Genomic DNA, 57,671 nt, shown 5'->3' on the forward strand with positions numbered 1-57,671 from the left:
CGCCGATGCCCGTCGGCCGCCGCCCGCCCGCCGCCGATGCCCGTCGGCCGCCGCCCGCCCGCCGCCGATGCCCGTCGATCTTGGACTTTGTGTGCCCGACCCGTGTCACCACATCCGACATGTCCGACCACTAACCTCAAGATCGATCCTGCTACCCCGTCGATGGTCGCCGATCTTGGAGTTTGTCGGCGTCAAATGCGGCTTTCGTGGTGGTATTTGGGCACGCAAAGTCCAAGACCCACGCCGCGCACCCACGCCGCGCACCCACGCCGCGCACCCACGCCGCGCACCCACGCTGCGCCTGGGGTCGGTCGGCCCGCACGCGCCCCGCCCGCACGCGCCCCGGACGCACGCGCCCCGGACGCGGACGGTCCGCCCGTGGACGGTCGGTCCCGAGCATCCGAGGTCGGCACTGACGGCCCGGCACCGAAGTCGGACGGGAAACCGGGCCGGATCTCCCGCTACAGCGCTGATGCCTCGCGGGCCGGCGCGTTGGTCATCCATGCGTCGGCCAGGTCGGTGAGGGGGACGTCGAGGGCCCGGCTGAGGCTCACCACGGTGCCGAACGCCGGTGCCGGGAGGCGACCCGTCTCGATCTTGCGTAGCGTCTCCGGGGAGATGCCCGCCGCCACCGCCACCTCGACGAGGCTGCGACCGGCCCGCGCCACCCGCAGTGCGGCGCCGAGGCGCTGGCCCGCGGCGATCTGCTCGGCGGTCAGTGGCTGACGAACCATGCCAGCAGGATATCCCGCCGAACCCCCTTCGACGGGCGTGGTATAAAAATACCGCGTAGGGAGAGGGAGGCTGTCGTGATCGAGCTCAAGTCCGCCGCGGAGATCGACCGGATGGCGGTGGCAGGCCGGTTCGTCGGAGAGTTGCTCGGCGAGCTGAGGGACATCGCCGCGGTCGGCGTCAACCTGATGGACCTCGAACATCACGCCCGCCGCCGGATCAAGCAGCGCGGCGCCGAATCCTGCTACTGGGACTACGCGCCCTCGTTCGGCCGCGGCCCGTTCCGCAACGTGCTGTGCCTGTCGGTCAACGACGCGGTGCTGCACGGCCTGCCCCGCGACTACGTGCTGCGCGACGGCGACCTGCTCAGCATCGACATGGCCGTCGGCATCGACGGCTGGGCCGCCGACTCCGCGCTGTCCGTGGTCGTCGGCACCGCGGATCCCGCCGACCTGACACTGATCGAGGCCACCGAGGTCGCGCTGGAAGCAGCCATCGCCGCCGCCCAGCCCGGCGGACGCCTCGGTGACATCTCGGCCGCGATCAGCGAGGTAGCTTCCGCGTACGGATATGGGGTGAACGCCGAGTTCGGCGGTCACGGCATCGGCCGCACCATGCACGAGGCCCCGCACGTGGCCAACAAGGGCCGCGCGGGCCGCGGGCTGAAGCTCGACCCGGGCCTGACGATCGCGATCGAGCCGTGGCTGTGCCGCACCACGGACAAAATCGTCTTCGACGACGACGGCTGGACGATCCGCTCCGCGGACGGTTCCCGTACGGCCCACTCCGAACACACGGTGGCGATCACAGCATCCGGCCCGCAGGTCCTGACCCATGCACAGAACAGCCAAACCGGCATGGACCATGAAGAGCGAGTCATCAAGCGGCAATAACACGCTTTTTCGGCACCGAGTTTGAGAAGTTGCGTGACAGCAAGCGTGGACACCACGGCGAGCCTGGTCGGCCGCTAACGGGACTCAGTGGGCGGCCAGGGGTCGAGTCCCGGATCAGAATATAGACAGAGCAACGGACGGTTCGCACAAACTGCCAGCTCCAAGGAGTCTTCGAAAGTTGCGCCAAGCTCCCAAATCCAACCCATGCCAGTAGCAACAACCCTCCCCTCAGACTCCAGGAAAACGCTTGAATAACTAAGCCACTCACCGATAGGAAAGTAACTTCCACCAAGAACGGACTCTATCTCAAGGGCCAATTCATACTGACCTGCCCCGGCCGCAATGGGATCGAAGTTGTAAGGCTCATCATTGGCAAAGTTTGGACCGGCCCGGCTAATTGGCTCTATAGATATCCCTCCCAGCGCACTCAGAACCTCTTCGGCCAATGAATGTGCCCGATAACCTTCACGCTCCAGCGGCACCACCCATTGCGCAGGATCAACAGCCCGACCGGCGCTCCATCCGGCTGCGCCTAGCGCGCCGAGCAAATCTCGATTGAGCAAATCGAATCGAATCACGAACTCAGTCAATCCCGAGATCTTTCAGAAGACCGCTACACCTTCCACAGGGTCTGCCCACTTCACCGTGCGCGTCCGTGTTTGATGTCGGCATGGAATTATTCCTGGTTTGAAGTGTCCGCATGGTTCCTCCCCTAATAGCGTCGGCGCCTTCCGCGGCCTGCGCCTGAATGAGGCAATGCACCTCGGCGCATCCCCCGTGGTGGGCAGCTCGCTTGAGCGCCTCCGCCAATGCCCCTTCCGCCTGCTGGCCGTGGCGATTATGACCGTAGTACTTCGCACCCGAAGGAGAGGTGTATTCGGAGGCGAATTTCACCCCCGCCTTGTTGCGAACACTCTCGGCATACTCGCTGAGGGGGCAGTTGTGGACCAGGACTGGCTTGGTGCCGGCCAGCACGTAGTAGGTGTGCAGGCCGTCCACACTCAGGTTGTGGACGCGCTGCTTCTGTGCCGTCCACTTCGCCGTCGCGGTGACCGTGACGTACGTGCCCGCGCCGGTCCGCAGCATCGAGCCTGCTGACAGCTTGTCCGCCGTCACCCACTTGCCCAGGTCCGGCGCCCAGAACGGGTGGCCCTGCGTGGCGTCGATGGTGGCCGTCTTGTCGCCCGCTTCGCCGTCCACGTCCACCGTCAGGCGGACCATCTGCTTCACGCCGATGCCGATGATCAGTGCGGTGACGGCTCGCTTCTCGGTGCGGCCGGTGGTCGGGTCGGTGGCGACCACCATGTCGCCGACCCTCACGTCCTCGATCCGCTTCGTGGTGCCGTCGGCCATGAGCACCGCGGTCGCCGGGGCGAAGCTGTTGCCCACGCAAGCGCCCGCGGCTTCGGCGGCTGCCTCCCGGCCGGCCGATGCGCCCGCCCGGCTCGACAACATTCTGCCGGCCAGGCCGCCCAGCTCGGCCTTGCCGAACGACTTGAGCGAGTTGGTGGCCGCCGCGCGGCCCATGCTTGCCGCGCTGCGCAGGCCGCCGCTGAGCATGCCACGGACCGCGCCGGTGACGGCGGAGCCGCCGATGGCGGTGAGCGGGGCCATCACGCCGCCGATCACGCCGCCGATGAGGGCGTCGGCGGTCATCTCCTTCCAGCCCTTGCCGCCCTCGACGAGGTCGGTGACCAAGGAGCCCACCGCACCGCCGACTGCGGCGCAGGCGATCGCGCCGACCCCGGTCGCGCCGATCAGCAGGCCGCAGCCGAGCCCCACCACGGTTCCGGCGATGCCGCCGATGATCGCGGCCTTGTGGTCGACCACCCAGTCGGCGGCGGAGTCCACCCCGTCGACAAGCGCGCCACCCGCCGCGGAGGCGGCTTTGTAGAGGGTGTCGGCGGCCTTGTCCAGGTCCTGCACGACGGCGTTGTAACTCTGCACCAGCTTGGCTGGGATGGCTGCGGAGACGGTGACCTTGATGTTCTTCAGCCCGGCCTTGACCGCGGCGCCGATCCGCTTGATCGACACGTGCTTCACGGCGTAGTTGATGGCGGCCTTGGCCTTCTGGGTCACCTTCACCGCGGCCTGGTGCACCTGCTCGGCCTTCGCCGCCGCGTAGTCCCTGGCCCGTTTCAGCGTGGGCGCGACGTAGCGGTCATACCCGGATTTGGCCGCCTGGTAGCCCTGCTTGCCCTTCGACCAGGCCCAGGAGCCCCACTCTTTGGCCTTGTTGACCACGTTTGTCACACCGCGCTTGATCGCCGAGTAGGCGGCCTTGCCCTGGCTGACCAGCCACCGGGTGCCTTCCTTCACATAGCCCAAGCCGGTGGAGACGACCCGCTTACCCCAGTTGTAGGCGCTTTGGGCCTTGTGCCAGACCTTCGAGAGTTGCCTCTTGCACCAGCCGCAGGAGGGCCAGTTGCCGCTGGGGTCGGTGTTGGCCAGCGGGTCACCGGCGCCGTAGGTGTACTTGTTCGCCAGGATCGAGTCGCCGCCGTTGTACCCCACCGTGTCCCGCGAGGTGAATCCACCGGTGTCCGGCTCGTACCAGCGGGCGCCCATGTCGACCTGGCCGGTGTCCGGGTCGGTCCAGTCGCCCTGGTAACCGACCCGGGACTGGTCGCCCGACTCGGCGATCCGCTGCCCGTACGGGTCGAAGGCGGTCGATCCGTCGAGCGCGTTCAGGTCGCCGTCGGCGTCGAACGCGGCGACCACGTCGTCGTGCTCGTCCGAGACGGTGATCCGGGTGTTGTCGGTCTGGTCCTCGACGGCGAGCAGCTCACCGTCCGGGCCGCGGGCAAACTTCTCGATGCCGTCGCCGACCGGATCCTGTTCGGTGCCGGCGTAGCTGAACAGCGTGCCGTTCCGGTTGATCACCCGGTTCAGGCCGTCGTACACATAGGTCTGTCCCTCGGCCCCGATCAGCCGGTCGAAGGCATCGAAGTCGTACGTGTCGGTGAGCCCGGAACTGGTGCGCCCGGACATCGTGCCGCGCGGCGTGTACGTGTACGTGTAGTCGCCGTCGCTGAGCAGCCGGTTCCGCTGGTCGTACGTGGCGGTCTTGGCGCCCGCCCGGGTGCGGTTGCCGGAGTCGTCCCAGGCGTAGTCGACGGTGCCGTTCGCCGAGGTCCACGAGGTGAGCCGCCCGGCGTCGTCGTATCCGTAGGTGTTGCTGCCCGCCCCGGCGGTGCCGGTGGTGTCCTTGCCGATCAGGCGGTCGTCCAGGTCGTACCGGTAGGCGACGGTGGCGACCGCGGAGCCGCCGCTGTTGCTCAGCCGGTCCGAGGCGAGGCGCCCCAGGTCGTCGTATCCGAAGGTGCGGGTGCGGCCCTGACCGTAGTCGATCGAGTCGACCAGGCCGGCGTTGTTGTAGCCGAGCTTCTGCGTCACGCCGGACGCCGCGTCGGTCATGCTGTCCAGGCGCCCGTTGCGGTACCCGAACGTGGCGGTGCCGACCGCGTCGGTGCGGCGGATCATGGACCCGTCGGCGTCGTACGCGAACGAGGCGGAACCGGACACCCCCGCGGCGGTGAGCAGATCACCCCGGTCGTCGTAGGTGTAGGTGTCGTCGTTGCCGCTCGCGGTGATCGCCGTGGGCCGGTCCGCCAGGTCGTACGTGATGCCGCGGCTGGCCGAGGTCGCCGCACCGGACCCGTTCTCGGCGATCATCCGGTCGGCGGCGTCGTAGACGCGGGTGCGCACCACGCCGCCGGGGGCACTGATCCGGTCGGCGTTGCCGTTCAGGTCGTACCCGACGGTCCAGGTGCGGTCGGCGAGCGCCGGGTGCGCGGCGGTGGACGGCTCCACCACCGACTCGGGCAGGCCCATGCTGTTGAACGTGTAGTAGGTGGAGTTCTGTCGTCCGTCGGTGTAGCGCGTGCGGTTGCCCGCCGCGTCGTAACCGAACGTGGTGGTGATCGAGTGGCTGGCGCTCGTCGGTTCCACCTGCCGGACCAGCCGGTCCAGCACGTCGTACTGGAAGGTGACGGCGACGCCGAGCGCGTTGGTGCGGGAGGTGACGTTGCCGTTGGCGTCGTAGCCGTACGTCTCCTCGCGCACCGTCGTGCCGTCCGGTCGCAGGTCGATCTCCGCCGACACCTGGCCGAACAGGTCGTAGTCGCGCCGGGTGGTGCGGCCCGCGCCGTCACTGTTCCGGACCAGGTTGCCGAACCCGTCGTAGCCGTGGCGCGTGGTCACGCCGTTCGGGTCGATGCTGGTGAGCAGCTCGCCGATCTTGTTGTAGCTCATCGTGGTGACCTGGCCGCCCGGCGAGGTCACCTGGAGCAGGTTGCCGGCGTCGTCGTACCGCATCCGGCTGGTGAAGGTGTCCTGCGACGGCTGGCGCTCGAACTGCGTCGCGGTGACCTGACGGTCCAGGTCGTCGTAGGTGGCCTCGGTGCGGATGCCGGTCGGCCCGACGGTGGACAGCAGTTGTCCGGTACGCGTGTAGGTGAACCGGGTGACCGCGCGTTCGTCGTTGGTGGCGGCCGGCTCGTCCCGGGTGACGACCCGGTTCAGCCGGTCGTAGGTGTACCGGGTGACGTTGCCGCGCGCGTCGGTCGCCTCGGTCACGTTGCCCAGCGCGTCGTACGCCATCGTGGTGACCGGTGTGGCGCCCGTGGTGGGCGCGCCGGGGGCGGTGTACTCCGGCTCGGTCACCTCCACCAGCCGGCCCATCCGGTCGTACCGGTTGCGGGTGATCCGGCCCAGGGCGTCCTTGACCGCTACCACCTCGCCGAAGGCGTTGTAGCCGGTGGCCGTGGCCGGACGGGTGGTGGTCGCCGCGCCGCCGCCGGACTCGGTCGCCACCGCCGGGGCGCTCACCCGGACCGGGTCGCCGTTCTCGTCGTACTGGTAGGTGGTGGTGTGCGCGGCCCTGTCGGCGCCGCTCTCGTTGCCGCGGGCGTCGGTCTGGGTGAGCAGGTCGCCGCGCTGGTTGTAGGTGTACGAGGTGGTCCGTGTCGCGCTGCCGTCGGAGACCTGGTCGCGTTCCAGTTGGCCGACGCTGTTGTACGAGTGCGTGGTGTGCGTCGCCACGCCCGCCGGGGTGAACCAGGGCACGTTGCTCGGGTTGCCGCCCTGCGTGGTGGAGGTGACGTTGCCCAGCGTGTCGAAGCCGTACGTGGTGTACCGGTTCAGGCCGTCGGGGTCGTACGTGGTGCTCTGGGTGCGGCCGATCCGGTCGATGGTGTTCTTGATCGCCTCGACGCCGTTGCTGGTCTCCTGCCGGGTCAGGTTCCCGGCGTCGTCATAGGAGTCCTTCTCCACCACGTAGTCGCGGGTGCTGCCGTCCGGGTTGTGGAAGTTCTTCAGCACGATGGAGGCGAGCATGCCGTCGTCGTAGTAGCTGTAGGCCAGCTTCCGGCCCATCGAGTCGACCTGGAAGGCCATCCGCCCGCCGTAATCGTAGGCGTACGACGTGAGCACCACGTAGCCCAGGTCGTCGTCCTGGGCGGGCGCGCCGTCCGGGTCGCCGTGCCAGTCGTACAGGCGCACTTCGGCGAGTTCGTTGCGCGCGGTGTAGGCGTACCCGTAGTGGTTGCCGTTGCCGTCCACCAGCGACGTCCGGTTGCCGAATCGGTCCCAGCCCTCGGTCTGCTCGTCGCCCTCCGCGTTGACCGTGCGGGTCGGGTGACCGTAGTCGTCGTACTCGATCGTGGTGGCACGCTCGGGTTCGTTCGGGTCGAGCGCGTCGGCGACGGCGGTACGGATGACGTTGCCGTCCACGTCGTACGTGTTCGTGGTGACCGCCTGGTGCCGGGTGCCGTCGACCGCGTTCACGGTGACCGGTCCGGTGGTGGTCAGCAGCCGGCCCATGTCGTCGTACGTATAGGTGGTGACCACGCCGTCCGGATAGGCGTCCGACGTCTCCCGGTCCATGACCTTGCGGCCGAGTGCGTCGTAGGTGGACTCGGTGACCATTGCGGTCTGCGTCTTCACATACGTGGTGTCGCCGTACGCGTTGTATCGGAACTGGGTCATGTGGTCCGCGGTGTCGTACACGCGGTACGGCAGGCCGGGCGGCATGAAGTCGACGTCCGGGTTGACCGCGAACTGGTTGCCGCTGGTGTAGTCGGTGGACGTGATCGCGCCGTCCGGGCCGGTCTCCGAGCTGACGTCACCGGCCACTGTGTACTGCGTGGTCGTCCGATAGGTGTTGTCGGTCTCGCTCGCCGACCGCGGGTCACGCACCTCGACGGGCAGGTCGTTGCGCGGATCCAGCGGATTGTTCGCGGACGGTGTGGTGTACGAGGTGTACGTCGTCTGGCAGTCGCCGGGCGCGCGGCACGTCTTGCGCGAGGTGACGTTGCCCCGGGCGTCGTGCGCCAGCTCGATGGTGCCGCCGTTCTCGTCGACGATCTTGTTCTGCCGGCCGAGCGCGTCGTAGCCGTACGACCGGACGGCCATCCCGGTCAGCTCGTTGGCCTCGAAGATCGGGCCGCTGGCGTCGTCCGGGATGTGGGTGCAGAACTGCGGGTAACCCGGGTCCGGACTGGAGCAGACCTCCGTCGGGCTGGGCGACGGGGACGGCGACGGCGCGGGCGACGGCGGACGGTCCTCGGGGCGCGTGGTCAGCCCGATCGGGGACGCCGATCGCAGCAGACGGTTGGCGAGGGCGTCGTACTCGTACATGGAGGGCCGGTCCGCCGGGTCGAACACCCGGACCGAGCGGCGCAGGTCGGTGTCGCCGCCGTACACGGTCGGCAGACCGATCTTCCAGGTGCCGCCGTTGCCGTCGGTGTATTCGGTCACCCGGTCGGCGGCGGTGTCGTACGCCGTCTCGGAGGCGATCCGGCCGCTCGGCAGGGTCACCGTGGACAACTGATCCGCCGGTGTGGTGCCGAGCAACCAGTGCGAGCGGACGATCTGGTCGCTCAGCGCGTGGTCGTAGACCGCCAACTCGTCCAGGCTGCCGGAAAGGGTGCGCTTGGCCGTGCTGCCCCACCGCGGCCAGGCCGTGGGGTTCGTCGCCCAGGCCGCGCCGAGCTGGTTCGCGGTGAGCAGGTTGTGATCGACCACGCCGGCACTGGCCGGCATGGTCGCCTTGTGGCCGCCGTCCAGGTAGAGGCTCTGCACGTCGGCGGTGACCGACAGCACCGCGTGGTGCCACTTGCCGTCCCGGACGTCCACCGCGATGTCCATCGGCACCGGGGTGTCGGACGTGGTCTTGAACTGGCCGCGCAGGTGCCCGTCGCTGCCGGTGTAGAGCAGCGGGACGCCGGTGCCCGGCGACTCCGACAGCTTCTTGTCCTGATATCCGATCAGCGGGCCGCCGGTCTGCGTGGGATCGACCTTGAACCAGAGTTCCACCGTGGTGTCCCGGCTCGCCTTCACGGTGCCGCCGGGCAGTTCGACCATCGAAGTCGTGCCGTTGAACTGCCCCGCGGTGTCGTCGGTGCCGGCGAGGGCGCCGTCCGCACCGAACGTCACGTTCGCCGCGGTGCCCGCGTCCTTGCCGAGGTTGTTGCCGACCTCGCTGGCGGCACCGGTGGACCCGGAGTCCTCACCCAGCCGCCAGTAGGATTCCGGCCCGGCGTCCAGCACTCCGCTGCGGTAGTGCGAGCCCGGCGCGTAGCCGTACGTGGTGCAGTTGACCGCGCCCGGCGAGCAGGCTCGGGTCAGCAGGTCTCCGTCGTACTGGTAGGTCCAGGTGAGCGCGCGCCCGCCCACCGGTTCCGTGCTGACGCTGGTGACGTGGGTGTTGTCCGCGTTCCAGCCGAAGGTCAGCGAGCGGCCGATGGTGCGGTTGCCGAAGCTGCTGTGCGCCGTGGACAGGGTGCCGGCGCTGGTATAGCTGAATTCGAGGTATCGCGAGTATTTGTCGGTGATCCGGGCGATCCTGCCGTCGCCCCCGCGGAACCGGTACGTGGTCCCCGCCGAGTCTTCGAGCTGGTAGGTCCCCGCGCCCGCGTCGATGGTCAGGCGTGCGGTGCGCCCGATCGGGGCGGCGAAGGTGTTGTCCGGGTTGCGGCCGAACCGCACCTGCTGCCCGTCCGGGTAGGTGACCAGCGCGTTGCCGGAACCGTCCGCGTCCAGCACCAGCCGCATGTCGAACTGGGACATCCAGCCGGCGCCGAACGCCAGGTCGCGGCGCGGGTCGAGGCTGTTGTAGGAACGCACGACGCTGAGCGGCGGCCCGGCCGTGGCCACGTTCGCGTCGACCGCGGCGGTGCTGAAGTTGCCCAGATCCGGGTCGAAGTCGCGGTCCTGGCTGCCGTACGGCGCGTTGGCCACCCGCGAGGTGATCTCCGGCTGCGGCACCGTGGTGATCAGCGTGGAGTACGGGGTGATCGTCTCGTCGGCGTTGTCCTTGACGTAGGCCCGCCACTGGTAGACGGTGCTCCACCGCAGCTTTCCGGCCGGAATGGTGAACGCCTGGCCGCTCTGGTAAGGCGTCAGGGTGCAGTCGGTGGGCTCGCCCGAGGAGGAGATCGAGCAGTATTGGAAACGGAATTGCAGCGCGCTGCCCGGCGGCGCGTCCAGGTCGATCGCCCGCGCCCAGAGCTGCGGCGTCAGGATCGGTGACGCGTACCCGTTGGGCGGGTAGACCTCCTCCACGACCGGCTCGATGTTCTCCACGCTCAGCGCGATCCGCGCCGGTGGCACCATCTCGTCGGTGAACACCACCCGGCCGTCCGAGGTGGCCATGCTGAAGTCGAGCAGGTAGTCGCCGATCGGCAGGGCCCGGATGGTCGCGTCCAGGGTCACCTTGGCGTTGCGGGCCACCGTCCCGGGCAGGCTCGCGGCCACGAACTGGCCGACGCTGGCGTTGGTCTTCGCGTTGTAGGCGCGGTAGATCAGTTTGTAGCCGCTCGCGCTCCAGTCCATGGCGCTGGTGTTGGTGACCGACACCTTCACCTTGCCGTCCTGGTTCTGCAGCACGGCGGGATCGGGCGTCGGGTGCGGCACCGAGTACTTCGCGTTGTACGGGGTGTGCGTCACGTACAGCTTGGGCGGGTTGGCGGTGCCGGTGCCGGCGATGACCTTCCAGGCGCTCTCGTCGCCGACCGGCGCGCGCAGCGAGATCCCGTTGTTGGCGACCTTGCCGTTGACCCAGCCCTGGACCAGGTCGCGGCCCTTGCTGCCGAGGTTGATGACGGTGCCGGTGACCGGGCAGGCGGAGCTGGCATGGCCGAGCGCCACGTAACCCTGGGCGACCGAAGCGCTGGCCAGGGCGGATCCGACGCCGGGTCCGGGGTAGGACCGGTCGGTGTCGCCCGCCGACCAGGAACCGGTCACCGGGTGGACGCTGACCGTGCGCGGCTTGCAGGAGGGCGCGGAGAAGTTGGCGAAGCTGAGCTGCGCGCTGAAGATCGTATGGTTGCGCAGGTCGGAGACCAGGCCGGGAAACTTCAGGTAGGACGCCGAGTTCTTGCCGTTGCGGCGACCCACGAGCAGTTCGTCGCCGCCGCCGTGCGAGGAGCTGCCCTGCACGACGAGGCCCTGCGAGGCCGCGCCGTCGGCAAGCACCGGCGGGTCGAGCCGCACCGGGAACTGCCGCTGCGGGTCGGCCAGCCAGTCCTCGTCGGCCTCGACCCGCAGCGCCGCGCCGGTCTCGCCGTCGACCAGGCGATAGCGCACCGCGTGCGACACCGCTCCGGAGGCGTCCACCAGGTAACCGGCGGGGATGCTGGCCCGGCGGTTGCCGGCCGGATCGGTCAGCACCACGGCCGCGCCGTCGACGGCAGCGCTCAGGCCGGTCAGGCGCAGCGGAAAGGTGAACCCGTGCGGCGCCGCGGCGGAGCCCAGCACCAGGGTCTCCTTGACACCGCCGGGCTGCGCCTGAAGTTCCACGTCGACGTCCGGCCACACCCCGCGGTAGGTGGCGGTGTCGCCGTCGACCCGGCCGGTGACACCGCGCGCACCGGCCGCGCCGTAGGCCAGCACCCCGCCACCGGGCAGCGTCACCCGCACCAGCTCGGCGGCGTCGGCGCGCGGGGCCAGGCGCAAGCCGACCGTGTCACCGGTGCGCTGCCATCCGGTCGCGGCGTCGCCGGTCAGGTGCGCATCGATCGGCGCCCAGCCGCCGTCGGCGGTCCGGTAGTTCAGCGCGGCGGTGGAGTATTCGGTGGTTTGCGTGCCGTCGGCGTTGTCGTAGACACGCCGATGGGCGTCCCGGTCGCCGACGCGCTCCCGGCTGGTGCGGGCGTTGAAGCCGGGATCGGTGGCGGCGTTCGCCGCGGCCCTGGCGGCGGCGGTTCGCTCGGTGTCCACCACGGACGCCCGGTTGGCCGGCCGCGCCGGATGCTTGAGCAGCGGGTAGCGGGACCGCTGCGAGGGCGGGACGAAGTCGTTGCCCGGCTCGCCGGCCACCGGGTTGAGCCCGTCCGCGCCGCCCCACCGCTGGTGTGGCGCCTCGGCCGCGACGTGCTGCGCGCCGTGGGCGACCACCGGCCGGGGGTTCTCCAGGACGGCCGTCGTGCCCTCCTGGCCGGTGCAGGCAGCCAGCAGCGCCGCGGTGCCGACCGCCACGGCGAGCGAGGACCGACGAGCGGCCCGCCGACGCCATGAATTGATCACGGTCGATTGACGCGCCCGGGATCGGGCACGCAAATATCCACCGAAGCACATATGGATCCCCCGTTGTGCACCCAGCAATAGAAAAACTCAATATCGTCGATGCGGAACTCAGACTTCCATCACCGGCCTCGGCGGCGCAAGAGTGATCGAACGCACCGTCGCGTCGGGCATCCACGCCCACCCAGCGGGCGATCCCATGCAGGGGTTATATACAGCTTGTCACCAATCGATCACGATCTTGGTATTCCGGAAAAGATGATCACGGTGTACGCATGACTAATGTCACCGTCCCATCCGGTTTCCTCCCCATCGTCGCCACCGCGCCACGCGGCGGCCGATTCGGAAGATCCGACGACGGTCGGGCACCGGGATTTCGACGCCGCCGAGATCAGCGGCCGGCACCGTCGGCCGGAGACCCTCGCCGACAGCACCCGGTTGCGCCCGTCGCCGGAACAGGCTCCGATGGTCAAGGACGAGACCGGCTACCCCACCGGCGAGTGGCCGTCGGTGACCCGCCACGAGACCCGCAAGGTCGAGGCGATCTGGAGCGCCGCAGGGCTCAGCCGGCCGGCCGACGCCGCGGAGGGTCTGTTCGCCAGGTGGCGCAAGCGCGGCCGGTCCCGGCGCAACGCGCGACGCACGCCCGAGCGCGGCGGTCGCGGCTCGGACCGGGACGCGGAGCGACGCGGCGCCCGGCACGACCGCCCCGGCGCGGATCGGGACGCGCACCGGCGCCCGGTCCGACGCGAGGCTCCGGCATCCGGGCCGCGAGCCCGGCACGCCGCCGGACGATCCCACGGCGTCGAGATCCGCCCGGCCTCCCGGCCCGCCGGGACGCGCCGCCGCGCCCGCCCGGGCGCCACCGGCACACATCGGGCACCCGGCACCGTTCCGCTGGAGTCCTGGCTGCTGGTCGGCAAGCCGCGCCAGCAGGCCGTGCTGGTCGCCGCCGTGGTGCTCGGCCTGTTGCTGGTCGGCGTCCCGATGCAGCGGCGCGCCCTCGACATCGATCCGGTCAACGCGGCGAACCAGGCCGCCGTCGAGGCCCGGCAGAAGGCCGGATCCGCACACCGCACCACGACCGAAGCCCCGGCCACCACCGCACCGCGGCGCAACACCACCGCACCCACGCCCGCCGTGAGCGCCTCCTCCGCCGCACCGGCCCCCACCGCCAGCGCCCCGGCCACCGCGACGACGCCGACGGCGAGCCCCAGCCCGGCGGCACCGGTGCCGGACGGCGACGGCCCGGCGCACTCGCTGCTCACCACGGGCTCCGACGCGGTGGCGCTGACCTTCGACGACGGTCCCGACCCGGTGCAGACGCCGAAAATCCTGGCGATGCTGGCGGACAGGCACATCACCGCGACGTTCTGCCTGGTCGGCCAGCAGGTGCGCAAGCATCCCGAGATCGTCCGGCAGATCGCCGCCGCGGGTCACACGCTGTGCAACCACACCTGGTCGCACAGCCTCACCATCGGCAAGGAAGAACCGGCGACGATTCAGCGGGATCTGCAGCGGACCAACGCGGCAATCCGGCAGGCGGTCCCGGATGCGAAGATCCCGTTCTTCCGGGCGCCCGGCGGCAACTTCACCGACCGGCTGGTGCAGGTGGCCTACGCGGACAAGATGGCGTCCCTCTATTGGAAGGTGGACCCGCGGGACTGGGAGCATGACAAGGACGAGGACGACGACTCCCACATCACGCGCATCGTCACCCAGCTCAAGAAGGACGTGAAGCCCGGCGCGATCGTGCTCTCCCACGACTTCAACCAGCCCGACACCATCGCCGCCTACCAGCAGTTGCTGCCCTGGCTGACGGAGAACTTCACGCTCGGAGTGCCGCAGGTGCCGCCGCTCACGGCTGACACACCGGACACCAGTACAAGTTCCGCCCCGCCAGCGGACCCCGCATGATCGTGGCGCCGCAGACGTGGCAGGGCTGCCCCGGCCGGCGATAGACGTAGACCTCGCCGCCGTGCCGGTCCACCCGCGGCGCGCGGTTCATCGCCTCCGGCGTATGCGTGGTGTGCACGGTGTCGATGCGGCCCCGGACCACGCCCTCCTTCATCAGGGCTTGCAGGTCGGTCCACAGTTCCTGCCAGCACGCCCCACCCACGGCGCGGCCGGGCAGCGTGGGCGACAGGCCGGCACGGAACAGCACCTCGTTGGCATAGATCAGTCCGCAGCCGGCGACGATGCTCTGGTCCATCAGCAGGCCGAAGACGGGCCGGTTGCTCGCCGCCACCCGGGCGTACGCGCGGCCGGGGTCGGCGTCGTCGCGCAACGGGTCCTCGCCCAGACGCGCCCGCAGGCCGGAAACCGCGCCCGGCTCCAGCACCTCGCACGCGGTCGGCCCGCGCAGGTCCAGCCAACGACCGGCGCGCTCGCCGATCATGCGCATCCGCAGTTGCCCCGCAGGGGCGGGCGCGGGGCGGGATCCTTGCGTGAACCGGCCGTACAGTCCCAGGTGGACGTGCACGGTGAGCTCATCCGCGTAGTGGTGGAACAGATGCTTGCCGTAGGCCTCGGTGTCGGTGAGGGCATGGCCGTCGACCCGGGCGGCACCGGCCGCGAAGCGGCCCTGCGGGCTGCTGACCGCGATCCGCTGACCGGCGAAGAGCTCGCGGTGATGGGCCGCGAGGCGGTGGATCGTGTGTCCTTCTGGCACGGCAGGCAACGCTACCCGGCAGCGCCGCCGTCGGCCGGGTCAGCCTCGGTGGCGCCGGATGACGTCGGCGGCGGCTCGCACGAACACCTCGCGGCCCGTCCCGCGCAGCGCCACCACGAGCGCGTCCAGGTGCGCACGACGGCGGGCGTCCGGCTCGCTCTGCGCGGCCTCTTCCAGCTCCGCCGCGATGCTGCGGGCGAGTACCTCGGCGAGCGCCGGGCGGTGTTTCGCGATCCAGTCTTCGACGTCCTCGCGGATCCAGATGCGACCGATGCTCAGTTCCTCGTACGGCGCGGGGAAGTCCGGGCGCGCGGTGAGCTGGTGCACGCGCTGGCGGCTGACACCCAGGCGTTGCTGGATCTCCCCCGCGCTCATGAGATGCTTGGTCACGCGACCAGTTTACCCACGACTACTGCCCGCCGGGGGTACCCGGTTCGCCCTCAGGGGAATCGCTGGGTGTTCGCCCCTTCGCCGGGGCAAGCTAAGGCCATGAGTGCTGACGACATGACGATGCGGGGAGCCGGCGCATCCTTCGATGACCAGGTGTTCGAGCGGCTGCTCCGGGAGCGGATCATCTTCCTCGGCAGCGAGGTCAACGACGAGGTAACCAACCGGATCTGCGCGCAGCTTCTGCTGCTCGCGTCGGACGACAGCGACAAGGACATCGCTCTTTACATCAACTCGCCGGGCGGGTCCATCAGCGCGGGCATGGCCGTCTACGACACCATGCAGTACGTCAAGAACGACGTGGTGACGATCGCCATGGGCATGGCCGCCTCGATGGGGCAGTTCCTGCTCTGCGCCGGCACGCCGGGCAAGCGCTTCGCGCTGCCGCACGCCCGGATCATGATGCACCAGTTGTCCGGTGGCATCGGCGGCACCGCCGCGGACATCGCCATCCAGGCCGAGAGCATGCTGCACATCAAGCAGACGATGAACGAGCGGATCGCCTTCCACAGCGGGCACACCCCGGAGGAGATTGAGCGGGACGCCGACCGTGACCGGTGGTTCACCGCCGCGGAGGCCCAGTCCTACGGGCTGATCGACCACGTGATCCGCAGCGCGGCGGAGGTCTCCACGGCACCCTCGCCGGCCTGACCGCACCCACGGCGGCACCCACGGCGGTGCGGAGACGGGCACCTCGTTCGTGCCCGTTTCCGCGCCGCCGGTGTCGCCGTGAGGACAACCGGGTATAGCACACGGCATCCCCCGCTGACACTGGAGGTGATGTCGTGAGAATGCCGACGTTCTCTCGTCAAACCACTGGCGATACCACCGAAGAACGGCCCGCGAACAACGGTTCCACCGTCACCAAGCCCCACGACGGTTCCACCGTCACCAAGCCCAACGAGTCCACCACCACCCGGTGGGACGGCCCCCGCTCCGACGACCGGACCGAAGCCAACCGGGCTGCCCGAGTGAATCCCGCCGAGGTGAAGTCCGAGAAGGCCGAGTCCCAGCCCGCCAAGTCCGAGACGGCGAAGACGAGCGACAAGCGCTCCGGGACCGCCGGGGCACACTCCGCACCACCACCGCCGCCCCCGCCGGCTCGCGAGCACCGCGACGAGCCGACGACGCAGGAACTTCGGCCCGGCGACGACCGGCAGGCCGACGAGCCCGGCCGCCCGGGTGAGACACCGCCCGCCGTCGGACCGAAGCCGCGCGCCAGCCTGATGGCCACCCTGTCGCTCATCCTCGGCGTGGCCGCCGCGCTGCTGGTGCTGTCCGGCCCGCTGATGGGATACGGCATCGGCGTCGCCGGCCTCGGGCTGGTCCTGGCCCTGTTCGGCATCCGCGCCACCAGTCGGCGGCACGTCGCCGGCAAGACCGACGCCCTGATCGGCATGGTGCTGTCGCTGGCCGCCATCGTGGTCGGCATCCTCGCGCTGACCGGCTCGCTCAACTGGCTCGGCACCGACATGCAGCCGGTGCAGAACGCCCGGGAGTGGCTTGACGCACAGTTTGTGGACCGCTTCTGAGGGCATCATGTCATCGCCGTCGGCGGTGCGCCCTCGGTGAGTGATTTTCGGAACCGGGCACGCGCACGCCTGCCCGCCCCGACACCCCTCCGGCGGTGCGCCGGGAAGAGCACTCTGACCTCCGGGACGGCCGACGCGCCGTCCCGGAGGCGTCTACGCAACGAATCGCCGGACCCGACCGTGAGCACGCAATGATCATGCGACTGTCGCATGGAAGATCCGGGGTCGCCGACCGTCGCTCCCGCATACCGTGGGCCCCAGGAACCCACCGCGGAAAGGGAAGCGTCTGCGATGACAACCGTTGATGTCCGTACGCCGGAAGCGCTCGCCGAGGCCGAACGCTGGACCGCGCACAACTATCATCCGTTGCCGGTGGTGATCGCCGAGGCCGACGGCGCGTGGGTGACGGACGTGGACGGCCGCCGCTACCTCGACTTCCTGGCCGGCTATTCGGCGCTGAACTTCGGGCACCGCCACCCGGCGTTGATCGCCGCCGCGCACGCGCAGCTCGACCGCCTCACGCTGACCAGCCGGGCCTTCGTGCACGACCAGTTCGCGGAGTTCTGCCACGCCCTCGCCACGCTGTGCGGCAAGGACCTGGTGCTGCCGATGAACACCGGCGCCGAGGCGGTGGAGACGGCGATCAAGGTGTCCCGCGCCTGGGGATATCGCGTGAAGGGTGTGGCGCCCGGCCGAGCCAAGATCGTGGTGGCGGAGAACAACTTCCACGGCCGCACCACGACGATCGTCAGCTTCTCCACCGACCCGGACGCGCGCGACGACTTCGGGCCGTACACCCCGGGCTTCGCCGTCGTCCCGTACGGGGATCTGGACGCGCTGACCGCGGCGGTGGATGACGACACCGTCGCGGTGCTGCTGGAGCCGATCCAGGGCGAGGCCGGTGTGCTGGTCCCGCCGGACGGCTACCTCGCCGGCGTGCGGGACCTGTGCGACAGGCGCAGCGTGCTGCTGGTCGCCGACGAGATCCAGTCCGGGCTGGGGCGCACCGGACGCACCTTCGCGATCGAGCACGAGGGCGTCGAGCCGGACATGTACGTGCTGGGCAAGGCGCTGGGCGGCGGCATCGTCCCGGTGTCCGCGGTGGCCGCCGGCCGCGACGTGCTCGGCGTGCTCCGGCCGGGCGAGCACGGCTCGACCTTCGGCGGCAACCCGCTGGCCTGTGCCGTGGGCGTGGAGGTGATCCGGCTGCTGCAGTCGGGCGAGTTCCAGGAACGCTCCCGGCGCCTCGGCGAGCGGCTGCACGCCGGGCTGCGGGCGCTCACCGGCCACGGCGTCCTTCAGGTCCGCGGGCGCGGGCTGTGGGCCGGAGTGGACATCGACCCGGCGCTGATGACCGGGCGGCAGGCGTGCGAGCGCCTGGCCGAGCACGGCGTGCTGGCCAAGGACACACACGGATCGACCATCCGGCTGGCGCCGCCTCTGGTGGTCTCCCCGGACGAGGTGGACCAGGCGGTGGCCGCCCTGGCCGCGGTGCTGGCCGACGCCCGGCGCTGAACCGTCGTGCCGCACGCCGCGCCGGTGCCGGTGCGGCGTGCGGGCCGCCGCGGCGTCAGCGCTCGAACTTGCGGATCGCCATGGTCGGCGCCTCGGCCATCACCGACGCCGGCTGGCTGACCCCGCCGGTGGCCCACATCCGGGCCCGCCCCACGTGCACGTTCGCATAGAGCTCGACCACGTCGTCCTCGGCCAGGGCGCGGGTCTCATCCCGGTTCAGGGTGATCCGCTCCTCGTCGTCGCCGGAGCCCCCGGGGCGCACGCCGGTGCCGTTGGTGGACACGTCCTGAACGGAGAGCTCACCGTTCTCCAGCACGAACCGGGCGTGCCCCCGGCTGATCCACTTGCGGGCGTCGTCGGTCAGCCACTGGCCCAGCATGATGCCCTCGCCGCCCTCCGGCGCCCGGCCCACCACCACCGGCTTGTCGGCGGTGACCACGAAACGCTGCCGGACCACGCCGTCGATGCGAACCGACAGCACCTCGACCGGCGGACGGGCTCCGGCGTCGGAGAGCCGGGTGCCGTGCCGGGGGCAGGTGGGCGCGCCCGCGCGCAACGTGGGCGGCGGCTGGGCGACCGGGCTGGTGACGGTGCGCATGTCGGCGAACGGGCTGTCGGAATCCCCGCCGACGCCGTAGCTGCTGCAGGTGGACTCGGGACACCGCCACACCCGCGCGAGCAACCGCGCACCGGTCGCTGAGGGCTCGGCCACCGCAGGCACCTCGCCCCGCCCGACCCGGGCCACCAGCACCGGCCCCCCGGCGCCGGGCACCGCGGCCAGCAGCCGACCGGGTTCGTCCACCCACGGGCGGCGGTCACGGAACTGCTCGGACCGTGACCGGGTGAGCACCGGCAGGCCGAGCAGCTCGGCCACCTCCAGCACCCGGTCGTCCATCTGGGGCACCACCTCGACGATGCCGTCGTCCGCCCACCTGCGGATCACCATGCGCTCGTTGGAGGTGAAGTCGCCGTCGGACAGCAGGCCGCGCGGGGCGACCGCATAGACCGGGACGTTCTCCTCCGCGACGTGTCGGCCGAGCGCGTCGATCACCAGGCCGAGCCGGAGCATGCTGGCCGGGCGGCCACCGTCCAGGTCGGCGTACCGCGCGACCTCGGACAGATCGACCACCGCGCGGGCCAGTGCCGGGTCGGTGGTGAGACGAGCCTCGATGGCGTCGAGGACTTTGCTGACCTCGAATCTCACTAGATCTCCCTGAACGTGCGCGGGCGGCTACCTCGGGCCATCATCATGCCGTGCCGGGGTTCGGCCGCGAAATCCGCCCGTCCGGTGAGCGCCCGTGCGCACGATGTGTCCGTTTGCCGGAGCGCGCGATCGGGCAATTTCCCCGGCGACCGGGGTCATGTCGACGCCGGCGTCGACAGGGAGGACGGACATGCGGACACGACGGCTCACCGGATGGGGATTGGGCGCCATGGCCGCTGCCGCACTCGCGCTCGCCGGATGTTCGGCCGAGGGCGGCACCACGCCCGAGGCGAGCGCGTCGGCGGGCGCGCCGAGCCCGGCGACCAGTTCCGCGGCTGCCGACCCGGCCGCCGCGGCGCAGCTCGGGCAGGCGGCGGCCGCTCTCGGCGAGAACAGCTTCAAGATCACCATGACCTCCGGGCCGGGCTTCAAGCTCGACGGCATGATGGACGCGCCGAACGGCAAGGGCACCGCGACGTTGCACGCCACCAGCGACAACGCCGACGTCACGGTCAAGTCCCTGCTCGTCGGCCAGGACCTCTACGTCCAGGTCCCGGGCCTCACCAAGGCCGGCACGTGGACCCACGTGGACGTCGCGCGGCTGCCCGAGGGGGCGGAGATCGGCCTGCGCCCCGGCCAGATCGACCCGGCCGACACCGCTCGGCTGCTCTCCTCCACCACCGACGTGCGGCAGACCGCACCGGGCAGCTACGCCGGATCGCTGGACCTCACCAAGGCGGCCGGCCTCAGCGGCGTCGATCGCGTCACCATCGACAAGTACGGCGACCGCGCGCAGCGCGTGCCGTTCACGGCCGGCGTGGACGACCAGGGGCGGCTGTCCGCCCTGACCATCCAGCTTCCCGCGGTCGACGGCGGACAGGCGCAGCCGCTGGAGGTGCTCTACACGGATTACGGCACCACGGTGACCGCCGAACGCCCGGCCGCCTCGGAGATCACCGAAGCCCCGGACGGCTTCTACGACAGCCTGGGTGGCTGACCGAGCCTCACACCGATGTCGCCCGGCGCCGCGGCCTCCCCACTCGGAGGGGCCGCGGCGCCGGGCGATTCTCCTCGATCCACGCGTCGATGCGCGCCCACCAGTCGTAGAGCCATTCCACCCGGGCCTCCTCGGCCTGCGGCACCTCCTCGGGAGGGACGCTCCAGAATCGCATCACCAGTTGCTTGTCCATCGGAAGCTGACGCCACACGTCGGCGACCGTCAGCATGCGATCCAGACCGGTGTGCGCCACGAAGATCACCCCGGCGTCCGGTGCCGCGTCCAGCGCGGCGAGCAGTCCACCGGGTTTCGGGGGGAGCACGTTGTTCAGGCGCTCGGCCCGCGCGGCCAGGTCACCCAGGCCGCGCGACCACAGCCGCGCGATGGCCCGGTTGCGGCGCCGCGGGCTGAAGTTGGCTCCCTCCGGAAAGATCACGAAGGCGTCGTCGTCGTCCAGCCCGACGGCGAGCTGCCCGACCTCCTCCTCCAGCGTTGGGTTCCGGCCCGAGCCGGGCGACAGGAAGCGGTTGGGCAACCGGTTGAGCAGCACGTCGACCGCCGGATCCCACTGCAGCGTCGCCTTCAGCACGATGCGCGGCTCCCGGTCGAACCAGTTGACCAGGCCGTGGATGAGGATGAACGAGTCGCCCGGACCGGCATGCCTGCTGACCACGATCTCCGGCCGTCCCGGGGACGCGGTGTCCGGGTCGGTGCCGACCACGTCCACGGACAGCCGCAGCAGGCGGCGCGCCAGCCAGAACAGCACCCGCAGGAAGCCGCCGGTCAGCGCGTAGTGCGCGCGTTGGAACGCCGGGGTGCGGATCCGCGCGCCGAAGCCGGACGCCACCCACAGCCCGGCGAGCGCGACAAGGGCGGCAGCGTCCCAGGCGAGGTACGCGATGGCCAGGATGGTCAGCCGCGGCACGCGCAGATGTCCGGGGATGAACGGCGACGCGATCAGCGCGAGCAGGAGCCAGACCGGCGCGGTGATCAGCAGAGCGACGGCGAGCGCGACGACGAGCGGGCCGAACACCAACCGGCGGACCCAGACCGGCGGCATCAGCCGCGCTCGCCGGTGCGCGCCGGGGTGACATTGGCCGCCAGGTAGCGGCGGGACGCGGTGTAGGCGCGGCTGATCCGGCGCCCCACCGCGCCCATGTCCCGGTACGCCCACGGGGTGTCGTCGCGACGCTCGCTCCCGCCGGTGGGCAGCACGTGCACCCGCACCCCGCCGGGCAGCGACGCCATGTCCCGGGCGAACCGGTGCCGGCGCGCCACCTCGAAGGCGACCTGGGCGACCTCCCAGGGGCGTCGGGGCACGGTCAGCGGCCGTTCGATCCGGCCGACCTGAAGCACGAAGATCAACTGGGCGCCCAGCCGCACCGCCTCGCCGATGGGGATGGAGTTGACGATCCCGCCGTCGATGTAGTGCCGGCCGCCGATCTCCTGCGGTGGCAGCAGGCCAGGCACCGCCGAGGAGGCGAGCACCGCATCGACCAGCGGCCCGCTGTCGAACCAGTGCTCGGCCGCCCGCTCGATGTTGGCCGCGCAGCAGTGAAACGGGATCTTCAGGTCGGCGAAGGTCGCCTCGGTGCCGAGCTCGCTCTCCAGCAGCCGGCGCAGCGGGCGCGGCGAGTGCAGGTGGGTGCGGGCGGCGAAGCGGCGCATCTGCCGGCCGAGCGAATCGCCGTACACCGCCGCCGCCTCGGGCGAGGTCCACAGCCGGACCAGACGGTTGGTCACCGCCTCGCTGGGATCGGCCGCGACCAGCGCGCCGTTCACCGCCCCGATCGACGTGCCGACCACCACGTCGGGGCGGTAACCGGCGCGGAACAACGCACGCAACATGCCGACCTCGACGGCGCCGAGCACGCCGCCACCGCCGAGCACGAACGCCACCGGAGGGTCGACCATCAGATCATGGTGTCACGCCGGCCACCGTCGGTGCCGCGCGGTGGCCGGCGCTGCCGAACGGCTCAGCCCAGGGCGTCCAGGAACGGCCCGTGCGAGGTGCGGAACTCCCAGTTGTAGTAACGGTCCCAGTTGATCGACCAGGTCATCAGGCCGCGGAAGCCGGGGTTGAGTCCGCTGCGGACCCGGTAACCGCCGCAGTTGACGCCCTTGACCAGGCAGTTCACCGCCTGCTGAATGCCGGCCGGCGCGACGTATCCGTTGCCGGCGCTGACCGACGAGGGCGCGCCGAAGGCGACCTGATCCGCGCGCAACGCGGGAAACATGTTGGCGGTGTTGCCGGCCACGGGGAAACCGGTCAGCAGCATGTCGGTCATGGCGATGTGGAAGTCCGCCCCGCCCATGCTGTGGTACTGGTCGTCCAGGCCCACGATGGAACCCGAGTTGTAGTCCTGCACGTGCAGCACCGTCAGATCGTTGCGCATCGCGTAGATGACCGGCAGGTACGACCCGGCGCGCGGGTCCTGGCCGCCCCACGGACCGGATCCGTAGTACTGGTAGCCCAACTGCACGAAGAACGTCTCCGGAGCCATGGTGAGGACGAAGCCCGCGCCGTACCGTGCCTTCAGGGTCTTGAGCGCGGCGATCAGGTTGACGATGACCGGCGTGGTCGGGTTCTTGACGTCTGTGTCCCCGGTGTTCAGCGACAGCGAGTGGCCCTCGAAGTCGACGTCCACGCCGTCCAGGCCGTACTTGTCGATGATCCCGCTCACCGACCGGACGAAGGTGTCCCGGGCCGCGGTGGTGGTGAGCTGCACCTGACCGTTGGCGCCGCCGATGGACAGCAGCACCTTCTTGCCGGCCTGCCGCTTGGCGCGGATGGCGGCGATGAAGGCCGCCTCGCTCTCCACCCCCGGGCACTCGGTGGCCGGGCAGAGGGTGAACCGGATATCCCCGGAGGTCGGCGAGGTGGGCTCGCCGAAGGCCAGGTCGATGATGTCCCAGTCGTCGGGCACGTCGGCCATGCGCAGGTAACCCGAGCCGTTGGCGAAGCTGGCGTGCAGATAGCCGATCAGCGCGTGCTTGGGCAGCCCGGTCGCCGGCGGCTGCGTGGTGGGCGGCGTCGTGGGTGGCGTGGTCGGCGGCGTCGTGGGCGGGGTGGTGGTCGGCGGGGTGGTCGGGGTGCCACCGCCGCCACCGCCGCAGGCGCCCTGGTCGATCCAGACGTCCCACTGGCCGCTGTGCGTGGCCGGGTTCTCGTTCTGCGTCCACCACTTGGCCTGGTAGTTGTGGCTCTGATAGGAAGCCCTGTCGTCCTTGACATAGACGGCGGAGGAGGTCCAGGCCGGGGCGCACGCCTCGGCGGCGCTGGCGGAGGACGCCACGTAGACGGCGGAGCCGCCGGCCGCGAGCGCGGCGCTCAAAGCGAGAATCATCGATCGGCGCATGGCCAATTATTAAGAGTGTTAACTTTGGCTGTCTAGAGGTGCGTCGAAGATTCTGATGCGCCGCCCGCTCCGGTCGAACAACAACAGGTCCTCCGGCGCCACCGCCACGCCCAGCTCGTCGCCCACGCGCACCCGCGCCGGGGCGGGCATCCGCACCGTCACCTCCCCGGCCGGCGCCCGGTCACCGGGCTGGTACGACGGATAGAAGCCGTATTCGGTGTGCGTCACCGGCGCCGGCGGGCGCGACGGCAGCTCCAGCCCGGAGGTCGCCAGCGGCGTCGGCACCAGCCCCGCGTCGACCCGAGCCAGCACCTCGTGGCCCAGGTTGTCCACTCGGCGCACCACGCCGCGCAGGGCGTCGCCGGGGCGCAGCGCCCGGACGCCCACGGTGACCCGCTCACCATGCCGCCCGGCCAGCGCCGCCGTACGCGGCAGGGCCACGACGTGACTTCCGAGGTCCAGATCCACCCGTTCCGGCGTGACGGAGACCGCCGCCTCGAACAGGCTGGGCGGCGGGCTGCCCAGGAACGCCGCCACGAACACGGTGTCCGGATCGGCGTACACCCGCGCGGGCGTACCCACCTGTTGCAGCACCCCCCGGCGCAGCACCGCCAGCCGGTCCGCCATGCTCATCGCCTCGGCCTGGTCGTGCGTGACGTAGACACAGGTGATGCCCACCCGGCGGACCGCGGCCCGGATCTCGCCGCGCAACTCGGCCCGGATCGCCGCATCCACGTTCGACATCGGCTCGTCCAGCAGCAGCAACGCCGGCCGGGCCACCAGGGCTCGGGCCAGGGCCACCCGCTGCTGCTCGCCGCCGGACAGGTGCGCGGGCAACCGGCCCAGCAGGTCGACGACGTGCAACTCGCGGGCCACCTCGGCGACCCGGGACTGCAGCCGCGCCGGGCTCTCGCCGCTGACCCGCAGCGGGAATCCGATGTTCTGCGCGACGGTCAGATGCGGGTAGAGGGCGTGGTTCTGGAAGACCATGCCCACCTCGCGCTGGGCCGGCGGCAACCGGCTCACCGGCACGCCGTCGAACACCACCTCACCCGACGTCGGCGTCTCAAGACCGGCCAGCAGGCGCAGCACCGTGGACTTCCCGCAGCCGGTCGGGCCGAGCAGCACCATGAACTCGCCCGCCGCGACCTCCAGGTCCAGCCCGTCGACGGCCACCACGCCGTCGTCGAAGACCTTGCGCAGAGCCCGCAGCGAGACGGCGACCATGTGTTCATGGTGACCGCCGGAGCGGGCCGTGCCAAGGTCGCAGCGGCGCGCCACGTCCCCGGTCAGCCGAGCAGCTCCCACTCGGCGAGCTGCGTCATGGTGGCACCGTGGTTGGCGGTGATCTGCAGGCGGTACCGCGAGTACGCGCCCGGGCTGCCGGGGATCACGAACGCCCGGGTCTGCCGCCGGAAGGCGAAGTCGACGTTGCTGCGGGTGTCCAGGGTGGTCCACGAGCTGCCGTCGTTCGAGCCCTGCAACGTCCAGCTCTTCGGGTCGCGTTCGGCGTAGTCGTTGGCCGACGTGAGGGTGTACTGCCGGACGGTGGCCTGGCCGGTGAGCCGGTCGGTCAGGGTCGCGGTGCCGGCCACGGTCAGCCACTTGGTGAGCGAGGTGTCATCGGTGAGCGAGACCTTGCCCTCGTTCGGCGGATTCTCGCCGCTGACCGTCAGGGTTCCGCCGGTGGCCCGGTCGGTGAGCTGCCGCGGCCCGTCCGTGCCGGTGGTCATCGACGGGGGCAGGTCGGCCGCCGCGGTGCCCCACGACGACGGCCGCGGTCCCATGGTGAACTCCAGCGTGCCGCCGGCCAGCAGATCGGCATGGGTCAGGTAGTTCTTCGTGTACGGCGTGCCGTTGAGCGTGGCGCTCTGGATGTACCGGTTGGTGTCGCTGACGCCGGGCGCCGAGACGGTGAACGTGTGCCCGTTCTCCAACGCGATGGTGGCCTTCGGATGCAGCGGCGCGCCGATGGTGTAGTCGGTGCTGCCCATCCGCGCCGGATAGAACCCCAGCGCGCTGAACACATACCAGGCCGACATCTGCCCGTTGTCCTCGTCGCCGAGATAGCCGTTGCCGGTGCCGGCGCCCGAGTCGTACTGCGTGGTGAGCACCGTACGCACCCGGTCCTGCGCCTTGGCCGGAACGCCGGCGTAGTCGTACATGTAGATCATGTGGTGGATCGGCTCGTTGGCGTGGGCGTACTGGCCCAGGTTCGCGTCGTACGCCTCACGCATCTCGTGGATCACGCCGCCGTAGCAGCCCGGCAGGTAGTCCCGGGGCGCGGCGAACACCGCGTCGATCTTCGCGGCCAGTTGCGCCCGTCCGCCGTACAGGCCGGCCATGCCCTGCGGGTCCTGCGGCGCCGGCGTGGCGTAGTGCCACGGCGCGCCTTCGGTGAACTCGCAGCCCCACAGGTTGGGCTTGAAGTCCGCGTCGCTGGTGCGCCAGGACCCGTTGCTCTGCTTGCCGCGGAAGAAGCCGACCGACGGCGAGAACAGGTTGGCGTAGTCCAGCGCCTGGTTGCGGAAGTACGCCGCGTCCTCGTTCTTGCCCAGCGCCGCCGCCATCGCGGCGATGCCGAAGTCGTCGTTGGCATCCTCCAGCGTCCAGGACGCCGACTCCGACGCGGTGTCCGTGGGCACGTACCCCTTGAAGATCGACACCTGGTTGCCGATCCGGCCGTTGGGCGCCCAGTCGGAGTAGACCGTGGCGTTCTTCACCATCGACGCGTACGCCGCGGTGTAGTCGAAGTTGCGCACCCCCTTGACGTACGCGTCGGCGAAGGCCAGATCCTGATTGCTGCCCACCATGGCGCCGATGTTCCACGGCCCGGACCATCGCGGAGTCCAACCCCCTTCCTTGTACGCGTTGACGAAACCGTCCAGCATCTGGCCGGCGAGGGTGGGCGTGAGCACGGTGTAGAGCGGCCACGCCGCGCGCGAGGTGTCCCAGAAGCCGTTGTTGACGTACATCTGGCCCTCGTGCACCGCCTGGTCGTACGGGCTCTGGTATTTGCGGACGCCGCCGACCATCTCGGAGCGGTTGTTCGGATACATGTACGTCCGGTAGAGGTTCGAATAGAACGTGACAAGCCGCTCGTTCGTGGCGCCCTCGATGCCGATGCGCCCCAGCGCCGCGTTCCAGGTGGCCGCGGCCTCGTCGCGTACCGTGTCGAAGCTCTTGCCGCCGACCTCCTGCGCCAGGTTGGCCGCCGCCTGGTCCACGCTGATGAACGAGGTGCCCATCTTCAGCGTCACCTGCTGGCCGGACGTGGTGGCGAAACGAATCCAGCTCGTGGCGCCCTGCCCGCTGATGGTGCCGGAATCCGCGATGGCGGTGTCCACGGTGGCCCAGAAATACAGCTTCTGGCCCTTGTGGTCGGTGTATCCGCTGATCGTTCGGGCGCCGCGGTCCACCGCGATCGAACCACCGGCGCTGTCGATGGTGTCGAACAGGATCACCGCGTCCGAGGCGGCCGGGAACTGGAAACGCAGCACGCCGTCGTGGTCGGTCGGCGTCATCTCGGCCGTGATGCCGTACGTGTTCAGCCGGGTCTTGTAGTAGTGCGGCCGGGCCACCTCGTCGGCGTGACTGAAGGTGGATTTGCGCGCGTCCGGTGTGGACTTCACCCCGCCGGTCATCGGCATCACCTGAAGCTGGGCGTAGTCGGCGATCCACGGGCTCGGCTCGTGACTGATAGCGAATCCCTGGACGGTCGACGATCCGTACTGGTAGAGCCAGCCGTCGCTGTTGCCCTGGGTGACCGGGGTCCAGAAGTTGAAGCCGTGCGGCACGGTCGCCGCCGGGAAGGTGTTGCCGTGTGAATACCCCGAGTCGGAGTTGGAACCGCGGCGGGTGTCGACCAGATCGGCGAGCGTCGCGCCGTCGGCCGCGATGCTGAGGTCGTCGAGATAGCCGCGGAAGGTGCCGGTGTTGCGCGGCTGGTCGTAGCCGATGAGGATCCGGTCCACGGTCTTGCCGGCCGCCACCGCGCCGATCCGCGACGTCACGTTGTTCCAGATGTCGAAGGTCAGCACGTAGCCGCCGCCCTGGTCGGCCGGGTGCATCCGGACGCCGTGCTGGTCCACCGCCGCGGAGTCGCGCAGATGCGAGCCGTCGGTGAAGACCAGGTCGACCGCGACGTCGAGGTTGCCGCCGGACTGCGGATAGAGCCAGTACGACAGCGTCGTGGTGGCGGTGACCGCGACGTCCACATCGAAGATCCGGTTGTACGAGTACGACGTGGTGGCGCTCTGATCGGTGCCGGAGTACATGAGCGCCGCGGCGCCGGTGTGCGCGAGTTCCCGGCGGGTGCCGGATTCCATGCCGGTGAGCCCGCAGCAGTAGCCGCCCACGCCGGAGCTGCTCTCCACCGAGTCCTGCCAGGTCGGCTGCGGATCACCGGTCTCGAAGCCGGTCGCGAACCCGGTGGCCGCCGCCACGGCAGGCGCGGCGGGCACCGCCACGGCCAGACCGGCGACCAGCACGAACACACCAACAACAGCGCGCATGGCACTCCCAAGTCGCGACGGACCGGACAGGAAACGACGGTTAAGAACGTTTCCTAGCAGTGTCGAAGCTGTTTCGTCAATCGATGTCGATGTCTTGACTTCGTCCGGAGAGGGCGCGTTCAATGGCGCTACCGACAACGTTGTCATCGGCTCGCTGGGGTCGGCGTCCGGTGTGCCCAGGGGAGGGGCGGGGGCGATCCTCCGTCAGGTCCTGCGGACCGTCCGGTCGAGCCAGCCGTCACCGTCGTCGTCATACATGGTCTTGTCGAAGACGCCATCGTGGTCGGTGTCGTAGTCCGCGGACTCGACACGCTTGTCCCGGTCCACGTCGTGCCCGACGAAGTCGGCCCGCCCGTCACCGTCCAGATCGACCAGAATGTCCACCCCGCCGTCCGCGCGACGGCGATAGGTCGCCTCGTCCCAGTGCCCGTCGCCGTCCGCGTCCACCCGATCGTGGTAGTCCTCCGGCAGCGCGTGGCGCTCCGCCTCCCCGGCGAACCGGGACGGCTCGCCCAGCCCCTGACGCGGCGCGTCGCCCAGCCCGGACCTCTCCCCCGTGCGGGGCGCGTCGCCCAGCCCGGACACCGCGGGCACCTCCGCCCGCTCCGGAGCCGGACCCAGACCCTCGACCGACGCCGCGCCCGGCCGACCCAGACCCTCGACCGACGCCGCGCCCGCCCTGCCGGGTGCGTCACCGAGCCCGCTGATCGCCGCCGAACCCCCGGCGCCGCCGGAGGAGCCATCGGCATCGCCGATGCCCTGCACCGCCCCGGAGGGGGCACCCGGCGTCTCGAACGGCGACCACGCACCGAGCCCGTCGCCCAGGCCCTGCACCACGCCGCCGGCGACCACACCGGCCGTGCCGGACTTGCTGAGCCGCGGCTCGACCGCGGACCGGGCGGCGCCGGTGTCCTCGGCCACCTGCAGGTGCAGCAGGTCACGCTCGCCCGCGTCGAGCCGATATCCGCGCAGGGCGGCACCGGGATCGGCGCGCAACGCATCGGCGAACGACGGATCGTTGACCAGCCGCTCCAGCACGGCGTCGAAATCGCTCATGCCGCCGACAGTAGGCCGGTCAGGCCACCGTCGCCGACGGCGGGCCGGTCAATCCAGCTCCGGCATGGCCACCGGCTGCGGCCGCGGCCGGCAGGTGCCGCACTGCACCGCGTCCTCCACCACCAGCGCCTCGGCACGCCGCCGCGACTCCGACCGGCTCACCTGCAACAGGTACGGGCCGAAACGCGCGTGGTCCTCGCAGACGCCCCGGCCGCAGAACCGGCACGACGCGCGCGCCGCCTTGGCGCAGAACCAACAGAGCACGGAAGCGGATCCTTTCGGTCAGTTGATGAAAATCGGCGGGGTGGTGGTCGGCGACGGGTCCGGGTCGGGCTCGGGGTCGTCGGTGGTCGGCGGCGGTGACGACGGGGTCGTCGGCGGCGATGACGACGGCGGCCGCGACGGGGTGGTGGGCGGGGTGGTCCGCGGCGGCGTCGTGGCCCGCGGCGGCGTCGTGGTGGCGCGCGGCGGCGTCGTGGTCCGCGGGCGCGTGGTGGTCGGCGCCGGCGCCGCGGGGCCGCCGGGGGTGGTCGGCAGCGGCGCGGTCGTGGTCGGTGTGCTCGGCGGCGCCGACGAGACCGGCGCCGACGGAGTGATCTCCGGCAGCGACGGCTCGACGCTCGGCGACTCGCTCGGTCCGGCCGCGGGCGGTGTCACCACCACACCGTCGCCGCACGTCAGGCCGACGTCGTCGGCCGGGGCCGGGCTGCCGTTCACCCGCACCTGGCCGCTGGACACGGTGAGCCCGCTCGGATCCACGGCGTACCAGGCGGCGCCGGCGTTGACCACGTCGCCCACCGGGCGGCTGACCGTCAGGTCCAACGGCAGATAGGCGCCGCTGGTGCTGGTCGTGTCGGCCAGCACGCGGCCGTCGTCGATGGCCAGCTCACCCTGCGGGGTGCGGTGCCGCCCGTCGCCGGTGCGCAGCTCCCGCACCTGCGTGCGGGACGACGGGCAGAGCACCGCCGCGGCCCCGCCGCTGAAGGTGAGCCGTGCCTGCGCACCGCTCGCCACCTCGATCCGGGTGCCCGCATCGACGTACCGGCGGGCTCCGTCGGCGAGCGTGACCTGCCGTCCGTCCACCAGCGCGGTGGCCGAGCCGTGCTCGACGGTGAGCAGCGCCCGGTCGCCGGCCATCTCGGCCCACGCCGGCCCGGGTCGGAAGTTCATCCCGGTCAGCAGCAGCGCGAGCAGGAGCAGCAGCATCACCAGCCACCACATGCGCCGCTGGAAACGCCGGTCGATGTCCGGGTCCTCGGTGCCCTCGGGCGGGCCGGTGGGCACCGCCAACGGCGGGTACGCGCCACCACTGTGCACGCCGTCCGTCTGGCGCCCCCGGCCCTCCGAGGCCGGCACCACGCCCGGCCGGCCGGGCTTCGCCCCGACCAGAGGCGGCATGGCGGAGGCGTCCGGCACGAGCCACAACCGCACCGGGGTCCGTGCCTGCGCCACCACCCCCGGGCTGCCGTCCCCGACCGGGCCGATCAGGGTGCCGCGACGCAGTTCGACGCCGTCCGGCATGGCGATCGCGCCCGACTCGATCACCACCGCGTGCGTCGGTCCGGCCAGGATGACCGGGGCGCCCGGTTGCAGATCCACCGGGTGCGCGGAGGCGATCAGCGCGAGCCGCTCGTCCACCGCCAGCCCGGCCAGCGCCGGGGTGTCCGCGAACAACGACTCGGCCTCGGCCCGGTCGTGCGGCGGCGGGCCGGGCAGCGGCCCCACCACGGAGGCAACGGTGGCGGTGGGCACGGACAACAGCGTGGTGCCGGCGGTGTGCCAGTTCAGCGCGGTGGCCCGCCCGGTGAGCGCGTTGGCGAGCCCGACCACTCCCCCGGTGCCGACATGGTGGCGGATGGTGCCGCCGGGGTCGCCCGGCATCCGGGCCTGCAACGCCCCGTCGACCACCACGTAGACGGCGTTCTGCGCACCCCCGGCCGCGACGATCTGCCGGCCGGTCGGCGGGTGCACCCAGCGCGCCCGCGCGGCGAGGGCGGCCAGTTTCGATTCGCTCAGCCCGCCCAGTTCCGAGGCGCGCAGGGCGGCCAGCCGGCGGGGGGCGTCCGCCTCCCGCTCGCGCTCGGCCGCGCGGCGCCGGGATCCCCGCCACGCCCGGGCCAGCCGGCCCGCGGCGAGATAGACCAGCGGGGCGCACAGGCCGAGGAGCACCGCCGCCAGCAGCAGGCGCCCACCCACGCCGGTGTGCCACAGGCCGGTGACCAGCCCGGACACGCGGTCGGCCCAGATCCGGTAAGCCAGGTTCAGGGCGATGACCATCCACAGGACGGCCAGCACGCCGTACAGGGCGACGACCTTGCCCTCGGTGTCCAGCACGCCCCACCGCGGCGGGCGTCCGCGCAGCCGGCCGGTCACCCAGGCCACGCCGCGGGCCCGCAGGTTCGGGATCTCCAGCCAGTCCATCAGCAGGTAATAGCCGTCCAGCGCCAGGAACGGGTTCAGGTTGAACAGCACGTTCAGGTACCAGACGAAGGCCAGCTTGAAGGCGAGCGGGCCGAACGCCGGGAACGCCAGGCCGGCCAGTTGCACCGCAGCGGCCAGCACCAGGCCGGTGGCCGGGCCGGCGGCGGTGACCAGCAGCCGCGCGCGGCGTCCGGCCATCCACACGTCGGTGGTGTCCACGAACACCGAGGGGATGCCGAAGTAGACAAGCAGGCCGGCCGCCGGGACCTCGCGCCCGGCGTGCTTGGTGGCCAGGGCATGGCCGAGCTCATGGCAGGCCAAGGCCACCACGTTGAGCACCAGCAGGGTGATCGCGCCGAACAGGTACGACCCGCCGGTGAGGAAGACCGGTTGGCTCCCGCGCGCCCAGGTGGCCACGAAAAGCCCGATCCCGGACACCGCGAGCAGGGCCATCATGACCCCGGCGGCCTTGCCGAAGAAGGCTCGGCCGCCGAACCGGTACAGCGCGGTGACCAGCCCGTCGACGTCCGCCACCAGCATGCGACGGCCGCGCAGGGCGGCGAGCAGGCCGCGCCCGACCCGCGCCGGCAGCGGCTTGCGCACGATCTCGCTCAGCGGCCGGAACGCGTCGACCGGCAACTCTTCCAGCATCCGGTTGCCGGCCAGGTCGGCGACGACGCGACGCACCTGGTCCGGGGCGAGCCGGCCGGCGATGCGGGCGAACTCGGCGACCAGGCGGGCCACCGTGAACGAGCCGTCCATCAACAGGGCCAACTGCCACTCGTCCGGCGTGAGCCGCAGGTAGCAGGCGCGCGTGCCGTCGTCCGGCGAGCGCACCATGACGTACGGCGTGCCGCGCACCGACGTCAGCGCGACGGCCTCGACGCCGGCCCGAAGGACGGGCATCGCGCGCGCCGGGTTGAGCCGGTCGACGACGGCACCCCACAGGCCGGGGTCCGCCGGTCCGACGGGCGCACCCGGTGCGCGCCCGGCCAGCGCCTCCCAGACGTTCATCCGGGTTTCGACGTGCGTCACTGAGCTGCCCTTCACTACGCGCTTGCGGCGCGCCGATGCCGTTCGCAGGGTAGGCGGAACGCCCGCCGAAACGCGAGCCCCGGTGCAGCAAACGCCGCAGACATCACCCCAGACACGGGCAAAAAGGCGCGGTGGGTGGTCCCGGTCAACCCCCTTGACCCGGACCACCCACCGCTGTGGGAGGTGTGCCGCCCGATCTGAGCAGACGGCGCGAATGCAGCCGTCAGGACGCCTCGGCGAGCGTCGCGGTCGCGGTCTTCTGCGTCCCGTCCCGGGTGAACACCAGGGTCATCTGGTCGCCCACGTTGGCGCCCTGGACGATGGCCACCAGGTCGTCGGAACCGTTGATCGGCTTGCCGTCCGCCTTGGTGATCACGTCACCCTGCTGGAGCCCGGCCTTCGCCGCCGCGCTGCCAGGCGTGACCGAGCTGATCAACGCGCCGCCGCCCTCGGCCTCGGTGACGCTGACGCCCAGCGCCGGGTGGCTCACCTTGCGGCCCGCGATCAGGTCGTCGGCGACCTGCTTGGCCTTGTTGCTCGGGATCGCGAAGCCGAGGCCGATGTTGCCGTTGCTCTGCCCGGACGTGGCGATCGCGGAGTTGATGCCGATCACCTGGCCGCTGACGTTCACCAGGGCGCCGCCGGAGTTGCCGGGGTTGATCGGCGCGTCGGTCTGCAACAGGCCGGACATGGTGGTGGTCGTCTGCTGCTGTTGCTCCTGCTGGCCGCCGAACGGGTTCGGCTGCTGCGGCTCCTGGTCGCCGGACTGGATCGTCCGGTCCTTGGCGCTGATGATGCCGGCCGTCACCGAGCCCTCCAGGCCCAGCGGGCTGCCCAGCGCGAGCACGGTGTCGCCCACCTGCATCTTCGAGCTGTCGCCGAACTTGGCCGCCTTCAACCCGGAGACACCGGCGGCCTTCACCACGGCCAGGTCGGTCCGCGGGTCGGTGCCGATGATGGTGGCGGTGGCCTTCTTACCGTTGGCGAAGACCACGTTGACGGTACGGCCCTGGGCGGTGGCCACCACGTGATTGTTGGTCAGGATGTAGCCGTCCGCGCTGAGGATCACGCCGGAGCCCTCGCCGGACTCGGTGGTGATGGAGACGACGCTGTCCTGCACGGCGGCGGCGATCTGGGCCAGCGACGACCGGTCCACCACACGGGTGACCGAGGAACCGCCGGTCTGCACGGTGGCCGTCCCGGAGCCGTTGTCGTCCAGCGCGAGCGCGGTGGCCGCACCGACCCCGCCCGCGGCCAGGGCGATCACCACGGCGGCGGCGCCGGCCGCCAGGATCGTGCGGGTACGCCGGGTCCGCTCCGGGTCGCGCTGCTGGCTCTCCACCGGCTGCGCCCAGGCGGCGGTGTGCTGCTCCGGCCCACCGGCGTACGCATACTGCGGGTGCTGGCCGTACGCCGGGTAGCCCCCCGCGTACGCCTGCTGGTGCCCGGTCTGCTGCTGCGAGGTCCCCGGGTAGCCGTGCTGGTGCGCCTGACCGTACGACGGCTGGTGCTGGGCCGTCGGCTGGTGCTGGGTCGCGTCGCGCTGCCACGCCGAGCCGGTCCACTGCTGGGTGCCGTAGTTGAAGTAGCCCGGTGTTCCCCCGGCGTACGGGCCGCCGGACTGGGGCACCCCGGACTGGGGCATTCCCGACTGCGGCGGCGCGGACTGCGGCATCCCTGACTGCGGCGGCGCGGACTGCGGCGCGGCGGGTTGCTGGGGCGCTGCGGGTTGCTGGGGCGCGGCGGCCTGGGGCGGGGTGGGCGGCTGAGGCGCGCCGTTCGCGGGCGCCGACGACGGGGGAGCGACCGGCTGCTGTGCCGTCGTCGGCTCACCGAACGACTCCCCCCGCTCCGAGCCACCGCCGTGGTAGGGAGCGTCCGCGGGCGGGTTGTCGTACGCGCCCTCCGCGGGCCGGTGCGGCGACTCCGGTGACGGAACGTCCTGCCGCTGCGGGTTGGTCTCGTGGTCGGTCATGAGCACTACTCTGCCCACTCCCACTCCGATCGACCTGTGGTGGCCCTGGATGTTGTCTGAGAATGCCGATGATCAGGCGTCCGCCGGGTCCGACGCGACCACGGTCGGCAGGCTCACCCGGAATGTGGCGCCCTGCCCCGGCTCGCTGACCACCTCGACGTTGCCATGGTGCGCCCGCACGATGGCGGCCACGATGGCCAGCCCCAGCCCGGTGCCGGTGTCCTGCCGGTCGGTGCGCCGGGTGCGGGCGCCGTCGACGCGATAGAACCGCTCGAAGACCCGGTCACGCTGCTCCGGCGACAACCCGGGGCCGGTGTCCACCACCTCGACCACGGCCCGTTCCCCGGACGCGGCCGACAGCCGCACCGTCACCGAAGCCTCCGGCGGGGTGTGCACCAGCGCGTTCGTCACCAGGTTGCCCAGGACCTGCCGCAGCCGGGCGTCGTCGCCGTACGCCACCAGCCGCTCCGGCGTGTCCCGCACGTCCAGGTCGATGGTGCGCCCCGGCGCGGTGGCCGAGGCCGCCTCCACCGCGTCCATGGCGAGCACCGGCAACTCGACCGGCGCCAGATTCAGCGGACGCTCCCGGTCCAGCCGGGCCAGCAGCAGCAGGTCCTCGACGAGCAGGCCCATCCGGGACGCCTCGTCCTCGATCCGGCGCACCAGCCGCGCCACGTCGTCCGCCTCCGCCACCGCGCCCTGCCGGTAGAGCTCGGCGTACCCGCGGATGCTGGTCAGCGGCGTACGCAACTCGTGCGAGGCGTCCGCGACGAACTGCCGCATCTTCTCCTCGGAGCGCACCGCCCGCGTCTCGGACGACCGCGCCGCCTCCGCCGCGTCCCGCGCGGCCGACTCGGCGGCTCGGGCCGCCGCCTCGGAGTGGGCCCGCGCGGTGAACGCCGCCTCGATCTGCGCCAGCATCGCGTTCAGCGCGCGAGACAACCGGCCCAGTTCGGTGTGTGGGTACTCGCTGCCCGGCTCCGGGTCCGGCACCCGCCGGGTCAGGTCGCCGGCCGCGATCGCCCCGGCCGTCTGCTCGATCTCCACCAACGGCCGCAGACTGGTCCGGACGATGGCCGCGCCCGCGGCCGCGATGCCCACCAGCACCGCGCCGCCGACCAGCGCATCGATCCAGATCAGCCGGGTCACCGCGGACTCCACCTCGGCCATGTTCCGGCCCACATAGAGGATCGCGCCCTGGTCGGTGACCGCGATCATCATGCGCCAGTGCACCTGCTTGTTCGGCGAAATCGCCGTGTACGGCTGAGCACCGATCCGCTCGTTGATGTCGCTGAGCTTGGTGAAGTACGGCGGCAGGTCGGCCGTGCGCAAGCTGGGGATGTTGGTGTGTGACGTGCCCACCCCGCTGACCGAACGCACCGAGTACATGTACTCGCTGGGCAGGTTGCCCTCCGGATGAATCTCGCCGTAGTACTCCAGGTCGTGCGCCATCTCCCCGATCACCGCGGCGAGCTCGTCGTCCATCCGGCCGACCAGGTACGTCCGGAGGGCGAACGTGGACGACACGCTCATCAGCGTCAGCGCGGCGAACACCAGGACGAGCACCGCCGCGACGAGTTTGATCCGCAGCGGCGTGCTGCGCAGCTTGCTCGTGGCCCGTTCCACGTGAGGTGACGGAGGCGGCGACGAGGGTTGCGGTGCCGTGGCGACCACGGCGGAGTCAGGCGGCCGGCTTGCGCAGCACGTAACCGACGCCGCGCAGCGTGTGGATCAGGCGAGGCTGCACGTTGTCCACCTTGCGCCGCAGGTACGAGATGTAGGACTCGACGATGTTGTCGTCGCCGCGGAAGTCGTACTTCCACACGTGGTCCAGGATCTGCGCCTTGGAGAGCACCCGGTTGGCGTTGAGCATGAGGTAGCGCAGCAGCTTGAACTCGGTCGGCGAGAGCTGCACCCGCTGACCGGCCCGGTAGACCTCGTGCGTCTCCTCGTCGAGTTCGAGATCGGCGAAGGTGAGTCGCGGCGGCGTCTCGTCGCCCTGCGTGGTGCGCCGCAACACGGCCCGGATGCGGGCGGTCAGCTCCTCCAGGCTGAACGGCTTGGTGACGTAGTCGTCGCCACCCAGCGTCAGGCCGCGGATCTTGTCGTCGGTGCCGTCGCGGGCGGTCAGAAAGACCACCGGCGTCCGCGCGCCGCCCTCCCGCATCAGCCGGATCACCTCGAACCCGTCCAGGTCGGGCAGCATGACGTCGAGCACCACAAGGTCGGGCGAGGCGTTCTTCGCCGCCGTGACGGCCGCACTGCCGCTGGTGGCGGTGCTGACGTCGAAGCCGGCGAATCGCAGACTGGCGGACAGCAACTCCAAGATGTTGGCGTCGTCCTCCACCACGAGGAGCTTCGCCTCGCTCGGCTTGGGCTGAGTCTGGATGGCGGCCATGCCTGCCATCATGTCGCGGGCCGCTGCGTTGTGCCTGCCCGATAGCTGAAAGTTCGCTGTGAGATACCTCGGGCCTCCCCGTACGCCCGGTCAGGCGGCCAGGCCCAGGTCGGCGACGCGACCCGGGGCGGACCGCAGCCCCACCGAGGACTGCGCGGCCCGGGCCAGCGCGCCCCGCACGGCTCCGTCCGCCGGATGCAGCGCCGGTGCGGTGATCACGGTCATGGCGAGACTACGGGTACGCGCGACTCGCAGCACCGACGACCACAGCGTCTCCGCGCCGACGAACGCCACGGCGGTGGAGTCGTACCGGATGGCCACCGGAACCACCGGCGCGCGAGCATCCACCGCGGCCTGGAAGACCGCAGGCCGGAACCGTCCGCGGTCCGCGCCGCAGAAGGTGGTGCCCTCCGGAAAGACCGCCACCGAGCGACCGTCCCGCAACGCCGCGGACACCTCGGCCACCGTGGTCGGCAGGGTCTTGGGGCGGCTGCGGTCCAGGAAGATGGCGCCCGCGCCGGCCGCCATCGCGCCGATCACCGGCCAGCCGCGCACGTCGTGCTTGGCCACCAGGCGCATCCGGCCGATCGCCAGCAGCGCGACGACGTCCAGCCAGGACACGTGGTTGGCGACCAGCAGACTGCCGGCGCGCGGCGCCGGACCGCGCACCTGCAACCGCACTCCCAGGGACGCCAGCACGCCCCGGGCCGCGAGGCGCACCGCGGCGCCACGCAGCACCGGCACGGTCAGGGCGGCCACCGCCAGCACGCCGATCAGCAGCGGCAACCGCCACAGCGCGTACCGGACCCGGGGTCCGTCCTCGGCATAGCAGTGCGGCCCGCAGCCGGACGTCGGTTGCCAGATCACCGGGTCGCTCCGAGGAAGTGCCGGCGGTACCGCGGGTCCATCCGGTCCATCGAGAACAGCACGTAGAAGTCGGCCACCCCGAACTCCGGATCGTGCGCCGGCTCGCCGCAGACCCAGCTACCCAGGCGCAGATACCCGCGCAGCAGCGGCGGGACCGCCACGCGCGGGTCGCCCAGCGGGGTCTGAGGGGACAGCCACGGACGGCGCGGGCGCACCCGCAGGGCCGGCGGCGACAGGTGCCGCTGCACCACCCGCGCCCAGACGCCGGCGGCCTGCGCGCCGCCGTCCGACAGCGGCACCGAGGCGCAGCCGCCCAGCCAGCGCAGATTGTTCAGGTGCAGGTAACGGGCGATGCCCGCCCACATCAGGTTCACCACCGCCCCGGCCCGATGATCCGGGTGCACGCACGAGCGGCCGACCTCGACGAGCTGGTCGCGCAGCGGGCCCAGGCGGCTGAGGTCGAATTCACCGTCGGCGTAGCGGCGCCCGGCCGCCTCGGCCGCCTTCGGCGGCAGCATGCGATAGGTGCCGACGACCGCGCCCGTGGCGTCGTCGCGCACCACCAGGTGATCGCAGTATTCGTCGAAGTCGTCGACGTCGCGTCCGTCCGCGGTGGCGGGCAGGTCGGCGCCGAGTTCGTCGGCGAACACATCGTGGCGCAGCTTCTGCGCGGCCGCGACGAGAGCGGGATCGTCGGCGAGTAGGAGTGAGTAACCGCTGGTGGAGGTGGCAGCGGGGGCAGTCAGGAGAACGACCATGTTCTCTGTGTAAGGGGGCCACGTCGCCTCGGCGTGTCGCGATTACTGGCGGCGGATGTCGAGAACATGAACTACTTGCGCCCGGCGCGGCGCCGCGGACGCGTTCGGTTACCGGGCAGCGGGCCTTTTCCCTGTCCGATACGGTGAGCCCCGCCACCGTCGGAGGGAGTTGCACGTGATCGCCGGACATCCGGGCACCGGGTCCGAGGAGATCGTCGTCGCCGGCTTGACCAAGCAATACGGCAAGCTGCGCGCGGTCGACGACCTCTCGTTCACCGTGCGCCCGGGACGCGTGACGGGCTTCCTCGGTCCCAACGGTGCGGGCAAGACCACCACCCTGCGCATGCTGCTCGGCCTGGTCACGCCGACCGCCGGGCGGGCCGGTTTCGGCAGCCGCCGCTACGTGGAGCTCGACCAGCCGCTGCGGCACGTGGGCGCGGTGCTGGAGGCCTCCAGCGCACACCGCGGCCGGACCGGCGCGAACCACCTGCGGGTGATCTGCCGGGCCGCCGGCGTTCCGGTCTCCCGGGCCGCCGAGGTGCTCGACCTGGTCGGGCTCACCCCCGCCGCGAACCGCAAGTTCAAGGGTTACTCGCTGGGCATGCGGCAACGTCTCGGCATCGCCGCGGCGATGGTCGGCGACCCGCGGGTGCTGATCCTGGACGAGCCGGCCAACGGGCTCGACCCGGAGGGCATCCGGTGGATGCGCGACCTGCTCAAGATGCTCGCCGCCGAGGGACGCACCATCCTGGTCTCCAGCCACCTGCTCAGCGAGATGCAGTTGATGGCCGACGACGTGGTGATCGTGGCGGCCGGCCGGCTGATCCGCCAGGGCCCCGTCGACGACGTGCTCGGCGCCATGGCCGGCGGCGCGCAGGTGCGGGTGCGCACGCCGCAACCGGCCGAGCTGACCACCGCGCTGACCGCCGCCGGCGCCGGCGTCACCGAGCTGCCGGACGGTGCGCTCTCGGTGACCGGCGCGGATCCGGCCAAGGTCGGGCACACCGCATTCGCCGCCGGTGTCGAATTGCACGAGCTGCTCGGTGAGCGGGCCGACCTGGAACAGGTGTTCCTCCAGTTGACGGCCGGGAAGGCGGAGATCCGATGAACCTCGTGCGCGCGGAGATCCTGAAGATCAGGACCACGTCGACCTGGTGGGTCTTCGGCATCATCATGCTGCCGCTGTGGGCACTCGCGGTCCTCTACAACTGGGGCACCGCCAACATCTCCGGGGGCGTCGACCCGGCCGAGTCCGGCCTGTCCGCCGACCAGGCCGAGCAGCTCCGCGTGGCGAACGAGGCGGTGAACGTCGCCACCACCCTCTACACCAGCGGGCAGTTCCTGGGAGTGCTGCTGGTCATGTTGCTCGGCGCGATCATCGTGACCAATGAGTTCTTCCACCTCACCGCCACCACGACGTTCCTGGTGAGCCCGGTGCGCGAGCGGGTGATCACCGCGAAGCTGATCGCCGCGATCCTGCTCGGCCTGGTCTTCTGGGCGGTCACCACCATCCTCAACCTGATCGTGGTGCCGTTCGTGCTGCACGCCCTGGATTACAGCGCGCAACTGGGCGATCCGGCCGTCTGGCGCGCGATCGGACTGAACGCCCTGGCGTTCGCGCTGTGGGCGATCGTGGGCGTCGGCGCGGGCGTGCTGATCCGCAGTCAGCTTGGCGCCACGCTCACCCTGTCCATCGCGTACGTGATCGGCACCTTCGGGGCCAGCCTGGTCTTCTACCTCTTGACGCAGTACGTCGCGGACTGGTTCAGCAAGCTCCAGGTCTTGGTGCCGACCACGGCATCGACCCTGATGATCTCCGGAACCGAGCTGCCCGGCAATCCACCACGCTGGGTCGGCGCCGTGGTACTGATCGGGTACGCCGTGGTCACCGGATTCCTGGGCACGCTCATCGTGCGCCGCCGCGACATCAGCTGAGCCCGCGCGCCACCAACCAGCACGCTTGCGTCGACTCGGGGCCGTGCGGGCGCCGAGACGGGAACCCGACAGCGTGCACGCACCCGCCGTGACGTGCCCGTCACGCTGGCCGAACGTCGCGCCTCTTGCCCGTTTCGGTATGCCGATTCGGCCACCCGGACGCCCTGACACGACCGGAGCCGGAGCGGCCGACAGAGTAGCCTGGGGGGACAATCCGTCCCGCTACGTGTGACGAAACGCGTCGAGTGCCGACAAATTTGGTGAAAGAGGCGAACACGGAAGTGTCGACCCAGCAGACAGCGCAGGAAAACCCACTCGCGGACTTCGGTCCCAACGAGTGGATCGTCGACGAGATGTATCAGCGCTACCTGGCCGATCCAGCCAGCGTGGACCCCGCTTGGCACGATTTCTTCGCCGACTACAAGCCGGCGATGGCCACGGGATCGATCGTCTCCCCTGACGAGGCGACTGCCGCCACCGCCACCGCCACGGCGGCCAAGGCCGGCACCGACGCCCCTGCCGCCGCTTCGGTCGCCAAGGTCAAGCCGACCGTGCCCGAGAAGGCCGCCAAGCCCAAGGCCGCCAAGCCGGCTCCGGAGAAGGCCCCCGCCGCCAAGACGACCACCGAGACGCCCGCCGGGCAGGGCGCCAAGGTGACCCCGCTGCGAGGCGTGGCCGCACGGATCGTGCAGAACATGGGCGCCTCGCTGGAGGTGCCGACCGCCACCTCGGTGCGCGCGGTCCCGGCGAAGCTCATGGTGGACAACCGCATCGTGATCAACAACCACCTGTCCCGTGGCCGCGGCGGCAAGGTGAGCTTCACCCACCTGATCGGGTGGGCGCTGGTGCGTGCGGTGATGGCCAACCCGGCGATGAACAACTCGTTCGCCGAGGTGGACGGGAAGCCGTCGCTGGTGCAGCCCGAGCACATCAACCTGGGCATCGCGATCGACCTGGCCAAGAAGGACGGTTCGCGCACGTTGGTGGTGCCGTCCATCAAGAACTGCGAAGAGATGGACTTCCGCAAGTTCTGGCAGGCCTACGAGGACGTGGTGCGCCGGGCCCGGCGCAACGAGCTGACCATGGACGACTACGCCGGCACCACGATTTCGCTGACGAACCCCGGCGGCATCGGCACGGTGCACTCCATCCCGCGCCTGATGACCGGCCAGAGCGCGATCATCGGCGTGGGCGCGATGGAGTACCCGGCGCCTTACTCGGGCATGTCCGACGAGACGCTGTCCGAGCTGGCCGTCAGCAAGGTCTCCACGCTCACCAGCACCTACGACCACCGGGTCATTCAGGGCGCGCAGTCCGGCGAGTTCCTCAAGGCCATGCACGACCTGCTGCTGGGCGAGCAGGACTTCTACGACGACATCTTCACCTCGCTGCGGATCCCGTACGAGCCGATCCGCTGGGTCCGCGACGTGGCGCGGACGTCCGAGGGCCAGATCGACAAGGCCGCTCGGGTGATCGAGCTGATCCACGCGTACCGGGTGCGCGGCCACCTGATGGCCGACACCGACCCGCTTGAGTTCGCCATCCGCCGGCACCCCGACCTGGACGTGCTGCAGCATGGCCTGACGCTGTGGGATCTGGACCGCACGTTCCCGGTGGGCGGGTTCGCCAGCAAGCAGAAGATGAAGCTGCGGGATGTGCTCGGGGTGCTGCGGGACACCTACTGCCGCCGGGTCGGCATCGAGTACATGCACATCCAGGATCCGGAGGAGCGCCGCTGGATCCAGGACCGGATCGAGATCAAGTACACGAAGCCGGACTCGCAGGAGCAGAAGCACGTCCTCAACCGCCTCAACGCGGCCGAGGCGTTCGAGACGTTCCTGCAGACCAAGTTCGTCGGTCAGAAGCGGTTCTCGCTGGAGGGCGGCGAGTCGCTGATCCCGCTGCTGGACACGGTCCTGCACGCGTCGGCGGTCAGCGGGCTGGACGAGATGGTCATCGGCATGGCACACCGTGGCCGGCTCAACGTGCTGGCCAACATCGTCGGCAAGCCGTACGAGAAGATCTTCAACGAGTTCGAGGGTCAGATGGACCCGAAGTCGGCGCACGGCTCCGGTGACGTCAAGTACCACCTGGGCCAGACCGGCAAATACACCACTCCGGACGGGGAGAACGCGACAACGGTCAGCGTGGTGGCCAACCCGTCACACCTGGAGGCCGTGGACCCGGTGCTGGAAGGCATCGTGCGCGCCAAGCAGGACCGCCTCGACCTCGGGCTGCACGGTTACACGGTGCTGCCGCTGCTGGTGCACGGCGACGCGGCGTTCGCCGGCCAGGGAGTGGTGGCGGAGACGCTCAACCTCTCGCAACTGCGCGGCTACCGCACCGGCGGCACGGTGCACGTGGTGGTGAATAACCAGGTCGGCTTCACCACCGCACCCGAGTACAGCCGGTCCTCGCTCTACTCCACCGACGTCGCCCGGATGATCCAGGCGCCGATCTTCCACGTGAACGGCGACGACCCGGAGGCCGTCGTCCGCGTCGCCAAGCTGGCCTTCGAGTACCGCCAGGCGTTCAACAAGGACGTCGTGATCGACCTGGTCTGCTACCGCCGCCGCGGGCACAACGAGGGCGACGACCCGTCGATGACCAACCCCCGGATGTACGAGATCATCGACACCAAGCGGTCGGTGCGCAAGCTGTACACCGAGGAGCTGATCGGCCGCGGCGACATCACCGTCGACGACGCCCAGGAGCAGCTTCGCGACTACCAGCAGCAACTGGAGAAGGTGTTCAAGGCCACCCGCGATGCGGCCGGTACGCCGCCACGGGCGCGCACCCTGGCCGAGGAACCGGAGCCGCGGGTGGACACCGCGATCGACGCGGGCGTCGTCAAGGCGGTCGGCCAGGCGCACGTCGAGCTGCCCGAGGGCTTCACCCCGCACAAGCGCGTCCAGCAGTTGCTGGACAGGCGGGCCAAAATGGCCACCGAGGGCGGCATCGACTGGGGCTTCGCCGAACTGGTGGCGTTCGGTTCGCTGCTCGCCGAGGGTGTCACCGTCCGGCTCGCCGGCCAGGACTCGCGGCGCGGCACGTTCGTGTCCCGGCACGCCGCGATCGTGGACGCCAAGACCGGCACGGACTACCTGCCGATGTCCAGCCTGGCCAGCGGAAACGCCCGGTTCTTCGCGCATGACTCGCTGCTGTCCGAGTACGCCGCGATGGGCTTCGAGTACGGCTACTCGGTGGAGAACCCGGAAGCGCTGGTGCTGTGGGAGGCGCAATTCGGCGACTTCGTCAACGGTTCCCAGTCGATTGTGGACGAGTTCGTCTCCTCCGGCGAGGTCAAGTGGGGGCAGCGCTCGTCGTTGGTGCTGCTGCTGCCGCACGGGCAGGAGGGTCAGGGCCCGGACCACTCGTCCGGCCGCATGGAACGCTTCCTGCAGCTATGCGCGCAGGACAACATGCGGGTCGCCAACCCGACCACCCCGGCGAACTACTTCCACCTGCTGCGCCGTCAAGCGCTGTCGAGCAAGCGCAAGCCACTCGTGGTGTTCTCCCCCAAGTCGCTGCTGCGGCACCGGCTCGCCGTCTCCCAGGTGGGTGATTTCACCGAGGGCACCTTCCAGCCGGTGATCGGCGACGCCGGCGTCTCCGGCACGCCGCTGCAGCCGGAGGCGGTCAAGCGGGTGCTGCTCTGCTCCGGCAAGGTCTATTACGACCTGTACGCGGCCCGCGCCGACCGGGGCATGACCGACACCGCGATCGTCCGGATGGAGCAGATCTATCCGCTGCCGGTCGACGAGTTGAAGGCGGTGCTGGCGCAGTACCCGAACGCCGAGGACTTCGCCTGGGTGCAGGAGGAGCCGGCCAACCAGGGTGCGTGGAGTTTCGTGGCGTTGAACCTCCTGGAGCATCTGGAGGGCGTCCGCCTGCGCCGCATCTCCCGTCCCGCGGCCGCCGCCCCGGCGGTCGGCTCGGCGAAGATGCACGAAGCCGAGCAGCGGGCACTGGTCGAGGCGGCCCTGCCCCAGCACTGACCGCCGGCCCGATCCTCAGCCAGGGGCGCTCCGCACTCGCGGGGCGCCCCTGCCTACTATCCGGGCATGTACTTCACCGATCGTGGCATCGAGGAACTGGTCGAGCGGCGCGGCGCGGAATCCGTGACGCTGGAGTGGCTCGGCGAGCAGTTGCGGGCGTTCGTCGACCTGAACCCCGACTTCGAGACGCCGATCGAGCGGTTCGCGGTGTTCCTCGCCCGCGGGGAGGACGATGAAGACTAGCGCGGGCCGGCCCACGCGGCGCGTCGAGCGGGACCTCGCAACGGAGGTCGACCGGGACGCGTGGTGGGCGCGCATCCCCGCGGTGGCCGCCGTGCTGGAGCACGGTCTCAATCTCCCGGCCGGGGTGACGTTCCTGGTCGGCGAGAACGGTTCCGGCAAGTCCACCCTGATCGAGGCGTTGGCCGCGGCGCACGGAGTCAACCCGGAGGGCGGCTCCCGCGGCGCCCGGCACAGCACGCGGGCCACCGAGTCGCCGCTCGGCGATCACCTGCGCGTGGTCCGGTCACCCGGCCGGGCCGCCAACGCGTACTTCCTGCGCGCCGAGACCACGCACGGCCTCTTCACGTACCTGGAAAGCCTTCCCGGCTCGCCGGACGGCGACCTGCACGACCGCAGCCACGGTGAGGGCTTCCTGGAACTGCTCGCGCGCAAATTCCGCGGGTACGGCTTCTACCTCATGGACGAGCCCGAGGCGCCGCTGTCGTTCACGTCGACGCTGGGTCTGCTGGGTCGGCTGGACGTGTTGCGCTCTCAAGGGGCGCAGGTGGTGGTGGCCACGCACTCGCCGTTGCTGACCGCGTTGCCCGGGGCCACCGTCCTGGAGCTCGGTGACCACGGCATCCGCCGCGTGCGGTGGTCGGAGCTGTCGGTGGTGGCGCACTGGCGGCGCTTCCTGGACCACCCGGAGACCTACCTGGACGCGACGTTGTCCTGACGCGGTGCACGACTGCGCCCGACGCACACCCCGGCGACCGGTAGGTTGGGGGCGTGGCGCGAAGTGTGTACGTCGCGGGGCTCGGCCCCGGCGTCGGCAAGGGAACCGTGGCCTTGGGCCTGACCGAGCTGCTGTCCCGGCACATCGCCCGCCTCGGGGTGTTCCGGCCGCTGGTGGCCGGCGCCGAGACCGATCCGCTGCTCACCCTGCTGACCGAGCGCTATACGCGGTCCACGCCGGCCGAGTCCTACGGCGTGACCTACGCCGAGGCCAGTCGTCTCGTGGCGGACGGGCGTCGCGAGGAGCTGATCTCCCGCATCGTGGAACGCTACCGGGACCTGGAGCGAACCTGCTCCTCGGTGGTGGTCGTGGGCAGCGACTTCGCCGACGGCCAGCATGAGGAGGGGCACGACGAGTTTCCCCGCGAGCTGGCGTTCAACGCCCGGCTGGCCACCGAGTTCGGCAGCGTGGTGGTCGCGGTGGTCAGCGGCGAGCATCGCACCGCGGAGGCGTTGTCCGCGGCCGCGCGCAGCGCGTACCACTCGATGACCGATCTCGGGGCCACCGTGCTGGCGGTGATCGCCAACCGGGTGCCCGACGGCGTACCGGCGCCGACCGGCCTGCCGGTCCCCTGCTGGGCGGTGCCGGAGGTGCCGGCCGTCGCCGCGCCCACCGTGGCCGAGGTCGCCGCCGCGCTGGATGCCACCGTGGTCATCGGCGGTCCCGCCGCCCTGGATCGGGACGTGCTCGGGTTCGTGGTGGGCGGCGGACACGTGCCCACCGTGCTGGAGCATCTGGTGGATGGTGCGCTGGTCATCACGCCCGGCGACCGGGCCGACGTGCTGGTGGCGGCGAACGCCGCACATGCGGCCGGCACCGTGACGCTGGCCGGGCTGGCGCTCACCATCGGCGAGTTCCCCGACCCGCGTGCGGTGCGGGTGATCGAGGGGCTGAACACCGGCCTGGCCATGCTCGTGGTGCCCACCGACAGCTACCACACGATCGCCGCGGCCGACCGGATTGAGGCCGCGCTGAGCACCGCCACACCGCGCAAGATCGAGGCGGCGCTCGGCGCCTTCGAAAAGAACGTGGACACCGCCGAACTTTCCCGCGTGCTCGATGTGGCGCGGTCCAGCCGGGTCACCCCGCTGATGTTCGAGAACGACCTGATCGACCGGGCCCGCGCCGACCGGCGGCGGCTGGTCCTTCCGGAAGGCGCCGACGAGCGGATTCTGCGCGCCGCCGAGACCCTGCTGCGCCGGGGCGTGGCGGACCTGACCCTGCTCGGCGACCCGGACGAGATCACCCGCCGGGCCCGTGAGGTGGGCGCCGAGATCGGCTCGGCCGTGCTCGTCGATCCGGGCGCAAGCGTGTGGCGGGACCGTTTCGCGCAGCGGTACGCCGATTTGCGCAAGCACAAGGGCATCACCCTGGATGTGGCGTACGACGTGGTGCGTGACGTGAACTACTTCGGCACCCTGATGGTGGCCGAGGGGCTAGCCGACGGGATGGTGTCCGGCGCGAACCACACCACCGCGGCCACCATCCGGCCCGCCTTCGAGATCATCCGCACGGTTCCGGGGGTGTCGGTGGCCTCCAGCGTGTTCTTCATGCTGCTCGCCGACCGGGTGCTGGTCTACGGCGACTGCGCCGTGAATCCCGATCCGGACGCGCCGCAGCTCGCCGACATCGCCCTGTCCTCCGCACAGACGGCCGCCGCGTTCGGTTTGGAACCCCGCGTGGCGATGCTGTCCTATTCGACCGGCAGCTCCGGTTCCGGGGCCGATGTGGAGAAGGTCGCCGCGGCCACCGAGCTGGTACGCGCCCGGCGGCCGGACCTTCCGGTCGAAGGACCGATCCAGTACGACGCCGCCATCGATCCGGCGGTGGCCGCCACCAAGCTGCCGGACAGTACCGTCGCCGGCAAGGCCACCGTCTTCGTCTTCCCCGACTTGAACACCGGCAACAACACCTATAAGGCCGTGCAGCGCTCCGCCGGGGCGGTCGCGGTCGGGCCGGTGATGCAGGGACTGAACCGCCCGGTGAACGATCTGTCCCGAGGAGCGACCGTGAAAGACATCGTCAACACCGTGGCGATCACCGCGATTCAGGCGGCCTCGTGACTCGCGTCCTGGTGCTCAACAGCGGTTCGTCGTCGGTGAAGTACCGCTTGTTCGACGGCCGGCGCACGCTGGCCCGGGGGTTGGTCGAGCGCATCGGCGAGGACGGCGGAGACGCCGCCGATCACGCCGCCGCGCTGCGCCGGATCATGGAGTCGGTCGACCTGGACGGCTTGGCCGTGGTCGGGCACCGGGTGGTGCACGGCGGAACCGAGTTCGACTCGGCCACGCTGATCGATGACGACGTCGCCGCGGTGATCGAGCGGTTGATTCCGCTCGCCCCGTTGCACAACCCCGCCGCGCTCAGCGGCATCACGGTGGCACGCAAGCTTCTGCCCGAGGTCGCGCAGGTCGCCGTCTTCGACACCGCGTTCCACCGGACCATCGAGCCCGCGGGCATCACGTACGCGATGGATGCCGCGCTCGCCGAGCGGTGGGGGGTGCGGCGCTACGGCATGCACGGGACCTCTCACGCGTACGTGTCGCGGCGGACTGCGGCGCTGCTCGGGCTGGCACCGGAGGCGGCCAACATCATCACGCTGCATCTGGGCAACGGCGCGAGCGCCTGCGCGGTGCGGGGTGGCCGCAGCGTGGCCACGTCGATGGGCATGGCGCCGCAGCAGGGCCTGGTGATGGGCACGCGCAGCGGGGACATCGACCCGACGGTGATCTTTCACCTGCATCGGGCGGCCGGCATGCCGGTGGACGAGATCGAACATTCGCTGACCCGGGCGGCCGGCTTGCTGGGGCTCACCGGCGACAACGACATGCGTGCGGTGCAGCGCCGCAGGCAGCAGGGCGATCCCGCGGCCGGCTTGGCGTTCGACGTCTACTGCCGGCGGATCAAGGAGTATGTCGGCGCCTACCTGGCGGTGCTGGGCCGGGCGGATGCGATCGCCTTCACGGCCGGCGTCGGCGAGAACTCACCCGAGGTCCGCGCCGCCGCGCTGTCCGGGCTGGACGGGCTGGGCATCGCGGTCGACCGGCACCGCAACGAGCAGATCGCCCCGAACGAGCGGGGCGAGCAGGTCGTCTCGCCGGACGGCAGCCCGACGGCCATCTGCGTGGTGCCCACCGATGAGGAACTGGAGATCGCGCAGCAGTCGGTCGCGGCGCTGGGCGCGGGTCAGAGCGCCAGGTAGAGCACCACCGCGAGCACGACGACGAAGGCGATGGCGACGCCTCCCAGCACGAACGGCGTCCGGGACGATGCGGACTGTTCCTGCGGCGTGTGGTCGCTGAAGGCGCGGAAGGCTTCGGTGTTGCCGCTGGGGTCGACGCGGTTGTCTGACATGCGCGCCACCCTAGCGAAGGCGCGCACGCCCGGCGACCACCCCGTTTTCGGCCGCCAGCTCAGACGATCGCGCGAGACGATTTTCACCCGTTGGTGGGAGCGTCGCGCTCGCCGCCGGCCGAGTCAGGGCGCCGGGTGGGGCGGCCGGGTGGGTGCGGGTCGGGCGGCCGGGTTGGGGGCGGGCCGGGCCCGGCGGCCGGACTCGCCGCATGCCCGGCCGCCGCATGGGCACAATGACATGGTGTTTTGTCGGACCTGCGCCACGGTGACCGCGGCGATCCTGATGACCGGGCTGGCCGCCTGTTCCGCCGGCGACGAATCGGATGCCGCGCCGTTGACGGCAGTCAGCAGCATCCCGGCCGCCACGCCGGAGGACTCGCCGACGTCCGCGGCACCCGCGCGCCGGCCCGGAACCCGGGCCGCCACACCCGCCGCCAAGGGCGCCCCGCAGCGAACCTTCACGGTCGCCGTCCGGCACCTCGACCTGTCCCGCAGCGGCCGGGAGCTGCCCACCACCGTGTGGTACCCGAAGGACGGCGAAGGCCCGTTCCCGCTCGTGGTCTTCAGCCACGGGCTCACCGCACAGCCGAGTGACTACGCGGATCTGATCAAGCGGTGGGCACGCGCCGGGTTCGTGGTCGCCGCGGCCGCCTATCCGCACACGTCGCACGGCGTCGAGGACTACGACCCGCTGGACGTGACGAACCAACCCGCCGACGCGTCGTCCGTGCTGACGTCGGTGCTCGCCCTGAACCACCGCGCCGGGGACCCGCTGGAGAACCGCCTCGACACCGAGCGGATCGGCGCGGCGGGCCACTCTGCGGGCGGCATCACCACGGTGGGGCTGTTCAGCAGCAACCGGGACGACCGGCTCACCGCGGGCATCGTAATGGCGGGCGAGCAGGTGCTGCCCGCGCCGTACTCCGGCCCGGCCGCGGCGATGCTCTTCGTGCACGGCAAGCTCGACAAGACGGTCAGCTATCGCGACGGCTTCGCCGCGTACGACGCGGTGCCGTGGCCCAAGGCGATGATGTCCATCACCAAGGGCGGCCACGCGACCACGAAGTCGGACTTCGGCGTGGTGGCCGCGACCACCACCGACTTCTGGCGGTGGAGCCTGTACGACGATCCGGCCGCCAAGTCCCGGCTGAACGCCGATGCGACAAAGGGCGGGCTGGCCACGCTCACCAACAGGCTGTGAGCCCGGCTCGGGTCCGATCCGCCGGGCTCAGTGCAGGTGGTCGATCGCCACCTTGCCGAAGACCTCGCCGGAATGCAGCCGGGCGAACGCGTCGGCCACCGCGCTGAAGCCGTACGTCGAGTCGATCACCGGCCGGAGGTCCCGCTCCGCCATGAGCGTGAGCAACTCGGCGAGTTCCTCGGCGGTGCCCATCGACGAGCCGAGGATGTCCAGTTGCATGCCGAAGACCCGGCGCAGGTCGACGGTGGCCAGGTGGCCGCCGGTCGCGCCGCAGACCACGATCCGGGCACCCGGCCGGGCCGACTTCATGGAGTGTTCGAAGGTCGGGGCGCCGACGGACTCGACGACCATGTTCACCCGCTCCGGAAGGCGCGCTCCCGGTGCCACCGCGGTGGCGCCGAGCTCGGCGACGCGGTCCCGCTTCCACTGCTCACGACTGGTCGCGTAGACCCGCTTGCCGAGCGCCACGGCGAGCACCACCGCCGCGGTGGACACGCCACCGCCGGCGCCCTGCACCAGCACCGCGTCCGCGTCCGCGACGCGACCGCGGGTGACGAGCATGTGGTAGGCGGTCAGCCAGGCGGTCGGCACGCAGGCCGCGTCCAGGAACGACATGCCCGCGGGCTTGGCAACGAGGTTGCCGGCGGGCACGGCCACCCGCTCGGCGAGCGTGCCGGGATGCCGTTCGGACAGCAGCGAGTAGCCGCGCGGGTCCTTCGGGTCGGGAACCACCGAGTGGAGCACGACCTCGTTGCCCTCCGGGTCGACTCCGGCCGCGTCGCATCCCAGGATCATCGGGAGCCGGTCGGCGGGCAGGCCGACGCCGCGCAGGGACCAGATCTCGTGATGGTTCAGCGAGCTGGCCCGCACGTCGACGGTGACCCACCCGTCCGGCGGATCGGGGTCGAGCCGGTCGTCCACGGTGAGCGCGGACAAGGGTGCGTCGGGCTTGCTGGACGAGGCGTAGGCGGCGCGCATGCCTCGACCATAGTGGCGAACGCCGCCCGTGGCGCGGTCAGCCGATCGGAGCCGGCGACTCGGCGTGGCCGAGGGCGAGGCGGCGGGCCACGCCGTCACGCTCGGCGGCGCGTGCGACCGCCGCGGCCACCGCCGGCGCCACCCGCGGGTCCAGGGCCGACGGGACGATCGCCTCGGCGCTCAGCTCGTTGGTGACCACCTCCGCGATCGCCTCGGCCGCGGCCACCTTCATCCGCTGCGTCACGGTGGTCGCGCGCACGTCGAGTGCGCCGCGCAGGATGCCGGGGAACGCCAGCACGTTGTTGATCTGATTGGGGAAGTCGCTGCGGCCGGTGGCGACCACGGCGGCGTACCGGGCGGCGACCTGCGGCGGCACCTCCGGGGTGGGGTTGGCCAGCGCGAAGATGATGCCGCCCGGGGCCATCCCGGCCAGCGCCTCCTCGTCGATGATTCCGCCGGAGACGCCGATCAGCACGTCCGCGCCGATCAGCGCTTCGCGCACGCCGCCAGCCCGGCCGGAGAGGTTGGTGGCCGCGGCGAGTTCGGCCTTCGCCGGTGTCAGGTCGCCTCGCTCGGCGTGCAGGATGCCGCGCGAGTCGCAGACGATCAGGCTGGCGCCGGGGAGGCCGGCAGCGATGAGCATCTTGGTGATCGCCACGCCGGCCGCCCCGGCACCGGTGATCACCACGCGCAGGTCCGCGAAGCGCCGGCCCAGCAGCGCCGTCGCGTTGCGCAGCGCGGCCAGCACCACCACCGCGGTGCCGTGCTGATCGTCGTGGAAGACCGGGATGTCCAGGGCCTCGTCCAGCCGCCGTTCGATCTCGAAACAGCGGGGCGCGCTGATGTCTTCGAGGTTGATGCCGCCGAACGAGGGCGCCATCGCCCGGACCGCGGCGATGATCTCCTCCGGATCCTGCGTGCTCAGGCAGATCGGGACCGCGTCCACCCCGCCGAACTGCTTGAACAGGACCGCCTTGCCCTCCATCACCGGCATCGCCGCGGCGGGCCCGATGTTGCCCAGGCCGAGCACCGCCGAGCCGTCGGTGACCACCGCGACCGTGTTGCCGGTCCAGGTGTAGTCGTGGGCCAGGTCCGGGTCGGCGGCGATCGCCTCGCAGACCCGCGCCACTCCCGGCGTGTACGCGCGAGACAGATCGTCCCGGCCGGCCAGGGGGACGGTCGCGGTGATCGCCATCTTCCCGCGGCGGTGCATGTCGAAGACCGGGTCGGCGGCCAGGGCAGGGTCGAGCTCGAAGCTGAACAGGGACATGTGGTGACTCCAGAAGGCATCGGAACGTGGCGCAAGGAAAACGTCGAGCCAGCCGGCGCGGGCGCGAGTCGGCGCCGGCCGGCGTGCGATGCCGGGGGTCACCCGGTGCGGGGACCGCAAGACTTCGGTGTGCCGCGGTTACCGCAGGTTAACGTGGCCGTCCGGGACGAGGCCAGTACCGCCACCGGACACGCCCGATGACATCTGCCACTCCGTACGCGCGGGAATCATCGGTCACGTAGTCGTTGTCGCCGCGCAGCCACCATCCGCCGTCCTGCTCGCGCACCGCCCGCTTGACCACCAGCAGGTCCGGCCGTGAGCGGAACCGGCCGACCACGATGTCGCCGACCCGCACCCGGCCGCCGCGGTGCACCACCAGGGCGTCCCCGGAGCGCAGGGTCGGCGCCATCGATGGGCCGCGCACCGACACCGCGAACATCGGCAGGCGCAAGCGCATGGGATCGGGCCTCCGTCACGTTACGGGCAGTGCGTCGGGGGTACTGTCAACCACGGATCATCGCAAACGTATGGAGGGGTCCTGATGCGACTTCCGCGCTTTCTCACGCCGCGCACCCAGGTCAGCGCCCACTGCGACCTGCCGTGCGGTGTCTACGACCCGGCCCAGGCACGCATCGAGGCCGAGTCGATCAAGGGCATCGCCGAGAAGTACCAGGCGAACACGGACCCGGAGTTCCGCACCCGGGCGATCATGATCAAGGAGCAGCGCGCCGAGCTGGTCAAGCACCACCTGTGGGTGCTGTGGACCGACTACTTCAAGCCGCCGCACTTCGAGAAGTACCCGAACCTGCACCAACTGTTCAACGAGGCCACCAAGCTGGCCGGCGCGTCCGGCGCCAAGGGTTCGGTGGACCCGGCGGTCGCCGACCAACTGCTCGGCAAGATCGAGGAGATCTCGAAGATCTTCTGGGAGACCAAGCAGGCGTGACTTTCTCTGCCGTGGTACGGCCGGCTCGTCCCTCGGACGTGCCGGCCGTCGTCTCGATGGTGCACGAACTGGCCGACTTCGAGCGCGCCGCCGACCAGTGCCACCTGACCGAAGAACAGCTACGCGCCGCGCTGTACGCCAACCATCCCGCGCTGCACGCCTTGGTCGCGGTCGATCCGGACGACGAGCCGATCGGGTTCGCCCTGTGGTTCCGCAACTTCTCCACCTGGGAGGGAACTCACGGCATTCACCTTGAGGACCTGTACGTGCGGCCGCACGCGCGCGGCACCGGGGCCGGGCGTGCCCTGCTCGCGCAGCTCGCCGCGATCGCGGTGGAACGCGGTTACCAGCGCGTGGAATGGGTCATGCTCGACTGGAACCCGGCGGCCGACTTCTACGCCGCGATCGGCGCCTCGGTGACCGAGGACTGGGTGCCGTACCGTCTCAGTGGTCCGGCCCTGCACCGCCTCGCGCAGCGGTCCGCCCCGGCGTCCCCCGTCGGCGGATAGAGTCTCCTGACATTGGGAGGATGGGTACGGTGACTCAAGCGACACAAGCGCATCCGCAGCCGGCCGTCGGCGACGACGTCGTGCTGCTCACGGTGCCCGCCGACGGCGATTACCTCAGCGTGCTGCGGACCGCCACCGCGGGTCTGGCCGCACGGCTGCATTTCGCCCTCGACGAGATCGAGGACCTGCGCATCGCCGTGGACGAGGCATGCGCGATGCTGCTCGCCATCGCCGCCCGCGGCGCCGAGCTGGAGTGCCGCTTCGCCGTGACGGACGATGCGCTGACCGTCGAGGTCGGCGTGGACACTGTGCGGGGTGCCCGGCTGCCGGCCGAGTCGTCGTTCGCCTGGAAGGTGCTGACCGCGCTCACCACGTCGGCGTCCGCCGAGGTGACCGGCCGGCAGGCGAAGATCCGCCTGCTCACCAGGCGCACCTGGGGCTGAGCCGGGGGCTCAGCGCTCGTTGGCCGCCACGATGTAGTCGAGGTGCTGCCGCGCCGCGGTCACCGCGCCGTCCGCGTCGTGGTCCTGCAGGTGGACGAGCAGTTGGCGATGATCCTCATCGATGCGCTCCCAGTACCCGTCCGGCAGGTTCTCCACCACCTGCTCGCCGTACGACACGCGGTAGAGCGGACGGGTGACGAGTTCGAACAGCGGGTTGCCGGTGGCCTTGGCGACCGCCGAGTGGAACGCGGCGTGCGCCTGCAGCATGACGTCGAAATCGTCCAGGGCCGGGTCGAACAGGGCCGCCCGGATCTCGCCCAGGTTGCCTTCGGTGCACCGCATCGCGGCGAGCCCGGCGGCCGGGACCTCCAGGGCCCGCCGCAACTCCAGCAGGTCGGCGAACCCCACGGCGGTGGAGTTGCCCAGCAGCGTGAAGCCGGTGGACAACGCCTCGGACAGTTGCTCGGCGTCGGGGTGCGCGACGAAGCTGCCTCCGGTCACGCCCCGTGTGGTCACGATGAGGTGCTGACTGGCGAGCAGCCGCAGCGCCTCCCGGACGGTGCTGCGACTGACGCCGCTGCGCACGCACAATTCCGGTTCTGGGGGCAGTCGCTCCCCCGGGCGCAGGCGGCCCGAGGTGATGTCGTCGCGTAGTTCGTCGGCCAGGGTCTGATAGGCGGGTGGACGCACCGTCGATCCGGTCACGTCCCCCAGGGTATTCCCTGAGTCACGCGGTGCGATGCTCTTGTGGGCGAACGACCGGTTCACTCCACGCCGAGCGCCCGGGTGCTGGACGGAACCACGATCAGCACGCCCACGGTCACCCCCAGGACCAGCAGCACCAGGCCCAGCCAGAGCGGGTCGGTCTGCACCAGGAACCCGCCGGACGCGATGACCATCAGTTGCACGAAGACGGCCGGGCCGCGCGCGCCCAGACGCCGACGCCCGAGCAGGCGAGCCACGAAAACCACGAATGCCACGCCGATGGCGGCCATCACGGTGAGCGCGATGGCGATGGGCACGCTGTCCGGGTCGGCGGTCAGATCCAAGAAGATCAGGTAGGCGGTGAGCCCGGCCAGGGCAGCCGCTTCCAGGAGCATCAGACGCACGGCCCACGCCAGCGTCGCGGACCCGGGCGCTGCGGAACTCTTACCGGTCACCCGCAGCACCATACCGGCCGCTTCGGGTGATTCCTGTTGGGTACAGTGCCGCCCATGCGAGCGTTACTGGTGGTCAACCCGAAGGCCACCACGACCAGCGAACGCAGCCGGGACGTCCTGGTCCGCGCACTGCGCAGCGAGGTCGACCTGACCGTGGAGTACACGCTCCGGCGCGGGCACGCCGCGGCGCTGTGCCGCGCAGCCGCGGAGAGCGGGGTCGATGTCGTGGTCACGCTGGGTGGCGACGGCACGGTGAACGAGGCGGTCAACGGGCTGATGAACGCCGACGCCGCGCTGGCCGGACGCGGTGCCACGCCCGCATACCGGCTGCCCGCGCTCGGCGTGGTGCCGGGCGGCTCGACCAACGTCTTCGCCCGCGCGCTCGGCCTCCCTCGCGACTGGGCGGACGGGACCAGCGTGATCCTCGACGGGCTGCGCGACGGCCGGCATCGGGTGATCGGGCTGGGCCGCGCCGACGACCGCTACTTCACCTTCACCGCCGGCATCGGCTTGGACGCCGCGGTGGTGCGACGCGTCGAGCAGGCTCGATTGCGCGGCCGGACCTCGACACCCGCCCTATATGTACGGTCCATGGTGGCCCAGTTCCTCTCCGGAGAGGACCGGAAGTCGCCTCCGCTCTCCCTGGAACGCCCCGGCGAGTCGGTTGAGTCGGAATTGAGCACCATCATCATACAAAACACTGCTCCATGGACATATGTAGGCGATCGGCCGATCAATCCAAATCCACAGGCTTCCTTCGACCACGGCCTCGACGTCCTCGCCGTGCGCCGCCTCAAGGTCTCCAGCACGACACGCACCGTGACACAGATGGCGTCACTCAAGGGCGACCCGCACGGACGCGAGGTGCTGCGGCTGCACGATCAGGCGGAGTTCGCCGTCGTCTCCACCCGGCCCCAGGCGTTCCAACTGGACGGTGACTACCTGGGCGAGCGGCAGAAGGTGCACTTTGCGTCCGTCCCGCAGGCGCTACGTGTGATTTGCTGACGCCTGGGTATGGAGCCTGAGTCCCCTCACGATCCGTTACAAAAAGTCTGGCAAAAGGTCGGCAGGGGGGCCGAGACCGTACTACATTGATGGGAGCGTTCTTCATCCGGTCCCACGGACGTCCGGGATAGATGGACGAAACCAGACATAAGGGCCGTGACCCAGCTCACCCAGCAAGAGAAACTTCCGGCGTTACCCTTGACATCGCACAGGTTCGTGAAAGCATTCACAAGCGATATGAAGTAACCGGCAGCCGCTCGCGCGCGTTCCTTATCCAGAAGCGCCGGAACGGACCGCCGAACCGAATAGCTTGCTCACGCACTGGTGCCCAGACAGGCGCAGCCTGTTGAAGTGCCTCGCGGACGCAGATAAGTAAGTGCACCGTTTCATTACCCCATCCGAACCAAGGAGAGTTGCCGCCATGGACTGGCGCCACCATGCGATCTGCCGCGACGAGGACCCGGAGCTGTTCTTCCCGATCGGGACGTCTGGCCCCGCGCTCCTGCAGGTCGAGCAGGCCAAGGCCGTCTGCCGGCGGTGCACCGTGACCGAGGCGTGCCTCCAGTGGGCACTCGAGTCCGGTCAGGACGCCGGCGTTTGGGGCGGAATGAGCGAGGACGAGCGGCGCGCCGTGAAGCGTCGCGGCGGCCTTCGGGTCGGCGCTCCTACCGCCTGAACCTTTTCCCTCACAGCATTTACGCCCCGGGCCGATCGGCTTCCGGGGCGTCGTGCTGTTTCGGGACGATTACGCGGCGCAATGACTGCGGTGCGCGCAATTGCGATCACCACGAGTCGCGAAATGATCTCGAAAATGGATCATCACCGTTTCTGCGATGATGACCGGATGAGGTACTCCTCCGGAGACGTCGCGGACAAGACCGGCTTCAGCGTCGACACGCTCCGCTACTACGAACGCATCGGACTGCTTGCCGGCGTGGCCCGCACGCCGGGTGGGC

General features: G+C 70.8%; 44 protein-coding genes and 1 pseudogene (1 of these 45 running past the window's edge). 20 read left to right on the forward strand and 25 right to left on the reverse strand.

What is annotated here, in order from left to right:
• Positions 1-461: 461 nt before the first annotated feature.
• Positions 462-734, reverse strand: coding sequence for a helix-turn-helix domain-containing protein (locus IEY73_RS19780; protein WP_189080748.1), 273 nt, complete (start codon positions 732-734; stop codon positions 462-464).
• Between the two features lie 75 nt (positions 735-809).
• On the opposite strand from IEY73_RS19780, the gene map reads away from it, so the two are divergent.
• Positions 810-1,625 (forward strand): type I methionyl aminopeptidase, encoded by an 816-nt coding sequence (gene map / locus IEY73_RS19785; protein ID WP_189080749.1) that lies wholly within the window; start codon positions 810-812, stop codon positions 1,623-1,625.
• 74 nt (positions 1,626-1,699) lie between these two features.
• On the opposite strand, the gene IEY73_RS19790 is transcribed toward map, so the two are convergent.
• Both IEY73_RS19790 and IEY73_RS19795 read right to left on the reverse strand, forming a co-directional pair.
• Complete coding sequence (locus tag IEY73_RS19790; RefSeq protein WP_189080750.1) at positions 1,700-2,215, reverse strand: SUKH-3 domain-containing protein; 516 nt, start codon at positions 2,213-2,215, stop codon at positions 1,700-1,702.
• Positions 2,208-12,104 (reverse strand): RHS repeat-associated core domain-containing protein, encoded by a 9,897-nt coding sequence (locus IEY73_RS19795; RefSeq protein WP_189080751.1) that lies wholly within the window; start codon positions 12,102-12,104, stop codon positions 2,208-2,210. Before IEY73_RS19795 ends, IEY73_RS19790 begins: the two co-directional genes overlap by 8 nt.
• Positions 12,105-12,431: 327 nt before the next feature.
• Here IEY73_RS19795 and IEY73_RS33680 point away from each other — a divergent pair, with 327 nt between their 5' ends.
• Complete coding sequence (locus tag IEY73_RS33680) at positions 12,432-14,066, forward strand: polysaccharide deacetylase family protein (protein WP_229715979.1); 1,635 nt, start codon at positions 12,432-12,434, stop codon at positions 14,064-14,066.
• Here IEY73_RS33680 and IEY73_RS19805 read toward each other — a convergent pair.
• Positions 14,008-14,820, reverse strand: coding sequence for an Fpg/Nei family DNA glycosylase (locus tag IEY73_RS19805; protein ID WP_189080752.1), 813 nt, complete (start codon positions 14,818-14,820; stop codon positions 14,008-14,010). The two genes, IEY73_RS33680 and IEY73_RS19805, sit on opposite strands and share 59 nt — an antisense overlap.
• A gap of 39 nt (positions 14,821-14,859) precedes the next feature.
• Entirely contained in the window at positions 14,860-15,210 is a 351-nt protein-coding gene (locus IEY73_RS34245; protein ID WP_306661510.1) for a helix-turn-helix transcriptional regulator, read from the reverse strand.
• A 99-nt stretch (positions 15,211-15,309) separates the two neighbouring features.
• Here IEY73_RS34245 and IEY73_RS19815 point away from each other — a divergent pair, with 99 nt between their 5' ends.
• The 3 genes from IEY73_RS19815 to rocD all read left to right on the forward strand — a co-directional run bounded on the left by IEY73_RS19815 (position 15,310) and on the right by rocD (position 18,314).
• Positions 15,310-15,918 (forward strand): ATP-dependent Clp protease proteolytic subunit, encoded by a 609-nt coding sequence (locus IEY73_RS19815; protein WP_189080753.1) that lies wholly within the window; start codon positions 15,310-15,312, stop codon positions 15,916-15,918.
• 134 nt (positions 15,919-16,052) lie between these two features.
• Positions 16,053-16,799, forward strand: a complete 747-nt coding sequence (locus IEY73_RS19820) for an ABC transporter permease (RefSeq protein WP_189080754.1) — start codon at positions 16,053-16,055, stop codon at positions 16,797-16,799.
• Between the two features lie 291 nt (positions 16,800-17,090).
• Positions 17,091-18,314 (forward strand): ornithine--oxo-acid transaminase, encoded by a 1,224-nt coding sequence (gene rocD / locus IEY73_RS19825; protein WP_189080755.1) that lies wholly within the window; start codon positions 17,091-17,093, stop codon positions 18,312-18,314.
• A 55-nt stretch (positions 18,315-18,369) separates the two neighbouring features.
• Here the strand turns inward: rocD and IEY73_RS19830 are convergent, their stop codons facing one another.
• Positions 18,370-19,518 (reverse strand): FHA domain-containing protein, encoded by a 1,149-nt coding sequence (locus IEY73_RS19830; protein ID WP_189080756.1) that lies wholly within the window; start codon positions 19,516-19,518, stop codon positions 18,370-18,372.
• A 190-nt stretch (positions 19,519-19,708) separates the two neighbouring features.
• Between IEY73_RS19830 and IEY73_RS19835 the strand changes: the two genes are divergently transcribed.
• Entirely contained in the window at positions 19,709-20,515 is an 807-nt protein-coding gene (locus IEY73_RS19835; RefSeq protein ID WP_189080757.1) for a hypothetical protein, read from the forward strand.
• A gap of 7 nt (positions 20,516-20,522) precedes the next feature.
• Here IEY73_RS19835 and IEY73_RS19840 read toward each other — a convergent pair whose 3' ends face one another.
• The 13 genes from IEY73_RS19840 to IEY73_RS19900 form a co-directional block, all read right to left on the reverse strand.
• Positions 20,523-21,575 carry a 1-acyl-sn-glycerol-3-phosphate acyltransferase gene (locus IEY73_RS19840; RefSeq protein WP_189080758.1) on the reverse strand — a complete coding sequence of 351 codons (1,053 nt, stop codon included), beginning with the start codon at positions 21,573-21,575 and terminating at the stop codon, positions 20,523-20,525.
• On the reverse strand, positions 21,575-22,429 hold the full coding sequence (locus IEY73_RS19845; RefSeq protein ID WP_189080759.1) for a patatin-like phospholipase family protein: 855 nt from the start codon (positions 22,427-22,429) through the stop codon (positions 21,575-21,577). Before IEY73_RS19845 ends, IEY73_RS19840 begins: the two co-directional genes overlap by 1 nt.
• 62 nt (positions 22,430-22,491) lie before the next feature.
• Positions 22,492-23,874, reverse strand: coding sequence for a glycosyl hydrolase family 18 protein (locus IEY73_RS19850; RefSeq protein ID WP_189080760.1), 1,383 nt, complete (start codon positions 23,872-23,874; stop codon positions 22,492-22,494).
• Positions 23,875-23,892: 18 nt separating this feature from the next.
• Positions 23,893-25,101 (reverse strand): ABC transporter ATP-binding protein, encoded by a 1,209-nt coding sequence (locus tag IEY73_RS19855; RefSeq protein WP_189080761.1) that lies wholly within the window; start codon positions 25,099-25,101, stop codon positions 23,893-23,895.
• 62 nt (positions 25,102-25,163) lie between these two features.
• Positions 25,164-28,388 carry a GH92 family glycosyl hydrolase gene (locus IEY73_RS19860; protein WP_189080762.1) on the reverse strand — a complete coding sequence of 1,075 codons (3,225 nt, stop codon included), beginning with the start codon at positions 28,386-28,388 and terminating at the stop codon, positions 25,164-25,166.
• Positions 28,389-28,592: 204 nt separating this feature from the next.
• A complete protein-coding gene (locus tag IEY73_RS19865; protein WP_189080763.1) occupies positions 28,593-29,444 on the reverse strand; it encodes a hypothetical protein in 852 nt (283 codons plus the stop codon).
• Between the two features lie 48 nt (positions 29,445-29,492).
• Positions 29,493-29,708, reverse strand: a complete 216-nt coding sequence (locus IEY73_RS19870) for a hypothetical protein (RefSeq protein ID WP_189080764.1) — start codon at positions 29,706-29,708, stop codon at positions 29,493-29,495.
• 18 nt (positions 29,709-29,726) lie between these two features.
• Complete coding sequence (locus IEY73_RS19875; protein ID WP_189080765.1) at positions 29,727-32,900, reverse strand: zinc metalloprotease; 3,174 nt, start codon at positions 32,898-32,900, stop codon at positions 29,727-29,729.
• 223 nt (positions 32,901-33,123) lie between these two features.
• The gene (locus tag IEY73_RS19880; protein ID WP_189080766.1) at positions 33,124-34,875 is read right to left on the reverse strand and encodes a S1C family serine protease; all 1,752 of its coding nucleotides are present in this window, start codon (positions 34,873-34,875) and stop codon (positions 33,124-33,126) included.
• Between the two features lie 72 nt (positions 34,876-34,947).
• Complete coding sequence (locus IEY73_RS19885) at positions 34,948-36,501, reverse strand: sensor histidine kinase (protein WP_229715980.1); 1,554 nt, start codon at positions 36,499-36,501, stop codon at positions 34,948-34,950.
• Between the two features lie 55 nt (positions 36,502-36,556).
• The gene (locus IEY73_RS19890) at positions 36,557-37,273 is read right to left on the reverse strand and encodes a response regulator transcription factor (protein ID WP_189080767.1); all 717 of its coding nucleotides are present in this window, start codon (positions 37,271-37,273) and stop codon (positions 36,557-36,559) included.
• A gap of 90 nt (positions 37,274-37,363) precedes the next feature.
• Complete coding sequence (locus IEY73_RS19895) at positions 37,364-38,140, reverse strand: lysophospholipid acyltransferase family protein (protein WP_189080768.1); 777 nt, start codon at positions 38,138-38,140, stop codon at positions 37,364-37,366.
• Positions 38,137-38,898: a GNAT family N-acetyltransferase gene (locus tag IEY73_RS19900; protein WP_189080769.1), complete on the reverse strand. Its 762-nt coding sequence runs from the start codon at positions 38,896-38,898 to the stop codon at positions 38,137-38,139. The genes IEY73_RS19895 and IEY73_RS19900 overlap by 4 nt, the downstream gene beginning before the upstream one ends.
• Positions 38,899-39,073: 175 nt before the next feature.
• Between IEY73_RS19900 and IEY73_RS19905 the strand changes: the two genes are divergently transcribed.
• The 7 genes from IEY73_RS19905 to IEY73_RS19935 all read left to right on the forward strand — a co-directional run bounded on the left by IEY73_RS19905 (position 39,074) and on the right by IEY73_RS19935 (position 49,051).
• Positions 39,074-40,006 (forward strand): ABC transporter ATP-binding protein, encoded by a 933-nt coding sequence (locus IEY73_RS19905; protein WP_229715981.1) that lies wholly within the window; start codon positions 39,074-39,076, stop codon positions 40,004-40,006.
• The gene (locus tag IEY73_RS19910; protein ID WP_189080771.1) at positions 40,003-40,833 is read left to right on the forward strand and encodes an ABC transporter permease subunit; all 831 of its coding nucleotides are present in this window, start codon (positions 40,003-40,005) and stop codon (positions 40,831-40,833) included. Before IEY73_RS19905 ends, IEY73_RS19910 begins: the two co-directional genes overlap by 4 nt.
• Positions 40,834-41,114: 281 nt before the next feature.
• Entirely contained in the window at positions 41,115-44,831 is a 3,717-nt protein-coding gene (locus IEY73_RS19915) for a multifunctional oxoglutarate decarboxylase/oxoglutarate dehydrogenase thiamine pyrophosphate-binding subunit/dihydrolipoyllysine-residue succinyltransferase subunit (RefSeq protein WP_189080772.1), read from the forward strand.
• Between the two features lie 66 nt (positions 44,832-44,897).
• Entirely contained in the window at positions 44,898-45,074 is a 177-nt protein-coding gene (locus IEY73_RS19920) for a DUF6104 family protein (protein WP_189080773.1), read from the forward strand.
• Entirely contained in the window at positions 45,064-45,789 is a 726-nt protein-coding gene (locus IEY73_RS19925; RefSeq protein WP_189080774.1) for an AAA family ATPase, read from the forward strand. Before IEY73_RS19920 ends, IEY73_RS19925 begins: the two co-directional genes overlap by 11 nt.
• A gap of 53 nt (positions 45,790-45,842) precedes the next feature.
• Positions 45,843-47,912 carry a phosphate acetyltransferase gene (gene pta, locus IEY73_RS19930; protein WP_189080775.1) on the forward strand — a complete coding sequence of 690 codons (2,070 nt, stop codon included), beginning with the start codon at positions 45,843-45,845 and terminating at the stop codon, positions 47,910-47,912.
• On the forward strand, positions 47,909-49,051 hold the full coding sequence (locus tag IEY73_RS19935; RefSeq protein ID WP_189080776.1) for an acetate/propionate family kinase: 1,143 nt from the start codon (positions 47,909-47,911) through the stop codon (positions 49,049-49,051). The genes pta and IEY73_RS19935 overlap by 4 nt, the downstream gene beginning before the upstream one ends.
• Here IEY73_RS19935 and IEY73_RS19940 read toward each other — a convergent pair.
• Complete coding sequence (locus IEY73_RS19940; protein WP_189080777.1) at positions 49,036-49,203, reverse strand: hypothetical protein; 168 nt, start codon at positions 49,201-49,203, stop codon at positions 49,036-49,038. The genes IEY73_RS19935 and IEY73_RS19940 overlap by 16 nt on opposite strands.
• 241 nt (positions 49,204-49,444) lie before the next feature.
• On the opposite strand from IEY73_RS19940, the gene IEY73_RS19945 reads away from it, so the two are divergent.
• Positions 49,445-50,404: an alpha/beta hydrolase family protein gene (locus IEY73_RS19945; RefSeq protein WP_229715982.1), complete on the forward strand. Its 960-nt coding sequence runs from the start codon at positions 49,445-49,447 to the stop codon at positions 50,402-50,404.
• Positions 50,405-50,431: 27 nt separating this feature from the next.
• On the opposite strand, the gene IEY73_RS19950 is transcribed toward IEY73_RS19945, so the two are convergent.
• The 3 genes from IEY73_RS19950 to IEY73_RS19960 form a co-directional block, all read right to left on the reverse strand.
• Positions 50,432-51,382: a zinc-binding dehydrogenase gene (locus IEY73_RS19950; RefSeq protein WP_189080778.1), complete on the reverse strand. Its 951-nt coding sequence runs from the start codon at positions 51,380-51,382 to the stop codon at positions 50,432-50,434.
• Positions 51,383-51,419: 37 nt separating this feature from the next.
• Positions 51,420-52,652, reverse strand: a complete 1,233-nt coding sequence (locus tag IEY73_RS19955; RefSeq protein WP_189080779.1) for an NAD(P)-dependent malic enzyme — start codon at positions 52,650-52,652, stop codon at positions 51,420-51,422.
• 148 nt (positions 52,653-52,800) lie between these two features.
• Positions 52,801-53,109 (reverse strand): S26 family signal peptidase, encoded by a 309-nt coding sequence (locus IEY73_RS19960; RefSeq protein ID WP_189080780.1) that lies wholly within the window; start codon positions 53,107-53,109, stop codon positions 52,801-52,803.
• Positions 53,110-53,193: 84 nt separating this feature from the next.
• On the opposite strand from IEY73_RS19960, the gene sodN reads away from it, so the two are divergent.
• Genes sodN through IEY73_RS19975 form a run of 3 tightly spaced genes read left to right on the forward strand, consistent with a single transcriptional unit; the run spans position 53,194 to position 54,550 of the window.
• A complete protein-coding gene (gene sodN / locus IEY73_RS19965; protein WP_189080781.1) occupies positions 53,194-53,598 on the forward strand; it encodes a superoxide dismutase, Ni in 405 nt (134 codons plus the stop codon).
• Positions 53,595-54,107: a GNAT family N-acetyltransferase gene (locus IEY73_RS19970; protein WP_444543379.1), complete on the forward strand. Its 513-nt coding sequence runs from the start codon at positions 53,595-53,597 to the stop codon at positions 54,105-54,107. The genes sodN and IEY73_RS19970 overlap by 4 nt, the downstream gene beginning before the upstream one ends.
• A 29-nt stretch (positions 54,108-54,136) precedes the next feature.
• On the forward strand, positions 54,137-54,550 hold the full coding sequence (locus IEY73_RS19975; protein ID WP_229715983.1) for an ATP-binding protein: 414 nt from the start codon (positions 54,137-54,139) through the stop codon (positions 54,548-54,550).
• 9 nt (positions 54,551-54,559) lie between these two features.
• Here the strand turns inward: IEY73_RS19975 and IEY73_RS19980 are convergent, their stop codons facing one another.
• Both IEY73_RS19980 and IEY73_RS19985 read right to left on the reverse strand, forming a co-directional pair.
• The gene (locus tag IEY73_RS19980) at positions 54,560-55,255 is read right to left on the reverse strand and encodes a FadR/GntR family transcriptional regulator (protein ID WP_189080783.1); all 696 of its coding nucleotides are present in this window, start codon (positions 55,253-55,255) and stop codon (positions 54,560-54,562) included.
• A gap of 59 nt (positions 55,256-55,314) precedes the next feature.
• Positions 55,315-55,710: a hypothetical protein gene (locus tag IEY73_RS19985; protein WP_229715984.1), complete on the reverse strand. Its 396-nt coding sequence runs from the start codon at positions 55,708-55,710 to the stop codon at positions 55,315-55,317.
• 54 nt (positions 55,711-55,764) lie between these two features.
• On the opposite strand from IEY73_RS19985, the gene IEY73_RS19990 reads away from it, so the two are divergent.
• From IEY73_RS19990 to IEY73_RS33685, 3 genes and pseudogenes are all read left to right on the forward strand, one after another.
• Positions 55,765-56,715, forward strand: a complete 951-nt coding sequence (locus tag IEY73_RS19990; protein ID WP_189080785.1) for a diacylglycerol/lipid kinase family protein — start codon at positions 55,765-55,767, stop codon at positions 56,713-56,715.
• A gap of 421 nt (positions 56,716-57,136) precedes the next feature.
• Entirely contained in the window at positions 57,137-57,391 is a 255-nt protein-coding gene (locus IEY73_RS19995; protein WP_189080786.1) for a WhiB family transcriptional regulator, read from the forward strand.
• 168 nt (positions 57,392-57,559) lie between these two features.
• A pseudogene (locus IEY73_RS33685) lies at positions 57,560-57,671 on the forward strand (MerR family transcriptional regulator); its annotated part runs 227 nt beyond the window's last position; the annotation flags it as partial.

This window comes from Mangrovihabitans endophyticus (assembly GCF_014646155.1).
Lineage (GTDB): Bacteria > Actinomycetota > Actinomycetes > Mycobacteriales > Micromonosporaceae > Actinoplanes > Actinoplanes endophyticus.

Excerpts from the sequence above, each read along its gene's own strand:
- IEY73_RS19780 (WP_189080748.1), bottom strand. The coding sequence starts at position 734 with ATGGTTCGTCAGCCACTGACCGCCGAGCAGATCGCCGCGGGCCAGCGC.
- IEY73_RS33680 (WP_229715979.1), top strand. The coding sequence starts at position 12,432 with ATGTCACCGTCCCATCCGGTTTCCTCCCCATCGTCGCCACCGCGCCAC.
- IEY73_RS19815 (WP_189080753.1), top strand. The coding sequence starts at position 15,310 with ATGAGTGCTGACGACATGACGATGCGGGGAGCCGGCGCATCCTTCGAT.
- rocD (WP_189080755.1), top strand. The coding sequence starts at position 17,091 with ATGACAACCGTTGATGTCCGTACGCCGGAAGCGCTCGCCGAGGCCGAA.
- IEY73_RS19835 (WP_189080757.1), top strand. The coding sequence starts at position 19,709 with ATGCGGACACGACGGCTCACCGGATGGGGATTGGGCGCCATGGCCGCT.
- IEY73_RS19840 (WP_189080758.1), bottom strand. The coding sequence starts at position 21,575 with ATGCCGCCGGTCTGGGTCCGCCGGTTGGTGTTCGGCCCGCTCGTCGTC.
- IEY73_RS19845 (WP_189080759.1), bottom strand. The coding sequence starts at position 22,429 with ATGGTCGACCCTCCGGTGGCGTTCGTGCTCGGCGGTGGCGGCGTGCTC.
- IEY73_RS19850 (WP_189080760.1), bottom strand. The coding sequence starts at position 23,874 with ATGCGCCGATCGATGATTCTCGCTTTGAGCGCCGCGCTCGCGGCCGGC.
- IEY73_RS19855 (WP_189080761.1), bottom strand. The coding sequence starts at position 25,101 with ATGGTCGCCGTCTCGCTGCGGGCTCTGCGCAAGGTCTTCGACGACGGC.
- IEY73_RS19860 (WP_189080762.1), bottom strand. The coding sequence starts at position 28,388 with ATGCGCGCTGTTGTTGGTGTGTTCGTGCTGGTCGCCGGTCTGGCCGTG.
- IEY73_RS19865 (WP_189080763.1), bottom strand. The coding sequence starts at position 29,444 with ATGAGCGATTTCGACGCCGTGCTGGAGCGGCTGGTCAACGATCCGTCG.
- IEY73_RS19880 (WP_189080766.1), bottom strand. The coding sequence starts at position 34,875 with ATGACCGACCACGAGACCAACCCGCAGCGGCAGGACGTTCCGTCACCG.
- IEY73_RS19890 (WP_189080767.1), bottom strand. The coding sequence starts at position 37,273 with ATGGCCGCCATCCAGACTCAGCCCAAGCCGAGCGAGGCGAAGCTCCTC.
- IEY73_RS19900 (WP_189080769.1), bottom strand. The coding sequence starts at position 38,898 with ATGGTCGTTCTCCTGACTGCCCCCGCTGCCACCTCCACCAGCGGTTAC.
- IEY73_RS19910 (WP_189080771.1), top strand. The coding sequence starts at position 40,003 with ATGAACCTCGTGCGCGCGGAGATCCTGAAGATCAGGACCACGTCGACC.
- IEY73_RS19920 (WP_189080773.1), top strand. The coding sequence starts at position 44,898 with ATGTACTTCACCGATCGTGGCATCGAGGAACTGGTCGAGCGGCGCGGC.
- IEY73_RS19925 (WP_189080774.1), top strand. The coding sequence starts at position 45,064 with ATGAAGACTAGCGCGGGCCGGCCCACGCGGCGCGTCGAGCGGGACCTC.
- IEY73_RS19940 (WP_189080777.1), bottom strand. The coding sequence starts at position 49,203 with ATGTCAGACAACCGCGTCGACCCCAGCGGCAACACCGAAGCCTTCCGC.
- IEY73_RS19950 (WP_189080778.1), bottom strand. The coding sequence starts at position 51,382 with ATGCGCGCCGCCTACGCCTCGTCCAGCAAGCCCGACGCACCCTTGTCC.
- IEY73_RS19955 (WP_189080779.1), bottom strand. The coding sequence starts at position 52,652 with ATGTCCCTGTTCAGCTTCGAGCTCGACCCTGCCCTGGCCGCCGACCCG.
- IEY73_RS19960 (WP_189080780.1), bottom strand. The coding sequence starts at position 53,109 with ATGCGCTTGCGCCTGCCGATGTTCGCGGTGTCGGTGCGCGGCCCATCG.
- sodN (WP_189080781.1), top strand. The coding sequence starts at position 53,194 with ATGCGACTTCCGCGCTTTCTCACGCCGCGCACCCAGGTCAGCGCCCAC.
- IEY73_RS19990 (WP_189080785.1), top strand. The coding sequence starts at position 55,765 with ATGCGAGCGTTACTGGTGGTCAACCCGAAGGCCACCACGACCAGCGAA.
- IEY73_RS19995 (WP_189080786.1), top strand. The coding sequence starts at position 57,137 with ATGGACTGGCGCCACCATGCGATCTGCCGCGACGAGGACCCGGAGCTG.